Origin of the sequence: Collinsella aerofaciens (genome assembly GCF_015554145.1) — a bacterium.
Taxonomy (GTDB): Bacteria; Actinomycetota; Coriobacteriia; order Coriobacteriales; family Coriobacteriaceae; genus Collinsella; species Collinsella aerofaciens_AA.
Genome location: NZ_JADNHZ010000023.1, coordinates 1 through 49158, shown reverse-complemented (window position 1 = coordinate 49158; position 49158 = coordinate 1). Strand labels below are relative to the sequence as shown.

Annotated in this window: 33 protein-coding genes and 1 tRNA gene; 5 read left to right on the top strand and 29 right to left on the bottom strand. The window is 60.8% G+C overall.

Annotated features, from left to right (window positions below; translation table 11 throughout):
* Window positions 1-309: 309 nt before the first annotated feature.
* The 8 genes from I2E13_RS09155 to trhA all read right to left on the bottom strand — a co-directional run bounded on the left by I2E13_RS09155 (window position 310) and on the right by trhA (window position 9542).
* Window positions 310-1506 (bottom strand): Nramp family divalent metal transporter, encoded by a 1197-nt coding sequence (locus tag I2E13_RS09155; RefSeq protein ID WP_195404894.1) that lies wholly within the window; start codon window positions 1504-1506, stop codon window positions 310-312.
* A gap of 74 nt (window positions 1507-1580) precedes the next feature.
* Window positions 1581-3425 carry a magnesium transporter gene (locus tag I2E13_RS09150; protein ID WP_195404892.1) on the bottom strand — a complete coding sequence of 615 codons (1845 nt, stop codon included), beginning with the start codon at window positions 3423-3425 and terminating at the stop codon, window positions 1581-1583.
* Between the two features lie 328 nt (window positions 3426-3753).
* Window positions 3754-5160, bottom strand: a complete 1407-nt coding sequence (locus tag I2E13_RS09145) for a polysaccharide deacetylase family protein (RefSeq protein ID WP_229057915.1) — start codon at window positions 5158-5160, stop codon at window positions 3754-3756.
* Window positions 5161-5232: 72 nt separating this feature from the next.
* On the bottom strand, window positions 5233-5988 hold the full coding sequence (locus I2E13_RS09140; RefSeq protein ID WP_195361872.1) for a PRC-barrel domain containing protein: 756 nt from the start codon (window positions 5986-5988) through the stop codon (window positions 5233-5235).
* Window positions 5988-6377, bottom strand: coding sequence for a YtxH domain-containing protein (locus I2E13_RS09135; RefSeq protein ID WP_195404891.1), 390 nt, complete (start codon window positions 6375-6377; stop codon window positions 5988-5990). Before I2E13_RS09135 ends, I2E13_RS09140 begins: the two co-directional genes overlap by 1 nt.
* Window positions 6378-6513: 136 nt before the next feature.
* Window positions 6514-7347 carry a cyanophycin synthetase family protein gene (locus I2E13_RS10990; RefSeq protein WP_229057914.1) on the bottom strand — a complete coding sequence of 278 codons (834 nt, stop codon included), beginning with the start codon at window positions 7345-7347 and terminating at the stop codon, window positions 6514-6516.
* A 24-nt stretch (window positions 7348-7371) separates the two neighbouring features.
* On the bottom strand, window positions 7372-8745 hold the full coding sequence (locus tag I2E13_RS09125; protein ID WP_195404890.1) for a hemolysin family protein: 1374 nt from the start codon (window positions 8743-8745) through the stop codon (window positions 7372-7374).
* Window positions 8746-8858: 113 nt separating this feature from the next.
* Window positions 8859-9542: a PAQR family membrane homeostasis protein TrhA gene (gene trhA / locus I2E13_RS09120; protein ID WP_195404889.1), complete on the bottom strand. Its 684-nt coding sequence runs from the start codon at window positions 9540-9542 to the stop codon at window positions 8859-8861.
* Window positions 9543-9728: 186 nt separating this feature from the next.
* Here trhA and I2E13_RS09115 point away from each other — a divergent pair, with 186 nt between their 5' ends.
* Window positions 9729-10694 (top strand): alpha/beta hydrolase, encoded by a 966-nt coding sequence (locus I2E13_RS09115; RefSeq protein ID WP_195404888.1) that lies wholly within the window; start codon window positions 9729-9731, stop codon window positions 10692-10694.
* 133 nt (window positions 10695-10827) lie between these two features.
* Here I2E13_RS09115 and I2E13_RS09110 read toward each other — a convergent pair whose 3' ends face one another.
* From I2E13_RS09110 to I2E13_RS09085, 6 genes are all read right to left on the bottom strand, one after another.
* Window positions 10828-12033 carry a DUF362 domain-containing protein gene (locus I2E13_RS09110; protein ID WP_195404887.1) on the bottom strand — a complete coding sequence of 402 codons (1206 nt, stop codon included), beginning with the start codon at window positions 12031-12033 and terminating at the stop codon, window positions 10828-10830.
* Between the two features lie 250 nt (window positions 12034-12283).
* Window positions 12284-14950: an ABC transporter permease gene (locus tag I2E13_RS09105; protein WP_195404886.1), complete on the bottom strand. Its 2667-nt coding sequence runs from the start codon at window positions 14948-14950 to the stop codon at window positions 12284-12286.
* Between the two features lie 8 nt (window positions 14951-14958).
* Window positions 14959-15672, bottom strand: a complete 714-nt coding sequence (locus tag I2E13_RS09100) for an ABC transporter ATP-binding protein (RefSeq protein ID WP_117769772.1) — start codon at window positions 15670-15672, stop codon at window positions 14959-14961.
* A 253-nt stretch (window positions 15673-15925) separates the two neighbouring features.
* Window positions 15926-17131: an ABC transporter permease gene (locus I2E13_RS09095; RefSeq protein ID WP_195404885.1), complete on the bottom strand. Its 1206-nt coding sequence runs from the start codon at window positions 17129-17131 to the stop codon at window positions 15926-15928.
* Window positions 17118-18305: an ABC transporter permease gene (locus I2E13_RS09090; RefSeq protein WP_195404884.1), complete on the bottom strand. Its 1188-nt coding sequence runs from the start codon at window positions 18303-18305 to the stop codon at window positions 17118-17120. Before I2E13_RS09090 ends, I2E13_RS09095 begins: the two co-directional genes overlap by 14 nt.
* A 9-nt stretch (window positions 18306-18314) precedes the next feature.
* On the bottom strand, window positions 18315-19253 hold the full coding sequence (locus tag I2E13_RS09085; RefSeq protein ID WP_195404883.1) for an ABC transporter ATP-binding protein: 939 nt from the start codon (window positions 19251-19253) through the stop codon (window positions 18315-18317).
* Between the two features lie 196 nt (window positions 19254-19449).
* Here I2E13_RS09085 and I2E13_RS09080 point away from each other — a divergent pair, with 196 nt between their 5' ends.
* Entirely contained in the window at window positions 19450-20595 is a 1146-nt protein-coding gene (locus tag I2E13_RS09080; RefSeq protein WP_195404882.1) for a sensor histidine kinase, read from the top strand.
* Window positions 20592-21221 carry a response regulator gene (locus tag I2E13_RS09075; protein WP_195404881.1) on the top strand — a complete coding sequence of 210 codons (630 nt, stop codon included), beginning with the start codon at window positions 20592-20594 and terminating at the stop codon, window positions 21219-21221. The genes I2E13_RS09080 and I2E13_RS09075 overlap by 4 nt, the downstream gene beginning before the upstream one ends.
* Window positions 21222-21826: 605 nt before the next feature.
* On the opposite strand, the gene I2E13_RS09070 is transcribed toward I2E13_RS09075, so the two are convergent.
* The 8 genes from I2E13_RS09070 to bilR all read right to left on the bottom strand — a co-directional run bounded on the left by I2E13_RS09070 (window position 21827) and on the right by bilR (window position 37919).
* On the bottom strand, window positions 21827-28405 hold the full coding sequence (locus I2E13_RS09070) for a Spy0128 family protein (RefSeq protein ID WP_195404880.1): 6579 nt from the start codon (window positions 28403-28405) through the stop codon (window positions 21827-21829).
* Between the two features lie 705 nt (window positions 28406-29110).
* Complete coding sequence (locus I2E13_RS09065) at window positions 29111-29452, bottom strand: 4Fe-4S dicluster domain-containing protein (RefSeq protein ID WP_195404879.1); 342 nt, start codon at window positions 29450-29452, stop codon at window positions 29111-29113.
* 7 nt (window positions 29453-29459) lie between these two features.
* Window positions 29460-30548: a hydrogenase large subunit gene (locus tag I2E13_RS09060; protein ID WP_195404878.1), complete on the bottom strand. Its 1089-nt coding sequence runs from the start codon at window positions 30546-30548 to the stop codon at window positions 29460-29462.
* Between the two features lie 5 nt (window positions 30549-30553).
* Window positions 30554-31270, bottom strand: coding sequence for an NADH-quinone oxidoreductase subunit C (locus tag I2E13_RS09055; protein ID WP_195404877.1), 717 nt, complete (start codon window positions 31268-31270; stop codon window positions 30554-30556).
* Window positions 31270-31866 carry an NADH-quinone oxidoreductase subunit B family protein gene (locus I2E13_RS09050; protein ID WP_195404876.1) on the bottom strand — a complete coding sequence of 199 codons (597 nt, stop codon included), beginning with the start codon at window positions 31864-31866 and terminating at the stop codon, window positions 31270-31272. The genes I2E13_RS09055 and I2E13_RS09050 overlap by 1 nt, the downstream gene beginning before the upstream one ends.
* A 12-nt stretch (window positions 31867-31878) precedes the next feature.
* Window positions 31879-34761, bottom strand: coding sequence for a proton-conducting transporter transmembrane domain-containing protein (locus tag I2E13_RS09045; RefSeq protein ID WP_195404875.1), 2883 nt, complete (start codon window positions 34759-34761; stop codon window positions 31879-31881).
* A 282-nt stretch (window positions 34762-35043) separates the two neighbouring features.
* Window positions 35044-35439, bottom strand: coding sequence for a helix-turn-helix domain-containing protein (locus I2E13_RS09040; protein WP_195404874.1), 396 nt, complete (start codon window positions 35437-35439; stop codon window positions 35044-35046).
* Window positions 35440-35888: 449 nt separating this feature from the next.
* Window positions 35889-37919, bottom strand: coding sequence for a bilirubin reductase, long form (gene bilR / locus I2E13_RS09035; protein WP_229057913.1), 2031 nt, complete (start codon window positions 37917-37919; stop codon window positions 35889-35891).
* A 497-nt stretch (window positions 37920-38416) separates the two neighbouring features.
* On the opposite strand from bilR, the gene I2E13_RS09030 reads away from it, so the two are divergent.
* Window positions 38417-39730, top strand: a complete 1314-nt coding sequence (locus I2E13_RS09030) for a PucR family transcriptional regulator (RefSeq protein WP_117756960.1) — start codon at window positions 38417-38419, stop codon at window positions 39728-39730.
* Window positions 39731-39752: 22 nt separating this feature from the next.
* Here I2E13_RS09030 and I2E13_RS09025 read toward each other — a convergent pair whose 3' ends face one another.
* The 6 genes from I2E13_RS09025 to I2E13_RS09000 form a co-directional block, all read right to left on the bottom strand.
* Window positions 39753-40745, bottom strand: coding sequence for a flavodoxin family protein (locus I2E13_RS09025; RefSeq protein WP_117797354.1), 993 nt, complete (start codon window positions 40743-40745; stop codon window positions 39753-39755).
* A 194-nt stretch (window positions 40746-40939) separates the two neighbouring features.
* Window positions 40940-42016, bottom strand: a complete 1077-nt coding sequence (locus I2E13_RS09020; protein WP_195404872.1) for an NADH-ubiquinone oxidoreductase-F iron-sulfur binding region domain-containing protein — start codon at window positions 42014-42016, stop codon at window positions 40940-40942.
* Window positions 42017-42033: 17 nt separating this feature from the next.
* Window positions 42034-44166 carry an FAD-dependent oxidoreductase gene (locus I2E13_RS09015; protein WP_195404871.1) on the bottom strand — a complete coding sequence of 711 codons (2133 nt, stop codon included), beginning with the start codon at window positions 44164-44166 and terminating at the stop codon, window positions 42034-42036.
* Between the two features lie 133 nt (window positions 44167-44299).
* Window positions 44300-45805, bottom strand: coding sequence for an FAD-dependent oxidoreductase (locus tag I2E13_RS09010; protein ID WP_195404870.1), 1506 nt, complete (start codon window positions 45803-45805; stop codon window positions 44300-44302).
* 255 nt (window positions 45806-46060) lie between these two features.
* Entirely contained in the window at window positions 46061-46270 is a 210-nt protein-coding gene (locus I2E13_RS09005; protein ID WP_055251515.1) for a hypothetical protein, read from the bottom strand.
* Window positions 46271-46554: 284 nt separating this feature from the next.
* Window positions 46555-46631, bottom strand: a tRNA-Met gene (locus I2E13_RS09000).
* Window positions 46632-46827: 196 nt separating this feature from the next.
* On the opposite strand from I2E13_RS09000, the gene I2E13_RS08995 reads away from it, so the two are divergent.
* A complete protein-coding gene (locus I2E13_RS08995) occupies window positions 46828-47601 on the top strand; it encodes a type III pantothenate kinase (RefSeq protein ID WP_006235774.1) in 774 nt (257 codons plus the stop codon).
* 85 nt (window positions 47602-47686) lie between these two features.
* Here I2E13_RS08995 and I2E13_RS08990 read toward each other — a convergent pair whose 3' ends face one another.
* The gene (locus tag I2E13_RS08990; RefSeq protein WP_195404869.1) at window positions 47687-48883 is read right to left on the bottom strand and encodes an ATP-binding protein; all 1197 of its coding nucleotides are present in this window, start codon (window positions 48881-48883) and stop codon (window positions 47687-47689) included.
* Window positions 48884-49158 lie beyond the last annotated feature (275 nt).

Sequence of the window (49158 nt, the reverse complement as noted above, 5' to 3'; positions counted from 1 at the left end):
GCGGTGTCCCCTCCCTTTCAAGAAAGGGCGGAGGCGGGGCATGCCCCGCCTCTTACACCACATCTCTGTGCGCTACCGCGCGCGAGCCTTCCAGTTGACCAGAATGGCCGGCTTAGGACTTGGAGACCCGCTTTTAATAAACAGATTCTTAACTATGTTCATTATTTTCTTGGTCGTAAATGCTATCGGCCAGACAACAGTACTCATATTTGGCATTATTTGTCCACTCACATATTACTAACCCCCTATAACAGGCAAAATACAGGCCGCAACCCATGGCAGCGGCCTGTTTGGAGTCCAAAAGAGGCGCTAAGCGCTGTAGCCCATCGCTTGCAAGACAAACATAACAACCGTCAGCACCGTAATCACACCAATGGTCACCCACGTGAGCACGTTCCACACGCGGCCGTTGCGGTTGGCACCCATAATGTGACGGTCGGCGGCGATAACCACCTGGAACACCAGAACCACGGGCAGTAGCACGCCATTGATGACCTGCGAGGTCATCATAATCTGAAACAGATCGACACCGGGCATAAGCACCAGCACGGCAGAGATGCCGATGATGGCCGTAATGATGCCGCGATAGACCGGGGCCTCGTCCCAGCTGCGGTCGGCACCGCGCTCCCAGCCAAATGCTTCGCAGATAGCGCTCGACGTAACGCCCGGCAGCACGCAGGCAGCCAAGAAGCTCGCCGCGACCAGGCCCGAGGCAAACAGTACCGTGGACCACTGACCCGCAATAGGCTCCAGCGCGCGGGCAGCATCGGCGGCATCGCTAATCTGAATACCCGCCGGGAACAGCACCGTGCCGGTTGTGATGATAATAAAGCCCGCAATGATATCAGCAGCGATCGAGCCGCTCACGGTATCAATACGCTGCAGCACGATATCGTCCTCGCCCGCGTTCTTATCGACCACGTTGTTCTGCGCCAAGAAAATCATCCACGGCGCGATGGTGGTACCGATCGTTGCGACCACGAGCGACACGTAGCTGGGGTCATTTTGAATGTTAGGCACGACTAGGTCGACCGCGACCTCACCCCAGTTGGGGCCAGCCATAAACGCGGCGACGATATAGGTCACGAACACGCAGCTCACCAGCAGCAGAATCTTCTCGATGCGCTGGAAGCTGCCCGACATGGTAAGCATCCAAACCAGCAGCGCCACGAGCGGCACCGAAATGCTCGCCGGCACGCCAAAGAGGGCAAGGCCGCTCGCGATACCCGCGAACTCCGAAATGGTCACAGCCGTGTTGGCGATCAACAGCGCCGCCATAGCAAGTACACTCTTGCGCACGCCAAAGCGCTCACGAATGAGCGATGCCAGGCCCTTACCCGTGACGCAGCCGCAGCGCGCCGCGGTCTCCTGCGTCACGATGAGCAGCACAGTCATGACGGGAAGCATCCAGAGCATCTTGTAGCCATAGCTGGCGCCCGCACTGGAATACGTTGCAATGCCGCCGGCGTCATTGCCCGAAAGCGCCGCCAGCAGACCGGGACCCATAGCGCCAAAGATGGCCGCGATGGTCAGCTTTTGCTTGGTGCCCGACTTTTGCTTGGTATTTTGCACGCGACCACCTAACCCATGACTGACATGGCGAGCAGCACCGCGGCGATGCAATACGCCACACACGAGATCATGACGGCAATGACGTTCATGGCGGTGCCCGACGTGTTGAGGTCATGCTCGTCACGCCAGAACAGCACCATCAGGTAAATCACGGCGCTCATGTTGCCAACCAGGCAAATGATGGCAGCGATATTAAAGCACCCGGTAAAGAGTTGCTCCTCAAACATGGGCGCATCGGGGAACGCGGTGGTGCGCACCAGCTGGGCGCACAGGTAGGTCACGAGTGACAGAATCAGGCCCATGCCCGTGCTCTGGAAGAAGAACCCCAGATACGGCTTGGGTTCGTCGTCGTGACCGTCATACTCCAGGAAGTAGTTCTTGACGAACGACACCATGCGCGAGGCCGCCAGCAGCACGAGCGGCATGGCGCACATGGGGAACACCACCAGATGCGCGGAGCCGAGCGCCGTCCCCAGCACGGTCGCCATGATGCACGACGCGATGCCCCATACAACAACCCAGTACTGGCGATGCACGAACCAGCTGAGCACGTTCGTCGAGTCGTCCGACGCGCTATCGCCCGAGCCGACACCGGCGATCTGCAGGTCCTCCTGATGCTCCTCGGCGATAACGTCCATGGCATCGTCGAAGGTCACGATACCCAGGATATGACGGTTCTCGTCGCAGACAGGAATGGCAACCAGGTCGTACTTGGTCATCTCGTCCGTCACGTCTTCCTGGTCCTCGTCGGGCGACACGTAGACCAGATCGCGATAGGCGAGCTGGCCCAGCGTGGCGTCGCGGTCGGCCACGATCAGCGTGCGCAGCGAAAGCACGCCCGTCAGCATGCCGCTCGGGTCCTCGGTATAGACGTAGTAGACGCTCTCGAAGTCCTCGTCGAGCTCGCGAATCGCCTCGATGGCGTCACCGACCGTTGCCGTGGCGGGCAGGGAGACAAACTCCGAGGTCATGATGCGGCCGGCGGTGTTGTCCTCATACCCCAGCAGGTTACGAATCGCCTTCTCCTCCTTGACGCCCATCAGGCGCAGGAGCTTCTCGGCCTTCTCGTAATCGAGCTCGTCGATCAGGTCGGCGGCGTCGTCCGGGTCCATCATGGCCAGCATCGACGATGCGTCCGTGTCGGACAGGCCCTCGAGCATCTCGGTCATAAGCTCGTCGTCATCGAACTCCGAGATGGCCTCGGCGGCCTGGGCGGTATCGAGCTGCGCAAACACCTGCGCACGTAGGCGCGGGTCGAGCTGCTCGATAATGTCGGCGATGTCGGCAGGGTGCAGCTCGCCGAGCGTCTTGTGCGACACCGAGAGCTGAATGTTCTTGGTCGAGCGGTCGAGCAGGTCCATGTAGGACCAGGCGATGATGTCCTCACTGAGTGGCTTGCCCAGGTGCTTCATAAAGCCTTCGACGATATGCTCGAGCGCGGGGCTGATGGCGCGTAGCAGACCGCGGGCACCGACCTCGGCACCCAGCAGGCGCAGCTGGTTTTCGCCCGACATGGAAAACTTGATGTCGTTGACGCGCACGACCTTCATGCCCTGCGTGTCGACAATCTGCTTGTTGAGCACGTCGCGGGCAAGCAGGAGCTCGGTCGGCTGCAGGTACGAGAAGCGAATATTGGTGGCAGACGTGTTGAGATACACGCCCGTCTCATCGATACGGTCGACCCATTTGCGCCAGCTGATCATAAACGGCGTCTTGCCGGGCCCACGGAACGCAAGCGACGTCACGTGCGGAAAAACTTCGCCGGTAGCAATACCAAAATCGTTGACCACGCCGAGCTTTTCGCCGTCGACGTCCAAGACCGGCAATTTGAGCATCTCACTCAGATAATTCAATGGTGCTCCCCATCATTATTCCTCCGGCCGCGGCCGCGCGTGCGGCGTCCGGGGGCTTCTGGATATGTATACGCATGCGCGGGCGGCACGCCGCTCGGCGCTCACACCCCGTGCATGCGCAAAAAGCACCTGCATGGGGTCATCGACTGTATGGTCGAGGTTTGGATTTCACCTGTAACCTTTCTCTTGACCCTCATTAACCGCAGTAACTATAGCATCAGCATCGCCCTGCGGCATCGAATTTATGCGCTGCACATTGCAGGCATACCAAACGCTGACGCATCCGTGACATAGCCATTCGGGACGTTCTTAAACGACTACCCAATGACTACTCTGTGGTGTCATCGTCCTCGGCAAGTTGGGGGAACACGGCGCCCTTGGGCATGGTGACCTTCGTCAGCGAGGTGAGCTTTTTGCTCAGCGACGTGTCCGTCTTGACCAGGTCGCTGAGCGTCACAATCTTGTAGCCGTCGGCGACAAGGCCGTCGATAATCTGCGGCAGCGCCTCGAGCGTCTGCTCGGCGCATTCGTCCCTATCGGTGAGCAGCACAATATTGCCGGGCGTCACCGAATCGAGCACTGTCGAGACCTGTTCGTCGGCACCGTTGAGCAGCCAGTCGCCCGAGTCAATATTCCACGAGACCACGGCGGAAACCAGGTCCATCGCATCAATCCAGTTTTGCTCGTCAAAGGCAGCGTAGGGGGCACGCAGCAGCATCGTCTTCACGCCGGTCGCCGACTTAATCGCATCGGTGCCTTTCGTGATCTGCTCGCGTACCGCCTCACGGTCCTGACCCTTGAGCGAATCGTCGCTGTAGCTGTTGGATCCGATTTCGCACCCGGCATCGACGATCGCCTTGGCCGTGGCAGGCGAGGCCTCGGCCGCATCGCCCGAAAGGAAGAACGTCGCGGTGACGCCCTTTTCCTTGAGCACCTGCAAGATCTGTTTGGTGGCGCCGCTCGGACCCTCGTCAAACGTCAGTGCCACGTACTTTTTGTTGCCCTTGGGCGCCACGCTGGCGCACGCAACAACGCAATCGGTGGCGGGCACAACCTCGCCGCGGTCTTGCGTCTTGCCTGACTGCTCACCAACCCACACCTCGGATCGGCCCTGGACACCCCATGTCTGCACATACTCGATAGCGCCCGTGCCCTCGACCTTGAGCTTGGGCTCGATAACCGTAGCCTGAACCTCGTGCTTCTCGTAAGTGTTACGGCCATCCTTGACCGTCACCTTCTCGCCGCCCTCGAGTTCGCGGCTATCCCATTTGCCCTGCTTCACGCGCTTGCCGTCGACCTTCACCGACAGCTTTTCGCCCCCATGGCGCTTGAGCACGCTGTCATCGACGGCCAGCAGGTCGCCTGCGTCGTAGGTGTCAGTCAACTCCTGGTCGTCGATGAGATTCTGCAGCGTAGAGCCCACACGCACCGCGGTCTTCTGGCCGTTGAGCTCCACGTCCACACTGCGGTTGACGTAGCCCACGACGGCAGCGATAAACAGCACGAGCGCGCAGCCCACGGCAATGAGCGCATAGGGCAGGCGAGACGAACGACGGGGTGTGCGGCTGTTGCCGATGCGAGCGCTGCGGTCGCTAAAGCCGCGGCTATGGTTGAGATACATCGCGCCGGGCTTACGGTGACGCTTGCGCTGACCGCTGGGCAGCTGCCCTAGGTCGCGGCGCGCCGTCGGACGCGCACCCGAACGCCCGTTTAAGTTGGATCCGTTTTGGCGCATGTGCCCTCCCCCATAAACACAGCAAGCCGGAGCAACAGGTCTCCGGCTTGCCTCCCATCATTTGGTACGTCGCTATTTTGTAGCTTTTGACGAGCCTCCGCTCGCCTTTTGGTATTCGTCCTTAAAGGCCTTGAACATGCCGCGCGTCTTGCCGAGCTGCTTGCCCAGTGCGCGACTGCCCTTGTCCACGGCAACCGATCCCTTGTCGTCGAGCACCTTGGCGCCCTTTTTGACCTTGTCGCCCACCACGACGCTGGCCTCGGCGGCCTTGGCAGCCGCACCGCCCGAATACCCGAGCGACTTGACCTCGTCCGAGACGACCATCGCGCCGTTCTCGTAGCCGCGCAGCATCGTCGGCGGCACCTGCGTGTCACCAACCAAAACACTCGAAGCAGCACCAGCGGTCACATAGAATGCCTGCACGATGCCCGAGCGCGGCTTGAACTCAACGTCCGAGCAATAGCCCACGACGTCGCCCGATTCCGTGCGCACGTCCATACCGACCCAGATGATGCAATCGTCCAGGTTGATGTCGAGGCGCTTGGCCGCAGCGGTATCGTAGGTGCCCTTGACGTCGTCAACCGCGATGGCGCCCTCGTAGACACCAATGGCGTCGAGCGCTACGAATCGGTCGGGACGCTCGATCATACCCGCGATATCGGACTGGCGGACCATAAAGCCGACCACGCGCGTACCGCCCGGGGTAAAGACCGGAAAGTGAATCTTTCCGAGCTTTTTAGGGCTGCGCGGTGTGCCGTCCTTTTTGGTACGCTTGTCCTCAGTAGGCTTGCGATAGATCTTGGCGCCGACAAAATCCCCGGCGCGCATTATGCCTCGGTCGAGGGCTCCGCAGCCTCGGTATCAGCCACGACGGCGTTCTCGACCACGACGTCGGCGGCAGGCGTCACGTTGCCGCCCGAAATGGCGTCGTTGAGCTGCTCGCGCAGCTGGTCCATGCGCTCGCGGGCCAGGTCGACCTTGGCGCGCAGGTCGTCGGTCTTGGCGTCGACCATCGGGCCAAAGTCATTCACCGCAGCACGGGCCTCCTCGGCGCTGTGCTCGTAGGTGTCGCGCATATTGTCCCAGGCGTCGTTGGCGATATCGGCGGCCATGGCGCGGGTCTCGGCGCCCGAGCGCGGGGCCAGAGCAACGCCGACAATAGCGCCGGCAGCGGCACCAAAAAGTGCGCCGGAGACAAAGCTGAAAGTCTTACCCATGATCATTCCTCTCCTGCGGGCACGTCGGTGCCCACCGTTTGAATGCTGTCCATTATACCCGCAGCGCATCACTTGCCGCTCCGCTCATCTGCGTACGGCAAAGGCGCAGGTACGTGATGGTGATAAACGCGTAGGCCTACTCCTGAGGCATAGCCGGCATGGTCACCGTGGCACCCGGGTCCTCGCCGGCGCCGTCCACGAGCGGCAGGCCGCCCTCATGCGCAGGTCCTGCCGGAACCGTCGCCGCACCGCCAAAGACGGCAGCGGAAGCCTCGTGTTTCTCGGCAACCGCACCCTCGGTATCAATCGCCACCTGGGGCTCGTCGTCAAAGTTGGGGACACCCTGGGGCTCGGTGGGAACAGGCTCGGCGGTCGCATCGGCAACGGGCTCGGCGTCGGCCGGCACATCGCCCTCGTCAGCGCCCTCGTCCTCGGCAGCATCTTCGCCGTTCGCAGCGGCGACGGCCTCGTGAGGATCCTTGCCCTCGGCCTCGGCGCGCATGCCCAGCACCAGGTTGCGCAGACCCGCGACCGTGCCTTCCACGTCGGGGGCAGGCTGGTCGGCGTGCAGGTACGCCCAGTCCATCATAAAGGTGGCCGACGACAGCGCACCGATGGCCAGTGCGTCATCGGGGCACGAAAGCTCAACCTCAAAGACGCGCTCGTCGTGCTCGCTTACGCGCGTGCGGCCGCACGAGATGCTACCGGCAAGACCGGTCTCGTTCATGAGCTCAACCGTCACGTGCTCCAGCAGGTGGCAGAGCTCGGTCTGGCCCATGCAGTCCTGGAACTCGCGACCGGAATCACCCAGGCACAGGTGCTTGGCAATCGCCGGCACCAGGTAATACACGCGCGCCGTGGCCTCGATATCCTCCGAGGTCATGAGCGGCATGCCGGGGTTCACCAGCACATGCGCGCAGATCTTGTCCTCGCTGACGGTGACCTTAAGGATGTTGAACAGGCCTGCCATAACTCTCCCCTACTCTTCCTTGCCCTACTCGTCGCCATCGTGCGGATCCACAGAGCCCGCACCCGACGCCGCCGGCTTCTCTGCCGAAGACTCGGAATCCTTCTTATCGGTTTCGGCCGGAGCGATCACGCGAATGAGCGAGATGCGCTGGCCACGCATCGACTGAACTTTAAACTTGTACCCCGCGACCTCAAACACCTCTCCGATGTCGGGCACCGAGTCACAAAGCTCCAAGATCCAGCCGGCGATGGTCTCATAATCATCGCTTTCCTCGAGCGGCCAACCAAGCTCAATCGCGTCATCGCACGAAAAACGCCCATCAACGAGCCACTCGCGGCGCGAAAGGCGCGTGAGATACTTGTTGTCGGGGTCGAACTCGTCCTCGATCTCGCCGACGATCTCCTCGACGATGTCCTCGATGGTGATAATGCCGGCCGTACCGCCGTACTCGTCCACGACCACCACGATCTGGTCGTGAGAGGTCTGCATCTCGGACAGCAGCGGCAGGATGTCCTTGGTGTCGGGCACAAAGGTGGCGTCGCGCAAAAAACCGGCGATGGGCTGGTCGCCCTTGCCGTCGAGCGCGGGCTGAATCAGGTCCTTGATGTGCGCAATGCCGGCGACGTTGTCGGGATCCTCGTGATAGACGGGAATGCGGCTGAAGCCGGTCTGGCGCATGGTGGACAGCACGTCGGCGACCGTCTCGTCGTCCTCGCACATGGTGGTGTCCACGCGCGGCACCATGACCTCGCGGGCAACGGTGTCGCCCAGGTCGAAGATCTCGTGGATCATGCGCTTTTCCTCGTCGAGCAGGTCGTCCTGCTCCGAGACCATGTACTTGATCTCTTCTTCCGAGACGTTCTGGCGGTCGTCGGCACTCTTGATGCGCAGGATGCGGGCCAGGCCATCGGAGCAAGCGCCAGTCAGCCACACGAGCGGACGGGCGATCTTCTGGAACACGGAAAGCGGGCCCACGACCTGCTTGGACACGCCCTCGGCATTGGCCAGGCCGATGCGCTTGGGGACGAGCTCGCCGATCACGATGGATACGAAGGCGACCGCGACGGTAATGATGACCGGCGCCAGGCCGCGCGCGATGGCGGAGAGCGGCGCGATGCCAAAGCTCGTGAGCCACGTGGCGAGCGGGTCGGACAGACTCGTCGAGGCGACGGCGGACGAGGCGAAGCCCACGAGCGTAATGGCAACCTGGATGGTGGCGAGCAGCTGGTCGGAGTCGGCAGCTAGCTTAATGGCACGCTCGGCGCGTTTGTCGCCTTCCTCGGCCTCGTGCTCCAGCACGGCGCGCTTGGCCGTGGTGAGCGCCATCTCGGACATAGAGAAGTAGCCGTTGATGAGGGTCAAAACGAGGGTGGTGATAAGGGAGATGGTTATGTCCATCGGGAGTTTCTCGAACCTCCAAGATTCGGGACGTCAGGTCAAAACGTTAATGGCGGATAGGGCAGTTGCACCCGGCGGGCGCCCGGACGGGCCCGCGGGCGCAGGCGCGATCGCTAGATTACGAAGAGGATCACCGCCATGAACTGGAAGATGCTGCCGGCGAGTACCCACAGGTGAAACACGCTGTGAAGATAGCGCACGTTTTTGGCGATATAGAACGGCACGCCCGCGGTGTAGCACACGCCGCCGACGGCGAGCAGGGCAAGCGCCACGGGGTTGAGCAGCGCCACAAGTTCGGGCAGCTTAAAGACAACGAGCCAGCCCATCAGCAGGTAGACCAGGCCGCTTACCCAGTGCGGTTGACGCTCGCGCATAAAGCACTCGAGGGCGATGCCGATAATGGCGATGGCCCATACGGCAAAGAACAGCGCAGGGCCGCCGTCGTTTGCGAGCGTGATAAGGCAAAACGGCGTATAGCTGCCCGCAATGAGCAGGTAGATGCAGCTGTGGTCGATGATGCGAAACACGCGCTTGGCGCACGCGGGCTGAATCGCGTGGTAGAGCGTGGAGGCTAGGTATTCGAGGATAATGCTGACGCCATAGACAATCGCCGCGGCCATGTGGGCCGGGCCTCCGCCGCGCAGGGCGGCGAATACAATCAGGAGCACCAGGCCCGCGATACCCAGCAGGCAGCCGACACCATGGGTGACGGAGTTCATGATCTCCTCGCCCACTGTGTAGTGTGGAACGGCCGCGGTCTTGGGTCGCGGCTTAGAACTGTCGCTCGAATCGGACATGCCGGTTACATCCTCCAACGTAAAGAGTTCTCAACACTATATCAAAGCGTCTAGGTACGTGCGAAATTTGCACCATACGTGACCCTTTGTTTACCCATTCTTTGCCTGTTGACGCATCAACGGCGAACGTCCATAATGCGCTTGCATTAAATGTTGATGTATTAACATCTTATAGGAAAGCTTCTTATGTCTCAAAACGCACGTTCCCATCGAAAGCTCAAGATAACCGGCGTCGTTGCGCTGGTGCTCGTTGTCGCGTTGCTGGGGTTTGCCGGCAACTTTCTGTTTGACTTCGCGCTGAATCCCCGCGCGCCATACACCATGAAGATGATGCAGGATAGCAAGAACGACAAAGAAGGTGAGCAGCCGGATGCCGAGGATACCGAGGCGCGGGCATGGTTTAAAGAGAACCGCAAGAGCAGCAGCCTCACCGCAGATGACGGAACCGAGCTCGCCGCCTGGTATTTTGCTGCGTCGGAGAGCACACACGACTACGCCGTCTGCCTGCATGGATATACCAACGAGCCCATCGGCATGGCTCGATACGTCAAGCGATTCCACGACCGCGGCATGAACGTACTCGCACCCGCCGCCCGCGCCCACGAGCGCTCCGGCGGCGACTATATCGGCATGGGCTGGCCCGAGCGGCTCGATGTCGTTGCATGGATTGGGCGGATCGTTGCAGCCGACCCCGAGGCGCGCATCCTGGTCTTTGGCGAGTCGATGGGTGCGGCAACTGCCATGAACGTCGCGGGGGAATCTCTGCCCGCAAACGTGAAATGCATTATCGAGGACTGCGGCTATACAAGCGTTTGGGACGAGTTTTCCCTGCAGCTCAAGGATGTATTTGGTCTGCCCAGCTTTCCCTTGCTCGATGTAGCAAACTTGGTGTGCAACGTGCGCGCAGGCTACGACTTTCATAAGGCGAGCAGTGTGGAGCAACTCAGACACGCGACGGTTCCCATGCTGTTTATCCACGGTGACCAAGACACCTTTGTGCCGTACAGCATGCTCGACCAAAACTACGACGCGTGCGCCAGCAAGGTCAAGCAAAAGCTCACTATCCATGGCGCCACCCACGCCAAGAGTACGCAAGTTGACCCCGAGCTCTACTGGAACACGGTCGACAACTTCCTCGACGAGAATTTTTAGGCAAATAGCGCAGTTTACTGCTTTATCTTGGCCCCCTAGCACTTTCAAAAAGCCGCCCGTGGGCACTGTGCTCACGGGCGGCTTTTGCTCAACTAACGCTACAAAGGCGCTTGTTTTGTCCAATAGCTAGGCGCTACTTGACCTCGATAAGCTCGTACTCGCTCGTGCCCAAGCCGATCTTCTCGGCGTGCGCGATGCACACGCGCCAGTCGGTATCGGGATGCGTGATGCAGAAGGGATCCTTGGCCTGCTCGCCTTCCAGATGCTCGTGGTTATGCTCCATCTTGGCAGCGCTGTCAGTGAGCTCGGTGTTGGGCAGCGGCTCGGACGCCATGACGGCGTCGGCACAGGCCTGGTCGATGGCGACCGGGTCGAAACTCGCGAACATGCCGATATCGTTGACGATGGGTGTGTCGTTTTCGGGATGGCAGTCGCAGTTGGGGCTGATGTCCATGGCGAGCGAAATGTGGAAGCTCGGGCGGCCGTCGACGACGGCCTTGGTGTACTCGGCGATCTTACAGTTGAGCACGTCGGCCGCGGCCTCATAGCCGGGCTTGATGGCGTCCTGATTGCACACGCCGATGCAGCGGCCGCAGCCCACGCAGCGATCGTGGTCGATGGCAGCCACGTGGACAGTGCGGGTGTTGCCGCTGGCAAGCTCGCGCTCGCGGGTGTCGTCAAACGAGATGGCGTTGTGTGCACAGATCTTTTCGCAGGCACGGCAGCCAACGCAGTGCTCGGTCGCGACGTTCGGCTTGCCGGCGGCATGCTGCTCCATCTTGCCGGCACGGCTACCGCCTCCCATGCCCAAATTCTTCATGGCGCCGCCAAAACCGGCCTGCTCATGGCCCTTAAAGTGGGTGAGGCTAATCACGATATCGGCATCCATGAGCGCCTGACCGATCTTGGCCTCGCGCACGTACTCGCCGCCCTCGACCGGGACGAGCGCCTCGTCGGTGCCCTTGAGGCCGTCGGCGATGATGATCTGACAACCCGTGGCATACGGGGTAAAGCCGTTCTGGTAGGCGGTGTCGATGTGCTCGAGCGCGTTTTTGCGGCTACCCACATAGAGCGTATTGCAGTCGGTGAGGAAGGGCTTGCCGCCCAGCTCCTTCACGACATCCGCGACGGCGCGGGCGTAGTTGGGGCGCAAAAAGCTCAGGTTGCCCAGCTCGCCAAAGTGAATCTTGATGGCGACAAACTTGTTCTCAAAGTCGATCTGCTCGATACCGGCGTGACGGATGAGGCGCTTGAGCTTGTCGAGCTGGCTCTCGCGAGCATGCGTGCGCAGGTTGGTGAAGTACACCTTGGCGGGTGCTGCGGGTGCAGTTGCGGTCATATATATCCCCTCGGTCTATATGGCGTTACAGACATAAGGGATGGTACCAGTTAAAGCAGAGTTAATGTCAAGCGCGGCACCTAGTCATTGGGGACAGACTTAAATGACTGAAACCACTCATTGGGGACGGACTTAAATGAGTGCCTCGCCACCTGGCAGCTAGGGACGTTCCTTTCCTGCCGGCAGTTGGGGACAGTCCTTGCCAGCACGGCCGGCGAACCGGCGAATCGGCAAAGACTGTCCCCGATGACTACTCCTGCACCTTGAGAGCTTCGGCCAGGCCCACACGTTTGATGGAACGCATGTGCAGCAACGCCACGACCAGGTAGGTCGCAAAGCCAATGCCGACGCATGCAACCATGGACCAAGCGGGCGCATAGATTTCGATATTGCCGTTGTAGGCGAGCAGCATCGAGCGGAAGATGGCCGTGAGCGAGCCAATAATGACCGGCAGACTCAGCACGAGCGACGCCGCCACGCACAGCGTGATCGAGCGGATGTACAGATGCGAGATCTCGCTATCGCGATAGCCAAAGACTTTCATATAGCTAATCGAACGGGCGCTGTGGTCGATCACAGCCTTGGTCAGTAGATACATAAACAGCAGGAAGATAAACACCGCGAGGCCAACCATCATGCCGATCATTTTGCTCATCATGCCGATGAACTGGTCGCCCACGGCCCGCATGTCGTCGGGCGTGGTGTCGCCGGCAAAGTAACGAGCATCGAGGTCGAGCTTCTCGTCGCTCACATAGCCGTTAAAGTAGGTGGCGTCATTGCCGAACAGCTCGTTAAAGTCATCGATGCTCATATAGATATTCATGTCCGACTTGGAGCCCCAGGCACAGTCCTTGCCCATGTACTCCAGCGAATAGTCCTTGCCCTCGCACTTGTCGCCGAGCGTGACCTTCTGTCCCTCGCTCCAGCCAAACTTGTCGAGCAAGCCACCGCCAAAGACAACGCGCCCATCGCCGACGTTGAGATCTTTCCAATAGCGCGAGTTGGGCGAGATGCCGTAGACGGAAATCGTCTCCTGCCCATTACCATCGCCGCGGTCGTATTGCAGCTGGTAAACGGCATATTTCTCGGCCTGCGCGATTGCGCCCGCGCCGTTGTCGGTCGTATTGACCGGGTGGATATCATCGTTGTCAGTGTCGATCTTAGAGGCCTTGTCGATCAGGTCGATAGCCTCGTCGCGGTCGCAGCCGAGGGCATCGGCAAGGTCATCGAGGCGCGCATAATGCGCATCCTTCTTGTCCTGGACCTTGGCGAGCGCGTCCTGCGCCGCGGCCAGGCTCTCGGCAGACGGAGCGCTGGTCGCGGCATCGGCTGCTGCCTGCGCTGCATCGGCCGCGTCGTCAAGCTCGTCATCGGCATCCTGAGCGGCAGAAAGCAGTGCGCCGTCAACCGACTGCAAACGCTCGAGTGCCGACCACTGCTCGCGCTCCTCGGCGGTGCCCTCGAGTTCCAGCGGGGCCTTGAGCGTGTACTGGTGCTCGGCGACCAGGCTTGTCTCGAGGTTGTCCGCGTAGTGCGTCATCGTGGGCAGAATCGCCAGGCCAAAGAGCAGTAGCAGCGAGGCAAACGCAATGCCCACGAAAAGCGTGGCGAAGTTGCCCAGATTACGCAGGAAGATGCGCAGGCGGAAGCGCGAGACAAAGCCCATGCGCTCCGGCAGCTGCAGGCCGCGCTTGGTGCCCGACTTGCCGCCCGCCTCGTGACGGAGGAACTGCAACGGCGTCTTGCCCATTTTGCGGAGCAGGCCCACCAGCGTAATGAGGATAAGCGCGGCGGCGGGAACCACGGCGCACTTCACAAAGATCTCCCAGCTCCAGTACACCTGGAAGGGCGGCAGGCTGTACGAGCCGTAATAGAGGCCGCGCATGGGCTCGGTAAAGAACGCAACGCCGAGCGCCGTGCCCAAAAGCGCCGCGACCACGCCCACTATGGCGGGAAGTGCCAGGTAGTGCAGCACGATCTCGCGTCGACGATAGCCGCTGGCGAGCAGCGTGCCGATGATGGCGCTCTCCTCCTCGATGGTGGCGTCGGTAAGGACCACAAAGATAAACGCCATGATCACGATGATGATGTCGAGCAACGTCGTCCACATCATGGAGTCGCCGTCTACGTCGTCGCGCGCGTAGCCAATGCCCTGGTTGGAATCGGCGTCGATGAGGTCATCCACGCGCGCATCGGCATCGGTCAGCGCCTCGACCATATCCTGCTCCGCATCGATGCGATCCGCGGTGGGGAGGTCGCGATCGGTAAAGGTAAAGGAGTATGTGTAGGCAGGCGCGCCGCCGGCATCCTCGAGCGCGGCAAAGCCGGCGTCGGTGACCTCGGCCACGCCATAGGTGATGGTGTTCACCGTAAAGTCGGAGTTGTTGAGGAACAGCGCCTGGCTATCGGGCTGAGTCATGATGCCGCAGATGGTGTAGGTGCGACCCTCGAGCTCGACTTTATCGCCCACGGACAGGTTGTTATTGGTGGCGAAGACGCGGTCGATGGCCACCTCGTCGTCCGCCTTAGGCCGCCTACCTTCGCAGTAGGACGCGATATCGACCTTGGTGCGATCCGCATAGGTGCGCAGCGTGCGCTTGGTGCCGTCGTCGCCGGCGGTCTTTTTGACCATGGCGTCGATGGAGAAATTCTTGTAGAGCGCGACGCCGCCGACGTCGCCGGCTGCATCCTCGGCGGCCTTGAGCTGGTCTTTGGTGGCCTCGAAGGAAGTGGTCACGCGGCCGTCCTCGATCGTGTACGCATCGCGCATGTCGTCGATAAGGCAGCCGATGGAATGCGCCGCGAGCAAAAAGCCCGAGGTAAGGGCGATGCTCCCGCACATAAGCAAAAAGATGCCCAGGTACTTGCCGATATTGCGGCGCAGCTCGCGCGGGAGACGTTTTGCGAGAGGTGTCATGACGCCGCCTACCAATCGAGCTCGGCGGCCGCGACGGGCGACTCGTTGAGCTCGTCCTCGACGATGCACCCGTCGCGCAGGCGCAGCACGCGATTTGCCATGCGCGCGATGGCGGCATTGTGGGTGACAATGATGATGGTGCAGCCGTAGGTGCGGTTGACATCCTCCATGAGCTGCAAGATTTCCTTGGACGTCTTGTAGTCAAGCGCGCCCGTGGGCTCGTCGCACAGCAGCAGGCCCGGGTTTTTGACGAGCGCGCGGCCGATGGCGCAACGCTGCTGTTGGCCGCCCGAGACCTGGCGCGGGAACTTGTTGCGGTGCTCGTAGAGGCCCAGCGAACGCAGCAGGTCGTCGATATTGAGCGGGTTTTTGGACAGGTGCGCCGTGACCTCGATGTTTTCCTTGATGGTGAGGTCGGGCACCAGGTTGTAGAACTGGAAGACAAAGCCCAGCTCGCGACGGCGGTACTCGCCCAGGTCGGTAGGGTTGAGCACCGTGAGGTCGCAGCCGTCCACCATGATGGAGCCGCCGTCGGCATCCTCCAGGCCGCCAATGAGGTTGAGAAAGGTCGACTTGCCCGAGCCCGAGGGCCCCAGCATGACGCAGATCTCGCCGCGGTTGATGGACGTGTCGATGCCGTCGAGCACCGTCAGGCGCGCATCGCCGTCGCCGTAGTGCTTCTTGAGCCCGTTGACCTGGACGTAGGCTTGCTTTGTCGACATGCTATCCCCCGTTGTTAGCCTTCCGCTACTTTTCTAGGCTAATAGTAAACCCGGGCGAACTATTTTTAAGCGACGTGCGCGAACTATTTTCCAACCTACTCATTGGGACTACTCATTGGGGACAGACTTAAATGAGTGAAATCGCTCATTTAAGTCTGTCCCCAATGAGTGGTCCCCAAGTGCCGACATATTGGGACAGTCCCTGCCAGCCCTGCCGGCGAATCGGCAAAGACTGTCCCCGATGACCAGGTAGCTAGGCGTGGGATTTGGCGCGGGTGAGGGCCAGGCCTACGGCGGCGATGGCGGCGGCGAAGAGCACCGTGACGCCCAGGTCGCAGGCGATGTCGCCCAGCACGGCAGACGTCAGGTCCGAGGCAAGCGCCTTGCCGATCGCGTCGCTCACCCAATACGTCGGCACAAAGTGCGCCGCCGTCTGCACGGCCGGACCCATCAGCGACAATGGCATCCAGGCGCCGCCCAAAAACGTCATGAGCAAGCCGAGCAAGTTGCCCACGCCGTTGAGCAACTCCTCGCGAGCGCCCAGGCTCGACAGCGTAAAGCCAACGGCCAGCGGCGTGCACGCCAGGGCAAACGTTGCCGCCAGCGCCAGGCACACGCGACCCACGCCGACCTCGGCAACCGCGCTGGCAAAGCCCACGACGCCCATCATGCTCGACACGAGCCAGATGCAGACGGTGAGCACGGCGGCGGCCGCGAACACAGCGAGCGAACGCTGGCGCTCAGAGACCGGGCTGGCATCCATGCGGCGCACGCGCTCGGGCTCGTTCATGCCCGAAAACACCAGTCCCACCGACACGATGACCGACGAGATGATCGCGTACGCGCCAAAGTTGAAGTACGACTCGAGCGTGGTAGCAGCAGTCGAGTCGACCTTGACCTGCTCGATCTGGACCTCCGCGCGCTTTGCGGCCGCGTGCTCGGCGGCCCTTGCGACGTCACCGTTGGAGGCAGCGGGTTCAAGCGCCGCCGCAGCGCCCGCGAGCGAGATCCAGCGCGAGGCCTCGGCGGACGAAAGCGCCGCCGCCATGGTGCCGGAACCATAGGTCACGTCGAGCTTGGGCAGGGCCTCCCCCGCACGGGCGGCTGCAACAAGATCGTCCTCAAACCCCTCCGGGATAAAGAACACGCAATCGGCACTGCCCTTGGCGCTGTTGCTCTTGGAAAGCGCGTCGGCAAGGTCGTATGTGTCGTCGCCGACGCCCGTGACCAGGTCAAAGCGTGAGCCCAGGTGCTTGGTAAGCGCCCGCGAAAGGTCGCTATTGTCGCGGTCGACCACGATCACGTTGGTGTCGTAGGGCTTGTACTCGGTAAGCTGCGACGAGTTCCAGCTCACCGAAGCCGCGATGAATACGCCCATGAGCGAGATGAACACCGTATAGATGAGCAGGTAGAACGGGTGCGCCAGCGCCATGCGAAGCGCGGTCTTAAAGGTGCTCATAGCGGCTCCTTCCAAAGATCAGCGTAGCGGCGGCGACAAACACCAGGGCCATCAGGACGAGCGCGCCGGCGCGAACAGCGAAGGGCCCCAGGTCCTCAAAGAAATACAGGCGATTGAACATGTCGCAGATGAGCTTGACGGGGTTGAGCCAGCACTCGACCGGACAAGCGCGGGCGACGTCGTCGGCAAGCGCCATCGCCGGCTCGCCGTAGAGGCCGGCGAACAGGGCGCACGTGGTGGCAAAGCCCGTGAGGATGCCCGACTTGGATGCCTTGCCGCCCTTAACGGGAAGCGTGCCCACAAAAAGCCCCAGGCCCGTGGCGGCAAGCGCGGATGCAGCCCCGCCCAGCAGGCACAACCCCTCGCGCCCGCCAAAGTCGACGCCCACGACCAGGCGCACGTAGCCGATCGCAACCGCCATCGATGCAAAGGAAACCAGCCACGAGCCGACAAAAATGCCGGCCAGCGACGCCGTCTTGGAAAGACCGCCCACGCAGCGGCGCGCGCCGAGGCCGGACAGATTGGGCTGCAAATCGACGACGCTCAAGGCGGCAAACTCGGCAGACATCATCGCGACCAGGCCAAAAAGCGCGTAATAGTAGATGACCGTGCCATCGGGCGTGGCACGAGTCAGGCTCACGCGGCGGGTTCCGCCCTCGAGCGACAGAGCGCGCGCAACCGCCTCCGGGTCGGCGGGCGCCGCCGGGTCATCTTGAGCAATCTGGGCCATGAGCTCGGCATTTTGCGTATACGAGCTTGCCACCGTTTCAAGGATGCTGCGGTCGGTAAGCACCGACGAGGCGCGCGAGCTGTCGTAACTCGATAGCAGCGTGAGCCTGGGCGTGCCCGCGGCATCAACCGTATAGATGCCCGCGACCTCGCCGGCCTTGAGCGCTTTGCGCGCGGCAGCCAAGTCTTCGCACTCGCTCACATCGAGCAGCTGATCGTCGCTTGCCTTGGCAAGCGAAGCTGCCACGTCCTTAAAGGTCGAGGCATCCCAGGCCTCGTCCGCCACGACGGCAACCGGCACCGGGTCGACCGTGCCGTCGGAGCTGAGGTTCGCAAACATAAACATGAACATCGTGGAAAGCGCAATAGGAAAGAGAGCGCCCCAGACCCACGTGCTCGGCCGGCGCAGCAGCGTCTTGACCGTGGTGATGATGGTGTTGAACATGGCCGCCCCCTAGTCGCGCAGCTCGCGGCCGGTGATCTCGAGGAACACGTCGTTGAGGGTCGGCGGTTCGGAATAGATGCGGCCGAGCGGCACGTCATGCGAGCGCAGCGCATCGAGAATGTCCGTCAGGTTGTGCGGGCTCGCTTCGCACGAAAACGTGAGCTGTCCCGCCGTTGCCGAAAGGTCTAGAACGTGCGGCAGGCTTGCGACGGCACCGAGCGCCGCACTCGGAACCTCGCCGACCTCGATTACAATCTTCTCGCCCATCTGAATCATGCGCTTGAGCTCGTCGTTAGTGCCCTGCGCCAGCACGCGGCCGCCGTCCATGATCATGATGCGGCTGCAGATCTGCTCGACTTCCTCCATGTAATGGCTGGTATACACCACCGTGGCGCCCTCGTCGCGCAGGCGGCAGATGCCCTCCAGGATGGCGTTGCGGCTTTGCGGGTCGACCGCCACCGTGGGTTCGTCAAAAAAGATGAGCTCGGGCTTGTGCGCGATGCCGCAGGCAATGTTGAGACGACGCGCCAGGCCGCCCGAGAGCTTGCCGGGGCGGAACTTGGTAAAGTCGCCCAGGCCGACAAAGTCGATCGCCTCGTCCACCAGCGCGCGGCGGCGCTTGCGGTCGTTGACGTAGAGACTGCAGAAATAGTCGATGTTCTCGCGCACGGTGAGCTCGTCGAACACCGCCACCTGCTGCGGCACCACACCGATGCGGCGCTTGAGGTCGTAGCGGGCGGGCGTCATGCGCTCGCCGAACAGCTCGATGGCGCCCTTGTCGTAGGCGAGCAGCTGCAGGATGCAGTTGATGGACGTGGTCTTGCCCGAGCCGTTGGGGCCCAGCAGGCCAAAGATCTCGCCGGGGGCGATGCTCAGATTAAAGTGGTCGAGCGCAATAAGATCGTCGTAGCGCTTGACGAGATTTTCGACGTGGACGATGTCTGTCATGAGGCGGCCCTTCTGTTGCTTGCGGCCCGGTACGATTGCATCATCGCAGGAGCTGACGGCGCGCACCAGTGAGCTTTGTCACGAGTGCGGGGCGGTCGCGTAGCCTGCTGACGCGACCGCCCCGCCGCGTGGGAGGAATGTCACGGTTGCTTTGAGTGGCGCCTCCCCCGTGCGCGGCATCGCGTACAATACCCGTATGAACAGGCTATTCGACAAATCGATCGCGCTGGCGTGCTGCATCGCAGCCGCCACGGGCCTTGCTGTGGATGCTCGCCTGGTCGCGGCGTTTTGCCTTGGCGTTGTCATCGCCGCACTGGCCGAGGTCGCGCAGGGAGAACGCGCCCGTCGCGCCAGCGAGGCCGGCAGCTACGCCTACGTCATCGCGGCTGTCTTCGTGCCGCCGTTTGTGCCGTTCGCACCTCTCGCCCTCTATGACATCGCGCGACGCGTGCGCCGTGAACGCATCTGGCCCGCGCTGGCAATTGGCTCCGTGTTTGCCTGCGCACTTGCCACGGACCTTCGCTGCGGCGCGCTCACCACCCGAACGCTGTTGCTAACCGCCATCCTTTCGGTCGCCGCCACGTTGCTGTCACTGCGCACCGCGCAGCTGGAGCGCGAACAGGAACGCATGCGTCGCACCCGCGACAAGCTGCAAGAACGCGCCCTGGCACTCGAGGCACGCAACCGCGACCTCGCCGACCGCCAGGACTACGAAGTCGAGCTCGCGACGCTCGCCGAACGCGCCCGCATCGCGCGCGAGATCCACGATAACGTGGGCCACCAGCTCACGCGCGCTTCGCTTCAAACCGAAGCCCTGCGCGTGGTCCATGCCAACGAGCCCGGCGTTGCCGCCGATTTCGCCGACGTCAAATACACCGTTGACGAGGCGCTCCAGCTCGTGCGCGCCAGCGTCCACGCGCTCAACGACAATGCAACCAACCTCTCCGTGCAGCTCGAACGCATCGTTGAAGGCGCACGCTCGGACAGCGGTCCGCAGATTGAGCTTGAGGTTTTGACCGAGCATGCGCCCGCCAACGTCGCCAACTGCTTTGCGGCGGTGCTGCGCGAGGCGCTTTCCAACGCCATGCGCCACGCCCATGCCAAAACCATTACCGTGCGGTGCATGGAGCATCCGTCGTTTTACCAGCTCATCGTTACCGATGATGGCGCAGACGCGACCCCGGCGAGCAGCAGCAACGTCGCAGAAGGCATGGGGCTCGTCTCCATGCGCGAGCGCGTCGAGGCGCTTGGCGGAACCTTCACCGCCGGCCTGCGCGCCGGCGCCCCCGGCTGGCGCGTGTTTGCCACCGTCCCCAAACAGCAAGGAGATGACGCCCGATGAGGCTCATAGTTGTCGACGACGACCGCTTGGTAGTCGATTCGCTCAAGATTATCCTGGGCGCCCAGCCGCAAATCGAGGTAGTGGGCACTGGCGCCAATGGCGACGACGCGGTCGCGCTCTACGCTGAGCACGCGCCCGACATCGCGCTGCTCGACATCCAGATGCCGGGGCGCGACGGCCTATCGGCGGCGCGCGAGATCCTCGAGCACGACCCTGCGGCGCGGGTGGTGTTTCTGACGACATTCTCGGATGACGAGTACATTGTGTCGGCGCTCAAGCTAGGCGCCCGCGGCTACCTGATCAAAACCGATGTCGCCGCCATTCCACCGGCGTTGGCGCAGGTCATGGATGGCAAACGCGTGCTCGAGGGCAAGGCGATCGAGGATGTCGACTTTGATGGGGCGAACGCTGAGGCCGGTGCGACTCGCCGGCCCGCGGCCTTTGCCGGTCTGACCGACCGCGAGTTCGAAGTCGCCGAACTCATCGCCCGCGGCCTCGACAACAAGGAGATTGCCGCCACCGCCTATATGGGCGAAGGCACCGTGCGCAACCACATCAGCTCGATCCTGGCCAAAATGGGCCTGCGCAACCGCACCCAAATCGCCATCGCCTACCTGCGAGGGTAATTACCCAACGGCCGACCGCTCCGGCATAGCAAAATAGCTGCCACCGATTTAATACCATTTCAAAACTATGCCGGTTTACGGGGCTAAACTCAGGACCCCCATCCATACCCGCGTTTTCTGCAAAATGACGACTCGTCTACCTGCGGTTTTATTTTCACGCTTTTCGGTATGGTTTGGGATTCGGAATCCGGCCCCGTAAACCGGCATAGTTTTGTTCGAGCGACCCCGCACGAGTACCTCCGCAAGTCTCGCGGGACCAAAATGATCCGTTTTCCTCCGTCCCCGGGGGATCATTTGGCGGCGCCAACCACGAAATCGGCCCATCTACTACGTTTGACTCGATACCCCCAACCATACCCCCGTTTTCCAGAAAATCGCAGGCGTTCTACCTGCGGTTTTGTTTTCGCGTTTTTTGGCATGGTTGGGGTAAGGGGATAAACGTAGTAGATGGGCCGATTTCGTGGCGGCCCTTCCTCCCCTGCGCACAAAAGTGCCGCCACGGAGAAGGGAGACGTCTCCGTGGCGGCTGGGGGTGGGGGTGGGGCTATGTTCTGGCTCCCCGCCGGCCGCCCGGGGCCTTTTGGCCCCGGGCGCTGCCAGCGTGCCTAGCGCTTACGGATACCCCAGACCAGGGCTCCGACGCCAGCCATGGCAATAACAAATGCCATGAGCAGTGCAGCGGCCTGCTGGTCACCCGTGGTGGGCAGGAAACCCTTGACCGTCTTGACGATGTTCGTCACGGTCTTGGGCGTGCCGGGATCGGGCGTCGGCACGGGCGTCTCGGGCTTCTTGTACGTGTTGTTGAACACGATACCCTCGACGCTCTTGTCGCCCTTGGTAAAGGCGACGTTCGCCTTGAGGTTGCCCTCGCCGTCGTCGACCACGTTGACGGTCGCGGTAAAGACGGACTTGTCGTAGGTCATACCAGCCTCGTCGCCCTTGACCTCGCTGATGGTGTAGGCGTACGTACCAGGCTCGTCGTACTCGAACTTGTCGAAGTTGATCTTGCCGTCGGCATCGTTGGTGACGGTAGACTCGATGTCCTCGCCAACGAGCTTAAAGCTAAACTCGTCCTTCTTGAGCTCGCGTCCCTCGAGCACCTTGATGGCGCCGATGGAAACCTGCGTGGGCATGGCGTGATACTTGTTGGTAAAGCCAGCCGACTCGGTGGTTCCCTCGAGCTTGTGCGTCGCGGTCAACGTGCCGTCGCCATTGTCGGTGACGGTGGTCACGATGGTGTAGGTCGTGCTGTCATAGGTGACGCCCTTGTACAGGCCGAGCGCGTTGGGGCAAGCCTCGCGCAGCGTGTACGTGTGCGTGCCGGGCGCCTCGTAGCGGATCGGGCTCAGCGTAACGTTGCCGCTGGCGTCGTTGGTGCCACTAGCGACAGTCACGCCGTCCTCGAGCAGCTCAAACGTGAACTCGCCAGCTGCAAGGTCGCGGCCGGTCAGACGCTTAACCGTCTTGACCTGATCGGTCACGACAGAATCGGTGGGCGTTACGCTGTACGTGTTAGTGAACGTGAAGGCCGCACCGTCGTCGCCGTTGCGCTTGACGATCAGATGTCCAGCACCGTTATCGGTCACGGTGTAGGAAACCTTGCGCGTGGCGTTGGTGTCGTTGGTCACGCCAAGGGCGCTACCGGACTCGGCCACCGTATAGGTAAAGGTGTGCGAGCGCGGGGCGGCGGGGACCTCGGGCGTGGACTCGTCCTTGGTCTCGTCACCGCTGGCGTCAGCGTCAACCTCGGCCTCGTCGGCGTTGGCTTCAGCGTCGCTCGATGCATCGCCAGACGCATCAGTCGTCACGCCCAGGGCGCGGTTGAGGTCATCGAGCGTAAAGTGAATCTTGCCAAAGTCAACGTTGCCGGCCGCGTCGTTGGTCACGGTTGTGTGCTCGGGCATCGGGGCGCCAGCCTCGTCGGCAGCCACGGTAAAGGTGAACTTGCCCGCGATATCGGCCGGGGTTAGGCCCTCGGCGGCCTGGAGCTTCTTGGTACCGGCGAGTGCGGCATCCGCAGCCTCGGCGCCATAGACGTTCTCGAACACGGGCTCGGTGCCACCGTAGTCGGCCTTCGCCGTCAGGGTTCCGTCGCCGTTGTCGACAACGATGACCTTAAAGCTAAAGCTCGGCGTTGCGGCGGTAATGCCCTTTGCTGCGAGCGGAGACGTGTACTCGAAGGCCGTGTAGTTGATGGTCCACGTAAGCCTGGCATCCGTGTCGGTACGGATGGCGCGGTTGGCGTTTATCAGGTCGGCGAGCATCTCGGTCGTGTAATGCAGAGCACCAAAACTCACTTGGCCGTTAACGTTGGTAACGCACGTACCCTCGATGGCTTCCGTCTCGCCTGCATAGGCGATGCCGAAGTAGAACTCGCCGTCGACCATCGGACGACCGGTCAGGGTCTTGGTGGCGACAATCTGTGCAGAAACGCCCGGGTTATCGGTCGATGCGCTATAGCTGTTTTTGAACGGGACCAGAGCGCTCTCAACCTTGTTCTCGCCGCTCTTGTGGATCGTCTCGTGCGTGCCCTCGGGACCGCCGGAGACGGTCGTCGTGGCGGTGAGCGTGCCGGCGGTGTCGTCGGCGATGGCGATCGTCACGGTGCGGACAGCGTCGTCGTAGGTGTAACCCGGCTGGCCGTCGTTCTTCTCGGCCACGGTGTACGTAAAGGTCTTGCCGGCATCAGCCTGCGTAAATTTGACCTCATGGCCCGCCAGAATGTCAATCTGGCCGACTGTTCCCTCTATCGTTGCGGGGGACTCAAAGTTGTTGGCCCCGGGCAGCAGACCAAGTGCGTTGGCCGAAGCCTCGTCGGCGGGCGTCACGGTAAAGCTAAACTGGCCCTCAGTCATGGGACGTCCGGAGAGGGTCTTGCTGAGCTTGAGGCCGCCGGCCGCGGCGTAATCGAGCTCAGTGCGGTACGTGTTGGTGAAGCGGCCGCTTTCCTTCTTGGTGACGTTGGCGGTCAGCTTGCCCTCGCCGTTCTCGGTCACGGTCACTTCGGCGGTCGCGACATGTCCGTCATACGTCATGCCTGCCGCATTGCCCGCGTTCTCGCGGATCTCATACTTGTAGGTTCCGGCAGCCGTGTAGCGTATCTCGCCGAAGTTGATGGCGGCGATGCCGTCCTTCGCGTCCTTCTTGCTCACGGTCACGGTTGCGGGGTCGGGCAGCGGGGCGTCCGTACCCTCGGCTGCGCTGATGGTAAAGCTGAACTTATCGGCGTCCGTCCAGTCGCGGCCGTCAATGGCCTTGCTCAGGCCAAAGTCGAGCTCAGTGTCGAGCGGGGTCACGCTGTAGGTGTTCTTGAACTCGGCGGGCTCGGCGCCCTTCAGGACATGCTCGGCCTTGAGAGTGCCGTCGCCGTTATCGGTGATGGTCGTCACGATGGTGAACTTGGCATCACTGTAGGTGACGCCCTTGCTGGTGGTTCCACCGTTGACCTCGCGCAGCGTGTAGGTGTGCTTGCCGGGCTTGTCGTACTTCACGGCGCCCATCGTGATCTTGCCATCGGCGGCGTTCTTGCCGGTGGCGACGACCTTGGCGTCCTCGCCCTCGCCCTCGACGAGCTCAAAGGAGAACTCGCCGTCCTTGAGGTTGCGCCCGGTCAGGGACTTGGTCGCGGTGATCCGGTCGGTGACGCTGAACTCGCCAGGATTCGGCTTGTAGCTGTTGCTGAACTTCGCCTCGTCGGCGCCCTTCAGCTCATGTTTCGCCTCGAGCTCACCCTTGCCGTTGTCGGTGACGGTCGTCTCGATGGTGTAGGTCTTGCCGTCGTAGGTGATGCCGTTGCCGGCGTCGCCCGGGACCTCGTGCAGCGTGTAGGTATGCTTGCCGGCAGCGGTGTACTCGATGGAGCTCATCTTGATCTTGCCGCGGGCGTCGTTCTTGCCGGTGGCGACAACATCGTTGCCCTCGACGAGCTCGAAGGAGAACTCGCCTTCCTTGAGATCGCGCCCGGTCAGGACCTTGGTCGCCGTGATCTGATCAGTAACACTGAAGCTCTTGGGGGTTACGGTGTAGGCGTTCTCGAAGGTCGCCTTGTCAACATTCTGCAGCTTGTGCTCCACGCTGAGGGTGCCATCGTTGTTATCCTTGACGGTGGTCACAATAGTGTACTCAGCGGTGCTGTAAGTAATGCCGTTTTCGGTGGTGCCGACCTTGGTCTCGCGCAGCATGTAGGTGTGCTCGCCAGCCGCAGTGTAGGTGATCTTGTCCATCGTGATCTTGCCGTCGGCCGCATTGGTGCCCCTGGCGACGACATCGTTACCCTCGACGAGCTCGAAGGAGAACTCGCCTTCCTTGAGGTCGCGGCCTGTCAGGGTCTTGGTCGCGGTGATCTGGTCGGTGACGCTGGACTTATTCGGGGCAGTGTTGTACTTGTTCTCAAAGCGTGCCGTCTCGGGACCCTCGAGCGTATGGGTCACCTTAAGCGTGCCGTCGCCGTTGTCGATGACGCTCGTCTTGATGGTGTAGTTCGTCTTATCGTACGTGATCCCGTTGCTCAGCCCCGCCTCGTTGGGGAGCTTCTCGCGCAGCGTGTAAGTGTGGGTGCCGGGCTTGTCGTAAGTGATCTTGTCCATGGCAATCGTGCCGTCGGCAGCGTTAGTGCCCTTGGCGACGACCTTGTTACCCTCGACGAGCTCGAAGGAGAACTCGCCCTCCTTGAGGTCGCGCCCGGTCAGGACCTTGGTCGCGGTGATCTGGTCCTCGACAGGCTTCACGCTATAGGTGTTCTTGAACTCGGTCTCGCCCGAGGTCTTTTCAACGTCGGCCTTAAGCTCGCCCTTGGCGTTAACCGTCACAGTCACCTTGAACGTGGCAACGTTCTTGCTGTAGGTAATGCCACCGGCGTCGCCCTTGACCTCGCGGACCTCATAGGTGTACTCGCCCGGCTTGTTGTAGGTGATCTCGCCGAAGTCGATAGCTGCCTTGCCCATGTCTAGGTCAGCCTTGTGCACGATCGCAGTCGTGAGCGCAGGCATCGGGGCATCGTTCTCGGACGTCGCAGCGAGTTCGAACTTAAACTCGTCCGCATCTGTCCAGTCGCGACCCTCGAGCACCTTGGTCAGGCCAAAGCTAGCCTTGGTGTCAACCTTTGCCGGCGTCATGTCGTACTTATAGCTGATCTTGCCGTTGTTGCCCAAGTAGGAATTGACATGCGTAGCACCCGCCTTGGCGGACACGTTGTTCCACCTGGGGTTGAGCACGTCGAGCGCGGTCTCGGTCAAGTTGCCGCCCACACCCTCCTTGGTGGTGTGGAGCTCGTCGATAAAGGCCAGGCGCGCGGTTCCCACGCTAAACGAAAGGTTATCGTCCTTGTCGCGAACTATGGCGCCGTCAAACTTCGCAGCGTCGCCGCCGATAAACTCGATGACGGCAGTGGCGGACTTGGCCTCGTTGTTCTCGCCCTGCTCCTCAAACTCATCCTTGTAGTAATAGGTGCCTTTTTCTGCCAGTGAAATCTTTGCAGGCTGCGTGCATTCCTTATCGGTGTAAATGGGAGTCTGCTTCTGGAAGTAGTAGTAGCGGTTGGTATCGGCCGGCTCAAAGGTCGCAACCGTATCACCCAACGCACCGGTCTTCCACTTGTTTGCGTAGAAGCTCACGGTCTTGCTGTCATCGTCGGCAACGGTCGTATTCTTTTCGATGTAAGTCTTGAGCCCCGTGACCTTCTCAGGCGTAAATAGGTTGTCGAGCGCAACACTCTTCACGCTCGAAGCATACTTCACCTGGATGGGCTTAACGCTGTCGACCGAAAGCTTGCCGTCTACGGTCTTAAAGTGGCTCAGCGGAATCAACGATGCAGGAATGTTAACCGTTACGATATCGCCCTTCTGGGGATTGTCATCGCCGGCACGCTGCACGGTAATGAGCAGGTCTTTTGCCTTGCCGGTGAACTCATATGTGTCGGTATTGGTTTCTTCATTGAACGTCTTGCTCGCCTCGGTAAACGGCGTGCCGTTGATGACGACTTCGGTAAATCCGTCGACCTGCATAAAGTCGCCCAGCTCGTCGGTAAACGTGATGTAGCCGGACTTGGTCTTGTCGTAGCCCTTATGGATTTCGGTCGGATAAGGCGCCTCCGATGTGATGGCCTGTGAGATGTCGTCGAAGACCTTCTTGAGCTCTTCGGCATTGGTCGCCGACTTGTAGTAGTCGGAGTTTTCCGCGCGTGTGCCGTGAGCGTTCCATGCCGTGGCATTGGGGTAGTTGCTCGATACGGCCTGCATGAACTTGTTCTCTTTTTGGCTTTTTCCCGAATCCTGGATACCAGCGCTGGGGTCCGCGCCATCAAAGATGCCGATAGTATAAACGGTGGCCTTGCTGTCCTTCATGTTCTTGGCAGCCTTCACAGCAGCGTTGGCGACACCCGCATCGAATTTATTTTGCTTTGTTGGCGTACCGTCGGTAAAGAACACAATAATCTTCTTGGCGTCTTTGCGGCCAGAAGTGATAGTGATTCCCTCGGCCAGCTCTAGGCCATAGTCGGCGCGCGTGGCGCCGGCAGGCTGAATTTGATTAATTGTATTCTTCTTGAGATCATCCGCATTGCTGCCGGAACAGTAGGTCAATTCTTTCATAACCTGGGTGTAATTGTAGGAGTACCCTCCGTCGCGATACATATTGTTGCCGATATCGTTGGACTTCTCGCCCGCAAACTTAACAATGGCAACCCTATGCTGCCTATTGACGCCCTCGATGCCCTCGTTTTGCTTGGCAATGGTATCGATAAAGCTATTCGCAGCGTTCTTCAACGCATCGATACGCTTAGGTGAGTCTCCACCGCCCATATGATCATCCATCGAGCCAGAGGCGTCCAGCACCATCACGATGTCGAGTGGCGTGGTAACCGTTACGGTTGAATTAGACGTCGAGGACATCGCCGAAAGCGTAGTCACAAAATCTGACGCTTCGTTTTTTCCGGCTTTCTTGACCGTCTTGTCGGTCCAGATTCGGCCGACGTTTTGAGTCGTTACTTTGTTACCGTTGTGACCGGCTGCCCAGATTTCCCAGCGTCCGCTGGTGTCGGGGTCGACGACCGTTCCGCTTACTGTCGGCCCGTCCATTCCGGTGCTGGACCTGGCGTTGGCCTCGGGCAGCATGGCGAATGCTGCGGCTGGCAATACCAGCACTACGGCCAGTATCACCGCCAAGAGACCCTTCGTGTACTTACTCATCGCGTCTCCCTTCTCGCGGTCTCAGACCTTGCAACAGCCTAAAGTTACGAAATGAGACACAATTTGGGCAGGTGACACATGTTCCAGATTCTGTTTTGGGCGTGAGACAAATGTCTCACCAAAGTTGAGACACGGCGTTTTCGCAGGAAAACAGGTGCGACTCGGTGCCATCAGGCAAAAATGATCCACTTTCCTCCGTCCCCGGGGAATCAATTGGTGGCGCTCGCCACAAAACTGGCCCATCTACTACGTTTGACTCGATACCCCCGACCATACCCGCGTTTCATGAAAAATCGCAGGCGTTTTACCTGCGGTTTTTATTTCACATTACTTGCCATGGTTGAGGGTAGCGGCCTAAACGTAGTAGATGGGCCCATTTCGTGGCAGACGGGTCACGCGGCAGCCCTCGCAAGGCCAAAATGATCCGTTTCCCTCTGTCCACGGGAGATCAAGGGATGCTACGGATATGGTGGTATTTCAAAACTATGCCGGATTACGGGGCTAAAGTCGGGACCCTCATCCATACCTCCATTTTTTGAAAAACGGCAGGCTATCTACCTGCGGTTTTGTTTTTGCAATTTTCGATATGGTCGGAGGTTCGCTATCCAGCCCCGTAATCCGGCATAGTTTTGTTCGCGGCGGCTCCACCGCTCGTTTAAGCGCGGGGCCGGTGGGGCATTTGCCCCATCGGCCCCTATCCCAGCCCTATTCCGGTTTGGTTTCCACCGTGGGAGTCTTGTCCGCTGCGACTGGAGTGCGGGTGGTGTCCATAGTCAGGCAGTGCTTGGGGCAGCTCTCGATGCACTCACCGCACACCACGCAGGCATACGGGTCAATCGACCGCGTTCCGCCCTTGCGATCGACCGCAAGTGCACCCGCCGGGCAACGGCGCGCGCACATGCCGCAGCAGATGCACACGTCCATATCGTTGACGATATGCCCGCGCAGGCGCTCGGGTGCCGCGAGCTTCTCCTGCGGATAGCGCACCGTTACCGGCTGCTTGACCATAGAACCCAAGGCCGTCTTGGCAAATGTCAGCAAACTCATGCCGCGCCTACCTTTCCGTGCAGCTAATACAGGGGTCGATGGTCAGGATAATCATGGGCACGTTGGCAATGAGCACGCCCTGCAGCGCATGCGTCAGACCCGCCAGATTTTGCGACGTCGGCGTGCGCACGCGAAAACGGTCCAAGTTCTTGGTGCCGTTGCCGCGCACATAGTAATACGCCTCGCCGCGCGGCTGCTCAATCACAACCTCGCCGCGTGCGCCGTCGGCCGGCGTAAGCTTGGTGCGCCCGCCGATCCCGTCGTGCGGAATCTTGCCCACAAGCTCCTTGATGATGTCCATGGCCTGCGTGACCTCGGCGCAACGCACCTGGCAGCGGGCATAGCAATCGCCATCGGTAGCAACGATGGGCTCAAACGCAGCCAGGTCCGCATAGGCACCGTCGCCGAACATGCGCACGTCGTAGTCCACGCCCGAGGCGCGCCCAAACGGGCCGACCATCGAAAGCTCCAGCGCGTCCTTCTTGCTGATCACGCCCACGCCATGCAGGCGCTCGCCGCAGCTATTGTCGTCCAAAAACGTATGCACCAGGGCCTCGTAGTCGGGGCGCATGGCATCGAGCGCCTGGACAATGCCCGCCAGCTCAGAGTCCTCAATGTCGTGTTTAAGGCCGCCGATTTCGTTGATCGACAAAATCACGCGGCCGCCGCACGTGCTCTCAAAGATCTTGAGAATCTGCTCGCGCAGGGTCCACGAACGATAGAACAGCGCCTCAAAACCAAAGGCATCGGCAAGCAGACCCAACCACAGCAGATGCGAATGAATGCGCGAAAGCTCATGCAGAATGGTGCGGATATACTGCACGCGACCAGGCACCTCGATGCCGAGCATACGCTCGCAGGCGCTGGCGTAGCCGCAGCTATGGCCCACGGCGCAGATGCCGCAGATGCGCTCGGCGATGTAGCCAAACTGATGCATGTCGCGCTTTTCGGTGAGCTTCTCGAGTCCGCGGTGCACAAAGCCGATCTGCGGAATTGCCTCGATGACGCGGTCGTCTTCGATCACCAGGTCCAGATGAAGCGGCTCGGGCAGCACCGGGTGCTGCGGGCCAAACGGAATAACGGAGCGATGTGCCATGGACTTTACGCCTCCTTTTTCTGCTTGTCGCGGGCGGCCTTGGCGGCAAGCGCCGCGCGGACCTTGGCCGCTTTCTCGGGATCCATGGCGGCGAGCTTTGCCTCCATTTCGGCGGCCTTGAGCGCGGCCTTCGCAGCGGCTTCATCGTGCTGAGCATCGGAGCCGGCAGCCGCAGTGGGCTGAGCAGCGGCGCCCGCGGCATCGCCGGCGCCCGCAACGCCCTCCCCTGCAGCAGCCGCAGCCGCGGCGGCCTTCTCGGCAGCGGCCTTGTGCGCCTTAGCCTCGGCAGCCGCGCGGACCTTCATGGCTTTCTCGCGCGCGGCCTTCACCTCGGGCGTGATGACGCTCATGGGTTCGGCAGTCGAGACCTGGTAGAAAAAGCCGTTGAAGTCGACCTGCATGTCGGTGATGGCAAGGCCAAACAGGTCGTGCGCCTCGTTCTCAAACGGGAACACCGCCGGATAGTACGAGCTAATCGAGGGAATGTCCTGGAGCTGATCGATGCCCTCGACCACCAAGTTCTCAAACGCATAGCTGCCGTCCTGCGCAATCTGCTCCTGGGCGGCATGAATGTTGATAAACGTATAGACCAGGCGATACGTGCCGTCGTCCACGCTGCGCTCGGCGTGCATCTGCACAAAGCGCGCGCCGGCGCCCTTGAGCGCCTGTACATGCGACAGCAGCGCATCGAGCTCGACGGTGGTGTAGATTGCCTTTTGCATTACTCGGCCTCCTTTGCGGCAGCGGGCGCGGCGGGCATTCCAGCAGACGCGGCAGGCGCCCCAGCGGGCGCGCCACCGGCCTTCGCAGCGGCAACAAACCCGTCCTCGACCAGCTCAACGCCACCGTCCCAGGTAGCGGCACCGCCTACGGTGAGCGGATCGCCGCCGGCGCGCATCACGGCCTCCTTCTGGTCCAGGATGCCGCACGCCTCCACGATGGCATCGATCACTGTCTCGGGGCGAATGGCGCATCCGGGCGCGTACACGTCCACAGGAATCGCGCGGTCCACGCCGCCAATCACGTTGTAGGCATCGCGAAACACGCCGCCCGAACACGCGCAGATGCCGCAGGCCACCACGCACTTGGGCTCGAGCATCTGGTTGTAGATCTGGCGCACGACGGGCAGGTTCTGGGCATTGACCGAACCCGTCACCAAAAAGATATCCGCATGCTTGGGGTTGCCGGTGTTGACCACACCAAAACGCTCCGCATCGAACAGTGGCGTGAGCGAGGCCAGCACCTCGATATCGCATCCGTTGCAGCTCGAGCCGTCGTAATGAATAACCCACGGCGAGCGCGACATTTTATGATCCATGGATGCCGCCTCCTAAATAAACACGTCGACGAGGATGGGCATAAGGTTGAGCAGGCCAAACACCAGCGCCACGCCCCAGCCGAGCTTAAAGCAGCTACGCCAGGTGCTGCGGGCAAAGGTGTTGTCGATCAGCACCTCGACAAAGTACGTCGCAGCCATCACGACCAGGGCTACGACCCAGCTCACGGGGTTGTCCCAAACAAAGAACATGCCCACCCACATCAAAAACAGCACGGTCTCGCACCAGTGCATAAGGGTCATCTTGGCCAGCGTGCCGCCGCTCATCTCGGTGGCGACGCCCTGGACGATCTCCTGATGCGCGTGATGCGAGTACGAAAGGTCAAAAGGCGATTTGCGCAGCTTGATGGTAAGCACCGCGAGCAGCGCGAGGAAAATGGGCGCGCTGTACACGATGATGGGGGTCGACTGCCCCGTCACGGCGATGGAATCAAAGCTGTCGGTGGCAAGGTACAGGCCCACGCTCATCAGCAGAACGGCGGGCTCGTAACTCATGACCTGCAGCAGCTCGCGGTCGGCGCCAACCTGGGCAAACGGGCTCTGCGTCGAGGCGGACGCCAACACCACAAAGATCGCGGCGAGCGTCACCATAAAAGCGCACAGCAGCGTGTTGGAGCCCGACACAAAGATGCCGCCGCCGACGACGGTGAAGATGAGCGCGCACGCCATGTAGGTATCGTCCATGGTGTTAACGCTGGCGGGTGCCTTGCGCAGCAGCTTGGCAACGTCGTAGAAGGGCTGCAGCAAGCGCGGGCCCACGCGGCCCTGCATACGAGCCGAAAGTTTGCGGTCAACGCCGTCGATCAGGCCGCCCACAAGCGGCGCCAGCAAGGCAAACGCCACGGTGCCAATAAAAATGCCCACGACACCCGAGCCTTCGAAATACTTACCGCGCAGCACCGAGGGCGCGCTCATGGCAAGTCTCTCGGGCCCAATCCACGCGCAACACAGCAGCGCGAACAGGATAATGCTGCAGCAGACGACGCTACCCGCGGGGCCAATACGCTTCTCGCCAAGGGCGTCCTCCGAGTACCAATTGCGCTTTTCGGCCTTCACCTCGTGTCCCATCGAGCCGCGGAAATGGCGGTAGTTGTCGGTCCCCACACCCGAAAGATATACGTTTACGTGCGGTTTGTTGCTCACGCGGAATGAAGTCAGCAGCACCACGGCGATAAACGCCACGATAACCACCATCAGATACATGGAGTCCTTGCCAATAACGTACGGCACGCGGCCAAACACCATGGCCAAGTAAGGCGACACCAGACCGCTCGAGATAACCGGGAACGCCACGCAGCACAGAATCAGCAGCGCGGCGATGGTGTTAAGCGCCATCCATTCGGTCTTATGGACATTGACCTCAACGTTTTGAGCCGTGGGGTCGACGCCCGAAAGCTTGGCAAGCCACTTGCCCCAGAAGAAAAACGTCGCAGCCGAGCCAAAGGCAAGCACCATGATCATGAGCACGTTGCCGGTCTGCGCAAACGCCACCAGGGCGCCCCACTTGGACACGAGCATGCCAAATGGCGCCACGAACATGCCCATGATGCCCAGCATCATCAGACGCGTCAGGTGCGGCATGCGGCTGAACATACCGTCCATGTCCTCGATATTGCGGCTGCCAATATGATGCTCGGCCGTGCCCACGCACGGGAACAGCAGCGACTTGGCCACCGTGTGGAACAGGATCAGGAAGATGGCGGCCCATACGGCCTCGGGCGCGCCGACACCCAGGCAGGCACTGATGAGGCCCAAGTTGGAAATGGTGGAGTACGCGAGGACGCGTTTGGCGTTGCTCTGCGAGATGGCCATGAGGGCAGCGAGCAAAAACGTGATGGCGCCCACGCTCGTGACCATAAAGCCGGTCACGGGATAGGTAGCGTAGAGCGGGCTCAGCTTGACCATCAGGAACACGCCGGCTTTGACCATGGTCGACGAGTGCAGCAGGGCGCTCGTGGGCGTGGGGGCGACCATGGCGCCCAGTAGCCAAGTGTGGAACGGCATCTGCGCGGCCTTGGTGAGCGCGGCGAGCGACAGCAGGACGACCGGCATCACCAGGAGCGCGGACTGCGCGGTGCCGGCGCCGGAAAGCTCGATCATGCCCGAGATGGTCAGCGGCATGCCGTTGACGTGCAGGAACATAAGGCCCGCCAAAAACGCGATACCGCCCAGCATGTTGAGGATGATCTGGGTGAAGGCGTTTTTAATGGCCTCGGGCGTGCGCGTATAGCCAATCATGAGGAACGAGCACACGGTGGTGATTTCCCAGCCGCAGAACAGCCACTCCAGGTTATCGCTCGTCACGATGACGAACATGGCCGAGAGGAACAGGAACATGAGCGCCAGGAACTGCGGACGACGGTCGGGCGCGGTCTGCCCGCGCAGTGCGGCCTCGTGCTCGTCGTGGGCCTGGAAGTCCTTCATGTAGCCCAGGGCGTACACGCAGATCAGGCTGCCGACGATGCCGATGGCGAGGACCATGATCACGCTCATGTAGTCCAGGTGGAGCGGGGTGGCGGTGACGACCTCGGCCGCGGGCAACGTCATGGCCGCAAAGGCGACCGAGCCCACCAGCTGCACCGCGCCGAGCACCGTGGTGAGCGTGCTCTTATATTTACGCGCGTTGTACAGAATGACGGCGCACAGGATCACGTCGATGGCGGAGCTGATGATCGAGAGCACTTGCGAGGTGCCGGGGGCAACCTCAAAGCTCTGCGGACCCGTGCCAAAAAACATGACGGCGACTACAACTGTCACCGACATAATAATGCCGGAGCCCATGAGCCCTACTGCATCGCGAGCGCGGTCACCGCGCGCGAGCAGCATGCCCAGCGTCGGTACCAGCGGAAACAGGGTAAGGAAATACAGTAGCGTCATACCATCACTCCCCCATGCAAAAACGCTGCAATTGTTTAACGTTATAGCTCAGTTGAGGAGTAGCGGCGGCGGGTTTTCGGTAAACTGGGGAGTTTTAGGCGTACGGGGTAAGGGCACGTCCGCCTTGGAGCAGAGAGGCGACACTCCCCCTATCGCAGCGACGGGCGCGCGGGCCACTGTGCGCGGTTTATTGGCCACGTTGAAGGATGTCCCGATAGGCACGCGGCGGTCCGAAAAGTTGGCGCAGCAAGAAAAATGCGCCCCTGTGGGCGCACCCTCTTGCTACTCTGCCTGCTTAACGCGCGGCTTGCGACCGCGCGGCTTATCGACCAGCGCAGATTCACCGCTCTCGCGATACTGACGACACCAAGCCTTGACCGAAGACTCGCTGGGAATCTTGTGCTTGATCATGGCCTCGCGAACCGTCAGGCCGTTTTCCAGGCGATCCTTTACCACGGCGAGCTTGACGTCATACGAATACGTGCGGTGATGCGAGCCCGCGTTGAGCACGGCGTCGGCACCACCCACGGCATATGCGCGGGCCCACTGACGAGCCGTGGCCTGGGGAATGCCAAGCTCCGCGGCGAGGGCGCGATGACCGACCCCCTCTTGGAGGATCTCGACGGCGCGCTGCCTAACCTCGGGCGCATGCGCGCGAGTCCTAGTTGCTTCCGACATACCTGCCACTTCTTAGCCTTAACCGTTAATCTGCTTTCTTACGTGCAAGTTAGATAGTAGCATTTTACTGTTTGCTCAAAGCAGTTAATTAAAATAGACGCGGCGTTATCTGGGCATTTGGCACCAATTTACGACATTTCTTTATCGATTATTTACGCTGGTAGCTGACTCGCAGCCAATCGTCATTCGCCTGTCAACAAAATTGACACCTCTTTATGTCCTTTGCTATAGCGGATATGATTATTAACCCCTCCCCCAATAATTTTGAGTAATCGGCAAGGCAGTAGACGTCCTTACTCCTCATGATTACCGCGCATTGCCATCCACCGGAGCAAAACAAAAAGGGCGGGGCCTGCTGCGCTTGCAGGCCCCGCACCGGTTGACACCCGACGGGACACAGCCGGGCGAGGCGGATCCGTGCTACCGCCCCGCCTGGCCGCGATGTTCAACTACAGCTCGTTGGCCGCGTGATACGCCGTGCGAATGGCGCTCGCAATGTCGGCGGTGCGCTCGCCCGAGCAGTCGCCCACGCAGGTCACGGGCACCGTCACGCCGTCCAGATCAAACGCGTTGGCCTTGGAGCCCACGGCCATCACCACGTAATCGCAAGCGATCTTCACCGGCTCCTCTGCGCCGTCCTCGGTGGTGTGAACAGTCTCCACGCCCTCGTCGGTAATGGCGGTCAGGCGGGTCTTAACGTGCTGCTCCACGCCGTGCTCGGCAAAGTCGCTCATGATCAGCGGCAGAATGGTCTCGGACTCGCCCGCGGCAATCTTGTCGAGCATCTCGACGATCGCCACCTCGCAGCCGTGCTGCAGCAGGTACTCGGCAGTCTCGGTGCCCACCAGGCCACCGCCAATGACGGCGACGCGCCCGCTGAGCTCCACCTTGCCGGCCAGCACGTCCCAGCTCGAGACGACCTTGTCCGAATCGGCGCCGGATACGGGAATGACCACGTCGTGTGCGCCCACGGCCACAATCGCGGCGTCGGCGGCGTTGAGATCCGCGGGGCTAGCGGCATGGTTGAGCTCGACCTTCACGCCCAGGCCGGGCAGAATCTTCTCGTAATACTCGACCGAGCGCATAATCTCATCCTTGCGCGGAGGCGCGGCCGCCAGCACAATCTGGCCGCCCAAGTGATCGCTCGCCTCATAGACGGTCACGTCGTAGCCGCGCTTGGCCGCCACGCGTGCGGCCTCCAGGCCGGCAATACCGCCGCCCACCACGGCGATCTTCTTGTCGCCCTCGCCCGGCTTAATGGCGATGGTCGCCTCGTCGCCGTTCTCGGCGTTGAGCACGCACGAGATGTACTTGCGGTTTTGAATCGCGTCGACGCAGCCCTTGTTGCAGTTGAGGCACTCGCGGATGGGCTCGCCGGTCGCGGCCTTCAGCGCAATGTCGGGGTCGCACATGAGCGAGCGGCCATAGGCGATAATGTCGGCCGCGCCGTCCTCAAGAATCTTCTCGCCGGCCTCGACCGAAACAACACGGCCGACGGTGGCCACCGGCACGGAGACCAGGGCCTTGACGCGCTCGGCCACCGGCAGCGTCCAGTTGTAGGGCATGGCACCCATGGGCGGAATGGTGTCGCCCATGTTGCCGGTGTGGTTGGCCTGCGCGACCTGGATCATGTCGATGCCCGCGCCCTCGAGCAGCTTGGCGAACTCGCAGGCCTCGTCGGGCTGCAGGCCACCCTTGCCGCGCGGCGTGCCGTCGGGGTTCTCCATGATCACGGGGAGCTTGTACTCCACCATCAGCTGCGGCGCGGCTTCCTTAATGGCGGCGACGACCTCGAGCGCATAGCGAACGCGGTTCTCGAACGAGCCACCGTACTCGTCGGTGCGCTGGTTGAGGATGGCCGAGCACAGCGAACCCACCAGACGGTCGCCGTGAACCTCGATGGCGTCGATGCCGGCCTGCTGCGCGCGGGCGGCCGAGGCGGCGATGGCCTCCTTGATCTGGGTGAGCTGCTCTACGCTCGCCTCGTTCACAAAGTGCTGCATATCGTGGTGCAACTTGGCGTAGGCCTGCTTGCGGATCTCGTTGGACTCGGCCATCTTGGCGGCGAAGGTCTCCTCGTCGCCGGCGGCCTTGGCCTCCTGCGCGGCCTTGGCGGCGGTCATGGAACCCATGACCATGCGGCCGACACCGGGCACGTCGTACTCGGGGTGGAACAGCTGCAGCGCAACCTTGGCGCCGTGCTTGTGGACGGCGTCGGCCAGCGCCTTAAACGTGGGAATCTGAGCGTCGGTCGCCAGCTTGGGCGTGGGGCTCGCGGTCATGACGGGAGCGACGTCGCCGATGACGATGTAGCTCACGCCGCCACGGGCCAGGCGCTCGTAAAAAGCCAGGCTGCGCTCGCCAATGGAACCGTCGCGCTCCTCGTAGCCGGTGGTAAGCGGCGGGAACATAATGCGGTTCTTGAGCTCAAGGGGGCCAACCGTAATGGGCTGGAGCAGCTTGGATGCAGGTGCGGTCATGGACATTCCTCTCTTGTAGGCGCGGCGGCGATGTTGCCGCGTAGTTATCTAGAGGATATGGCATGGGAGCACGGTGACGCAACGGAAATCGGCAGATAGCAGGTAGCGGCAGGTGGATGGGGCGGGGCGGCCCGTCGGTTTGTCTCGATCTGTAACAGTAAGACCCTATTTTGCCGAGCAACTGTTACAGATTGAGACAAACCAATCTAGCCTGCCGAAAGATCTAGATCTGTAACAGTTACTCAGTAAAAACCGTCCCTCGTGTTACAGATTTAGACAAACGAAGACCGTCCTGCCGAAACATCTCAATCTGTAACAACTACAGACCAAAACCGGACCCACCTGTTACAGATCGAGACATTCTCCAACAACAGCGCCACCCCGTTCGAGGAAACGACCGCCACACTCACCTTTTTAAACAACCTAATACTGCACAGCCTGCAATAATAATTTGGTCACGCGTCGACTACGGCGAAGACGCGGCAGAAGGGACACCCATGCAACCGAGTACCACCGATACGTCTACCGCAAAGCAAGCGCTGCTCGAGGCGCTCTTGAGCGACGCGGGGCTCAAGAGCCTCACGCAAACGGCCTCTGCCGCTATGGACAACCCGGTGCTCGTCGTCGATCCCGTGTACCGCTATGCCGCCCGCGGCGGCTTTGAGCTCGACGATGACGACGACTCCCCCTTTGCAGCCATCACCCGCGCCGAGCTCTCCGAAGGTGACATGCTGCAGGACGAAGCCGTGCGATACATCATCAAATGCGGCTTAGACGAGGAGATTGCCCGCTCGACAGGCCCGCTTACACGCTATAACGACATGTTCCGCCTCAACACCATGACCGATGCGATCAAGGTGCACGGCACGTGTCTGGGCCGGGCGATGATGATCGAACGCAATCACGCCTTTGGCGATAGCGATCGCGAGGTCTTTGAGTTCTTTGTCCGACTGCTCGCGCAAGAACTGCAGAAAGGCGGCTTTCTTTCGTTGGGCGGCCCGCAACAGGGGCCATATTTTCTCTCGCGCCTCCTGGACGACGAAATCCCCAACCCCATCACCTGCACACGCAAAATGCAGCTCGTCGGCTTTGCGCCGCTTCCCGCCCTCTACGTTGTATGCCTGCTCAAAAAAGATTCCCAGCTCGAGGCGCGCGAGGCGGAGAGCATCCGAGGACAATTGCAGCCGCTACTGCACCATAGCCTTATCACCATGTACGAAGGTGAGCTCGTGGCGCTGGTAAGCCGTCCGCCCTCCACGCAGCTACCCGCCAACGATGAGGCGATCCTTGCCCGCGTTGCTGCCACGAACAATTTGTTCATTGGCATCAGCAACGAGTTTTCCCAGGCAACCGATGTGCGTTCGCACCTCAATCAGGCACGCGCCGCTATTCGATACGGCTCGACCTTTACCAAAATCCTCGAAGACACCCATGTGTATCGCTATTGCGAATACACCTACATGGAAATGCTCGACATCTGCAACGACCACATCAACCTTATAAACTACTGCCATCCGGCAATCTGGGCACTTTGGAAGCATGACCAGTCGCACGATTCCGAGCTGGTCGAGACGCTCTTTGCCTTTATGCAGCACAGCTGTAACACGGTGCGCACCGCCGCGATCTTGTCGCTTCACAAAAACACGCTGCTCTATCGCATTAACCGCATAAAGGAAATCACCGGTAACGACTTGGCATCGGGAGAGGACCTCTTTTTGTTCCACCTCTCGATTCGCACCCTAATCTACCTTGGCTTTCTTGAGCCGAGGATTAAGCCCCGCACCAGCGCCGACCTGCACTGCCGCAAGTAGGCCGGGCGGGGCTTGGGCAAAACTAGTCGCGCTTAATCTCCAGCGTGGGGAACGTCATCTTGGCGTACTTTTCCATGAGCGGCTTTACTTCGTCCATGTGGGCGAAGAACTCGTCGCGGGTCTTGTTGATCTCGTTGAGGTGCTCGGCGCGCGCATGGTCGTCATTGCGGTCGCGGATCAGACCGTTCTCGGCAATCTTGAGCTTGGGACGCCCGGTGCGCTCGTCGGTCACGATATCGCCGCCTGCGCCACAGACCGCACACTCCCACGGAAACTCGACACCGTCCCAATGCTTGTCGCCGGGGTACACCAGGGAGCTGTGGCAGTTGGGACACACGCCGTCATCCGGATCGCCCAGCCAGCAGCGCTCGTCAACAGGCGTGCGAATGGCCTTGACGATGTTCTCGCCCATCTTGTGGGCGCGGGCGATCTGTCCGCCCCACTCCACGTCATCTCCCCACACAAACGCATTGCCCGGGCGGCCGTCGCGCTGCGCCATATAGCGATCGACGACAGTCATCGACATGGTAAACATAGTCGCCTGCAGGCTCTCCAGTGCCAGGGACTGCCAATCGTGCATGGAGCCGCCGACGGAGATGAGGCCGGCAACGGTATGCGGATTCTCCTTTACGGCACCGATGGCAAGCAAGAACGAAAGCTCGTATGCCAAGAAGCGCTGGGCAAAGCGGGTGTACACCGAGCTGGGCGTAAGGTCGTAGGTCGGAACCGAGAAGATCACGCCCTGGCAGGTCTGCAGTTCGCGAATAATCGCATCTACATCGTCTTTGTTTTTAAGAACGCAGCCGTGATATTCCTTTTGCAGGCCGGCGCCCATCTTTCCCATCTGCATGGTGCAGCCCTCGCAACCGGTGCAGGGCAAGATGTTATAGTCGAACAAATTGATCAGCTCGACCTCGCCGCCAGCCTCGCGCACCGCGCAAAGGGCCTCTTTGGCCAAAGCCTCGCCGTTACCACCGTGCCTACCGGCACAAATCGCCATCACTTTAAACGACATGGTCGCTCCTCTCCAGAGCATTTTGGACACGGATTCTGCCCGTGTGTACTTCGCAAAAAGCGTACGGCAGACGCAAAACATGCGCACCGTCCAGACAACCAAGGCCCGCTCGGTATTTGCGGAATACCTCGTGCAGATAAACAAAGGCCCCTCCCGCATGCCTACAAGGGACAAAACGGAAGGGGTCGGCGCTCTTATTTGCGCTTAAAGGGAATGGGTTTGGGCGGGCACTTGGGCTTGACGGCCCCAGCCGTGACGATCGCGCCGTTGTCGCAAATGTCCAGGCAGGCACCGCATTGGCTGCAGGCCTTTTGGTCGATCACATGGATAAAGCGCGGCCTTCCCAGAATCGCGTCCTCCTCGCAAACGTCCGAATCGACACACTTGTTGCATGCCTGGCATTTGGAGGCGAGGATATGGAAGGTCAAGAATGCCTGGCATTCCCCGGCGGCACAGACCTTCTTGGTGGTGTGCTGCATAATCTCGCCCTCGAACAGGTCGAGGAACGACTGCACCGTGCGCGCCAGCACGCGACCCTGCTCGCACAGGCACTGCGCCTGCATCACGGGGCAAAGGTCGCGAAGGAGCGCCAAGTCACCCGGCTTGCCCTTCTTGCGGCAGATATCGGCAAGAATCGTTGCAATCTGATGCGAGCCCTCGTAGCCAAAGACACAGCGTCCGCAGCTCTCGTGACGATAGAGCGTGCAAATGTCCAAAAGCGCCTTTGCCATGCAGTTTTTGGCGGTGTAGACGCGCACGTAGTCGCTGCATAGCTCAATCTTTGAGGTGTCATCGGGCCTCAGCAGCAGACCGCTGGGATAGCCAATCCCCACCGCTTTAGCGTCGTCGGCGCCCGCCGCGGCAACCAGGGATTCCGCACTCACGACACGGTCGACCTCAACGGGCTCCTCGGCCCCGTCAATCCACACCCAGCGCTTGCCTTCGGCGGCAAGTAACTCTGATCCGCTCAGGCAGCGGTCGGCGCCATCGCCCTCGCAGCAAGATGGGAGAGGCTTTTCGCCGTCGAGCATCTTGGCCGCGGCCGAACCGTTAGCATAGACAAAGCCCAGGCTCGGGTCGCACTCGATCACGCGGCAGGACTCGCCCAGCGCATCCGCGAGCGCGGCAGAGACCTCATCGCCTGCCGGTACCAAAACCGCCTGGGCACCGGCCCCTGCAATTTTTTCCGCAGCGGCCGCCACGTCCTTCTTAAGGAGCCAGAGCGCGACGGGGGCCTGCTTATGCGCAGGCATAAAGTTGATGATCGTCATGGGTTATCGCTCCTTTCCTAGTATTCGTTCCACAGGCGCGGCGTACTGATCGTTAGGCGCAAATCGCACTGCAAGCAGCGGCTCGCCTCGCACGTAGCCTCATGGTCGGTATAGGGGCACTCAAACGTATCGAAGTTATCCTTACGCGTCTGGGCATCGACAAACTCGGGCTGTACGGCATCGTCGTAGAAGCCCTCGGGGACACGCCCAATCCACTGCTCGGGAGCATCATGCTCGGTCAGCTCCTCGTCGATGTTGCCATCGCCACCCAAAGCGCGGTCGATGGCCGAGGCGCACGTGCGACCTGCAGCGATTGCCGCGATCACCGATTTGGTACCCGTCACGCAGTCGCCCGCCGACCAGATGCCTTCAACGCTCGTCTTGCCTTCGGTATCGGCCACGATATACGGGCCGTGCGTAAGCTCAAGGCCCATCTGGGCCGTGCCCTCGGGCTTTTGACCCACGGCAAAGATCACGCAGTCGGCATCGATGGTCTTCTCGCCGCCGTCGAGCAGTTCGGTGACGGCACGGTGGTTCTCGTCAAAGTAGAACCGCTCGATCTTGTGGATCGTCATGGAACCGACCTTGCCCGAACCGTCCTCGGTCTCGTTAATGCTGGTAAAGGCATAGGCATCGTGCAGGACCACGCCTTCCTCGGCAGCCTCGGCACGCTCCTCGGGCGTCGAGGTCATCGCGTCTTGGGCCTCAAGGCAGGCGACATCGACCGAGGCGGCACCCAGACGCACGGCAGTGCGGGCGCAGTCGTACGCCACGTTGCCGCCGCCAAGCACCACGACGCGCTTGCCCGTCAGGTCCGGGGCGCTGCCCATACGGGCGGCCTTCAGAAAATCGGTGTTACGCAGCACGTCTTCGAGGTCGTGGCCGGGCATGGGAAGCACCGTTCCGTCATGCGTGCCCACCGCAACCAGCACGGCATCGAAGCCCTGCTCCAAAAGCGCCTGGGGCTCGGCGATGCGCTCGCCACAGCGCAGCTCAATGCGCGGCTCGGCGTCATCACCCTGGGCAATCTCTAAAATCGTCGCAACCTCGGCATCGACCGTGGCATCAGGCAGGCGATACGCCGGAATGCCGTAGCGCATCTGGCCGCCGACCTTCTCGTTGGCCTCGAACACCACGACCTTGTGGCCCTTCTCGGCGCAATAGAGTGCGGCGGTCAAGCCGGCGGGACCGGCACCCACAACGGCGACGCTCTTGCCGCTCAGCGGCTCATGGCGCACGTTGGCCTTCCAGTCGCCCGTATCGCGCACGGCCGCGGCGCGCTTAAGACGGCAAACCGAAACCGGCGTGCCGTTGAGCTCGTTGCGCTTGCAGGCATCCTGACAGCTATGGACGCAAATGTCGCCCAGGCTCTCGGGGAACGGGACCTTCTCGCGCACCACCGCGGCAGCGCGGGTGTACTCACCGTTGCGGATGTGACGCAAGTAGCGCGGGATATCCACGTGGGCGGGGCAGCCCGAGCGACAGGGGACCACGTTATCGGCATAGGACTTGTTCTCGTCAAACATATTGAGCGTGTCGACGATCGAGCCCGTGGGACACACTTCGATACAGGCACCGCAAAAACGGCATCCGGCCTCTTGCAGGCTCACGCTGCCGTCCGTACCAATGCGAATGCCGTCCTCGGTGCGCTGGTAGTCCAAGACGCCGGCGCCGCGCAGCTCGCGGCACGCGCGCACGCAGCGACCGCACCGAATGCAGCGGGTGAACATATGGGTGACCAGCGGGTTCGATTCGTCCGTGGCGACCGGACGGCTCTTGGTGCGCCAGCGCGCAGGCGAAACTCCCATGTACTGATACATAGACTGCAGCTCGCACTTGCCGTACTTGGGGCAGCCGGTGCAATCGGCGGGATGCGTGGCCAAGATCAGCTCCATTGCCAGCTTGCGCACGCGCTCGGCCTGCTCGCCTGTCGTGTTGACGACCATTCCCTCGGCAACCTGCGTCTTGCAGGCACACACCGGCTCATCTTGGCCTTCGATCTCGACCATGCACAGACGGCATCCGCCGACGGCCTCAAGATCGGGATGTTTACACAGATGCGGAATATAGATACCGGCATCGAGCGCGGCTTCCAGGACATTTCGCCCTTCGCGTGCCTCGACCTCGGCTCCATTAATCGTTAGCTTCATTCGTTCCCCTCAAAACGTCGCTCTTGTCCAGAAAGGCGCCCGGGACCAAAGCGATCCCGAGCGCCTCGCTTGTAGGGCAAATCCCCGCCCGCACCCAACGCGTGGGTGTCTGCAGGCGCGAATAGCTGCGGTGTTACGACCACTCCTCGTCGCCCGTGTCCTCAAAGAGGGCTGCGGCGGCGTTTTCGCCGGCGATGCGACCCGAGTTAAGGCAGAAGCCCATGGTGTTACCCGGGATGCAGTAGTTATAGGAGTCGCCATAGATGGTGCAGGCGTCGGTGCCAACGCAGTACAGGCCGGGGATGACCTCATAGTCGTCGGTCATGACCTCCATCTTGTGGTTAATGAGCACGCCGCCCAGGGTGCCGTAGGCGCCACAGTACTGCTTGCAGCAATAGAAGGGGCCCTTCTCGAGCGGCTTCATAAACTCGCGCTCTTTCTCAAAGATGTCGTCCCAGCCGTTGTCGCACATCTCGTTGTACTCGTCGACGTTAGCGAGCAGACCCTCCACGTCGATACCCGCCTTCTCGGCAAGCTCCTCCAGCGTATCGGCCTGGCAGATCGCCGGATAGCCGGCCTCCAGGTCGCAGTTCCACTGCTCCTCAAAGCCGTCGTACAGGTCGTGCGGATGAACGTGGCTGACGATATCCGGACCATCCTTCTTCCAGTGCTTGAGCATACGGGAATCAAAGATGGCATAGGCGACCTTGCCGGGAAGATGGTTGATGGCGTTGCCGACAAAGGTGGTGTTGAAGATCTCGTCCTCCGGCATAAAGCGCTCGCCCAGGCGGTTGCACCAGTAGCACGGCTGACGGAATGCGCCCTCGACATAGAAGTGGTTCATGTTGTCGGGGATCTGATACATGAGCTCCATGGTCACCGGGGTGTGGCCGCCGCCGACCTCGTGGCACATGTTGATGCCGTCGCCGTCCATGCCCGGAATGGCAAACGAGAACAGGTCTTTACCCCACTCAAAGTCGAGCTTCTCCTTGATGAGCTTGGCGTTGTGGCCAAAACCGCCCGTGGCGACAATCGCGGACTTACACGAGATCTGGTACTCCTCGCCGTCCTTGTCCTTTGCGGTCACGCCGCAGATGGCGCCGTCCTCGCCCTTGATAAGGCCGGTGCCCGGGCACTCAAACATAAACTCGACACCCAGGTCCTGGGCACGCTCGGTCATGCGCTTGGTCATCGTGGTCGCCGCGCGAGGACCGGGCTCCAAGCCATCCTCGGGCTGCACGACATGCCAGGTGTACTCGCCGTCGGAATAGGCACGCGTGCGCTCGCGGGCGCGGAACGCCGGACGCACGGAGTTAAACACCACGCCCATGTCCTGCAGCCATGCGATGGTGTCGCCCGACTTAAAGTAGTAGTCGCGTACCAGGCGAGCATCGACCTGGTAATGGGTGTAGAACATATGGCGACGGAAGAGCTCGCCAGGCGTGACCTCGATCATCGAAGCCTTCTGAAGCGGAGAGCCAGCGGCGGCAGGCCCCATGCCCATGTTGGCGGCGCCACCGGTAATGGGGGCCTTCTCTAGGGCAATGACGCGAGCGCCTGCCTCGGCTGCAGCGACCGCTGCGGCAAGGCCACTCAGACCCGCGGCAACGACAACGACGTCGGTCTCTAACTGTTTCATGCGAATCCTCCTTCATAGGGCTCTTGGACGAACCCGGACTTCATGCGAATTGCATGCGTATCGACAGCCATACTTTCGCTCGAAAACAGACTCAAAGCCATGTGCAGGCGCACCGATGTTTGCCCATAGCGACCATGGGCTTTGTGCGGATGAACCATGCGTTTGGGCAACGCTTTCGAGCGCATGGCCCTGGCGCCACGCGTACAGGGGGGGGCGGTGTGCTTCACGGCGTTCGCCCCTGATAATCGAGTTTTCTTATTTATGGTTCCGCCGTGCCTCGAGCACATCGAGCGGCGTAAGCGCCTGAATAGCGCGCTCTTTTCCAAAGATTGCCGAGCACACGAGCGTTCCCGACATAACCAGGCAAACCGCGAGCGCGATTCCAAAGGCCCAGAATGCGAAGAGGTGGCCAAAGTTGATCGGCTGCTGCAGCATAAACGTGAAGAACGACGTGGCAAGACCCATAAAGACGCAGGGCACATTGGAGCAGATCGAGACAAACCAAAACCGTCCCGGCAGAAAATCTCAATCTGTAACAGTTACTCGGCAAAATCCATCCCTCGTGTTACAGATTTAGACAAACCGTCCAGGCGGGGACTCAACATCTCGATCTGTAACACCTAGCCGTCCAAATCGGGTCTAGATGTTACAGATCGAGATTTTGTTTGAGAGGCTGAGAATTGGACCGAAAAACACGGTCCCGGAATAACAAAAAAGCTCGCCGGCTAGGCCGACGAGCTGCAAGTTCTTGGTCGCGGGGGCAGGATTTGAACCTACGACCTCCGGGTTATGAGCCCGGCGAGCTACCAGACTGCTCCACCCCGCAATGTCTGGGCGCCTCATGTGCGCAAGAAAGAATATTACGTGGGAGTTCGGTAAACGGCAAGGAAAATCTCGTAGAGCATAATTCCTTCATATTTAAACCCCTCGACCCCTATCACCGTAAACGAATCGCAGCCGAGCGCCGTCGACGGCACGTATACAATGGTGCGCGTCCTTTTATGCCGACACCGGGAGTAGACATGCTGCTCGCTATCGATATGGGAAACACGCAGACGGCCATGGGTCTGTTTGACGGAGACGAGCTGGTGCAGTCGTGGCGCATGCCCACCGACCGCTCCTATACCGCCGACGAGATCCATGTGCGCCTGATGGGTTTCTTTAAGATGTACGGCCTTTCGCTCGACGCGGTCGACGCGATCGCCTTTGCGGGCGTGGTGCCGCAGCTCTCGCGCGAATGGCACGCCGTGGCCGACCGCATTGCCGCGGACGCCATCGTCATTGGGCCGCAGACGGCCGCCGTGACCAAGCTGCGCGCGGCGCGCCCCCAGGCCGTGGGCGCCGACCGCGTCGCCAACGCCGTCGCAGCCGAGACTTTCTACGGCGCGCCGGCAATCGTGGTGGACTTTGGCACCGCGACCAATATCGACGTCATCGATGAGGACGGTTATTACATTGGTGGGGCGATCGCGCCGGGCATCCGCATCTCCATGGACGCGCTTGCCGCCCGAGCCGCCAAGCTCGCCAGCGTGCCGCTCGAGGCGCCCGAGCACGCCATCGGTCGCGACACCGAAGAGTGCATCAAGGTCGGCGCCGTGATGGGCGCCGCCGCCATGGCCGAGGGCCTGGTCACGCGCATGAAGCGCGAGCTGGGCCGCGAGGATGCCACCGTTATCGCCACGGGCGGTCTCGCCGGCATTGTCGCCGATTCGACCGATGCCTTCGACGTGGTCGACGGGCAACTCACCATCAAGGGCATCTGCGAAATCTACCGCCGCATGCAGGAGCTGGGATAGAGTAAACGCCAGGTCGCAGCAACCAGCCGCCAATCCTATTCCTCAAAATCGAAAATTTTTCAGTTTTGAGGAATAGGATTTTTTGCTAAGCCTCGCCGCACAACCACCTCGCCAGGTCCACGATCTGCACCCCATCGCGATCCGTGGCCTCGTGATGCGTGCGGGCAAGAATCATCTTGGGATACGCATCGCCAATGCTCAGCAGTGGCGAAATCTCGCGTTCAAACGTCTTATCCGAGCTGATGTCGTCGCTCACCTGAATGTAGAGCTTCTCGCTTCGCTTGATTGCTACAAAGTTTATTTCCTTTTTATAGAGCACACCGACGTATACCTCGTATCCGCGGCGCAGCAGCTCGATGGCCACCATGTTCTCGTATACGCGTCCCCAATCCATATCACGTGTACCAAGCAGTGCGTATTTGAACGCGTGGTCTGCCAGGTAATACTTCTCGCCGCTCTTAAGGTATTTTTTGCCGCGAATGTCGTACCGACGAACTTTATAGAAGGCAAACGCATCGCACAGGTGCCCCATGTACGTGCCGACCGTCTTGTTCGTAATCTTTAGCCCATCCGCATTCAAAACATCTGTAATGTTGCGTGCCGACGTTATGTTGGAGACGTTGTCCATCATGTAATCGGCAATGCGCAGCAGTGCCGATTCGTTTCTCACGTTATGCCGCTGCACGATATCCCTCACGATGAGCGTTTTGAAGACATTGGAGAGATATTGGTAGCGCTGCTCCTGCAGTGGATAAGGGTAAGAGCCGGACATACCGCCGATTCTCGCGTACCCATCGAAGTCGCGATCGACCTCGCCCTCGTCACTATAGAGGCGATACTCCTCAAACGAGAATGGGAAAACCTCGATCTCGAACGTGCGCCCCGTAAAGAGCGTCGACAGATCGCTCGACAGCAAAAAGGCGTTCGATCCGGTGATGAAGATGTCGTACTGCTCGGATGCATGGAGGCTGTTGATCGCGCGTTCAAAGCCGTCGCACATCTGAACCTCGTCGATAAGCAGGAAGTTTTGCTTATCGGACACTCGATGCTCTTTCACATAGGCGAGCAGGGCATGATATTCGAGCAGGTTCTCGAACTCATCGAGGTTGTAGTTGATATGGATGACATTCGAATTGGACAGATTTGCCTCCACGTAATCGCGGAGGGCCTCGAGCAATTTTGACTTACCGCTACGGCGAATGCCCGTTATGACCTTGATGTCCGGTACGCCAATAAGGCTCGTCAACGTGTCCATATATGACGTTCTATTGATGAGTTTCATTGGTGCCTCCCTGCGGTCTTCTATCGCTATTCCTCAAAAACGAAAATTATTCAGTTTTGAGGAATAGACTCTGCAACGAATATACCTCGTTAAAGGCCGAGCTGGCTTAATTCTATTCCTCAAAATCGAAAGATTTTCAGTTCTGAGGAATAGGGTGCTGACAACCCATTCCCCAGACAACAAGACCCTCCCCGGCACTGAACTGCGTCCCAAATCTTGGACGCCCTAAATAGCGACTAGGCCGCGAGGGCCTGATTCCGGAACTCCTCCGGGGT

Excerpts from the sequence above, each read along its gene's own strand:
- I2E13_RS09155 (WP_195404894.1), bottom strand. The coding sequence starts at position 1,506 with ATGGGTCCCGGTCTGCTGGCGGCGCTTTCGGGCAATGACGCCGGCGGC.
- I2E13_RS09145 (WP_229057915.1), bottom strand. The coding sequence starts at position 5,160 with ATGCGCCAAAACGGATCCAACTTAAACGGGCGTTCGGGTGCGCGTCCG.
- I2E13_RS09140 (WP_195361872.1), bottom strand. The coding sequence starts at position 5,988 with ATGCGCGCCGGGGATTTTGTCGGCGCCAAGATCTATCGCAAGCCTACT.
- I2E13_RS09135 (WP_195404891.1), bottom strand. The coding sequence starts at position 6,377 with ATGGGTAAGACTTTCAGCTTTGTCTCCGGCGCACTTTTTGGTGCCGCT.
- I2E13_RS10990 (WP_229057914.1), bottom strand. The coding sequence starts at position 7,347 with ATGGCAGGCCTGTTCAACATCCTTAAGGTCACCGTCAGCGAGGACAAG.
- I2E13_RS09125 (WP_195404890.1), bottom strand. The coding sequence starts at position 8,745 with ATGGACATAACCATCTCCCTTATCACCACCCTCGTTTTGACCCTCATC.
- trhA (WP_195404889.1), bottom strand. The coding sequence starts at position 9,542 with ATGTCCGATTCGAGCGACAGTTCTAAGCCGCGACCCAAGACCGCGGCC.
- I2E13_RS09115 (WP_195404888.1), top strand. The coding sequence starts at position 9,729 with ATGTCTCAAAACGCACGTTCCCATCGAAAGCTCAAGATAACCGGCGTC.
- I2E13_RS09110 (WP_195404887.1), bottom strand. The coding sequence starts at position 12,033 with ATGACCGCAACTGCACCCGCAGCACCCGCCAAGGTGTACTTCACCAAC.
- I2E13_RS09105 (WP_195404886.1), bottom strand. The coding sequence starts at position 14,950 with ATGACACCTCTCGCAAAACGTCTCCCGCGCGAGCTGCGCCGCAATATC.
- I2E13_RS09100 (WP_117769772.1), bottom strand. The coding sequence starts at position 15,672 with ATGTCGACAAAGCAAGCCTACGTCCAGGTCAACGGGCTCAAGAAGCAC.
- I2E13_RS09095 (WP_195404885.1), bottom strand. The coding sequence starts at position 17,131 with ATGAGCACCTTTAAGACCGCGCTTCGCATGGCGCTGGCGCACCCGTTC.
- I2E13_RS09090 (WP_195404884.1), bottom strand. The coding sequence starts at position 18,305 with ATGTTCAACACCATCATCACCACGGTCAAGACGCTGCTGCGCCGGCCG.
- I2E13_RS09085 (WP_195404883.1), bottom strand. The coding sequence starts at position 19,253 with ATGACAGACATCGTCCACGTCGAAAATCTCGTCAAGCGCTACGACGAT.
- I2E13_RS09080 (WP_195404882.1), top strand. The coding sequence starts at position 19,450 with ATGAACAGGCTATTCGACAAATCGATCGCGCTGGCGTGCTGCATCGCA.
- I2E13_RS09075 (WP_195404881.1), top strand. The coding sequence starts at position 20,592 with ATGAGGCTCATAGTTGTCGACGACGACCGCTTGGTAGTCGATTCGCTC.
- I2E13_RS09070 (WP_195404880.1), bottom strand. The coding sequence starts at position 28,405 with ATGAGTAAGTACACGAAGGGTCTCTTGGCGGTGATACTGGCCGTAGTG.
- I2E13_RS09065 (WP_195404879.1), bottom strand. The coding sequence starts at position 29,452 with ATGAGTTTGCTGACATTTGCCAAGACGGCCTTGGGTTCTATGGTCAAG.
- I2E13_RS09060 (WP_195404878.1), bottom strand. The coding sequence starts at position 30,548 with ATGGCACATCGCTCCGTTATTCCGTTTGGCCCGCAGCACCCGGTGCTG.
- I2E13_RS09055 (WP_195404877.1), bottom strand. The coding sequence starts at position 31,270 with ATGCAAAAGGCAATCTACACCACCGTCGAGCTCGATGCGCTGCTGTCG.
- I2E13_RS09050 (WP_195404876.1), bottom strand. The coding sequence starts at position 31,866 with ATGGATCATAAAATGTCGCGCTCGCCGTGGGTTATTCATTACGACGGC.
- I2E13_RS09045 (WP_195404875.1), bottom strand. The coding sequence starts at position 34,761 with ATGACGCTACTGTATTTCCTTACCCTGTTTCCGCTGGTACCGACGCTG.
- I2E13_RS09040 (WP_195404874.1), bottom strand. The coding sequence starts at position 35,439 with ATGTCGGAAGCAACTAGGACTCGCGCGCATGCGCCCGAGGTTAGGCAG.
- bilR (WP_229057913.1), bottom strand. The coding sequence starts at position 37,919 with ATGACCGCACCTGCATCCAAGCTGCTCCAGCCCATTACGGTTGGCCCC.
- I2E13_RS09030 (WP_117756960.1), top strand. The coding sequence starts at position 38,417 with ATGCAACCGAGTACCACCGATACGTCTACCGCAAAGCAAGCGCTGCTC.
- I2E13_RS09025 (WP_117797354.1), bottom strand. The coding sequence starts at position 40,745 with ATGTCGTTTAAAGTGATGGCGATTTGTGCCGGTAGGCACGGTGGTAAC.
- I2E13_RS09020 (WP_195404872.1), bottom strand. The coding sequence starts at position 42,016 with ATGACGATCATCAACTTTATGCCTGCGCATAAGCAGGCCCCCGTCGCG.
- I2E13_RS09015 (WP_195404871.1), bottom strand. The coding sequence starts at position 44,166 with ATGAAGCTAACGATTAATGGAGCCGAGGTCGAGGCACGCGAAGGGCGA.
- I2E13_RS09010 (WP_195404870.1), bottom strand. The coding sequence starts at position 45,805 with ATGAAACAGTTAGAGACCGACGTCGTTGTCGTTGCCGCGGGTCTGAGT.
- I2E13_RS09005 (WP_055251515.1), bottom strand. The coding sequence starts at position 46,270 with ATGGGTCTTGCCACGTCGTTCTTCACGTTTATGCTGCAGCAGCCGATC.
- I2E13_RS08995 (WP_006235774.1), top strand. The coding sequence starts at position 46,828 with ATGCTGCTCGCTATCGATATGGGAAACACGCAGACGGCCATGGGTCTG.
- I2E13_RS08990 (WP_195404869.1), bottom strand. The coding sequence starts at position 48,883 with ATGAAACTCATCAATAGAACGTCATATATGGACACGTTGACGAGCCTT.